The sequence below is a fragment of the Streptomyces sp. NPDC093984 genome (assembly GCF_044764595.1).
Lineage (GTDB): Bacteria > Actinomycetota > Actinomycetes > Streptomycetales > Streptomycetaceae > Streptomyces > Streptomyces cynarae.
In genome coordinates this window covers 78,755-133,791 of the sequence record NZ_JBIWIM010000008.1, presented here as the reverse complement: position 1 = coordinate 133,791, position 55,037 = coordinate 78,755, and the positions used below count along the sequence as shown (strand labels likewise).

Below are 55,037 nucleotides of genomic sequence, written 5' to 3'. Positions count from 1 at the left end.
CCCTGCGCCCCGCGGATCGCCCCAGCTCCGCCAGCGCCCCGTCCGTCAGCCGGTACACCGTCCACTCGTCCTGCGGGCGGGCGCCCAGGGCCTCGTAGAAGTCGATCGACGGGCGGTTCCAGTTCAGCACCGACCACTCCAGACGCTCGTAGCCGCGCTCCACGCAGATGCGGGCCAGTTCCGTCAGCAGCGCCTTGCCGTGTCCCGCGCCGCGGGCTTCCGGGCGGACGTACAGGTCCTCCAGGTAGATGCCGTGCACGCCCCGCCAGGTGGAGAAGTTCAGGAACCACAACGCGAACCCGACGACCTCTCCCCCGTCGTCCTCCGCGACATGCGCGAACGCCGCCGGCCGCGCGCCGAACAGCGCCTCGCCCAGCTGCTCCTGCGTGGCCCGCGCCTCCTCGGCCGCCTTCTCGTAGGCGGCGAGTTCACGGATCAGGGTGTGGATGACGGGGATGTCGTCGGGAGTCGCGGTGCGGATCATGCGGGCAGTCAAGCACAGGTGGGGCCGGGCCCACCAAGGCCCGGCCCCACCCCGCCGTCACCGACGGCTCAGCGCAGGCGCCGTACGTCGATCGCCCAGATGCCGCGCCCGTGGGTGGCCGCGTACAGCCGTCCGTCGGGGCCCGTGCGGAGCTGGAGGACCGCCGTCGTGGGCAGGTTGGTGCCCGCCACCTTCCAGCTGGACGCACCGGCCGGGCGGACCAGGACGCCGAGGTCGGTGCCGACCGCCACGGTCCCGTTCTTCAGCAGCACGACCGTGTTGGCGGGCACGTCCGGCAGGTTCCCGGAGATGTCCTTCCAGGTCACACCGCCGTCCCGGGTCTCGAACAGGTGTCCGACACCGGCGCCCGGCCCCTCCGTCCACTTGCGGGAGAAGCCGTTGACCGCGAGGAGGACGTGGCTGGAGTCCGCCGGGTCGATCGCGAGGCCCGCGAGGTAACGGTTGGGGACCGTCCCGTCGGCCGGGAGGTTCAGCTGGTGCCAGCCGGTGCCGTCCGCGTTGCCGACCGCGATGCCCCGGGTGAAGCCCTCGTTGTTGCAGGGGCCGCACCAGGCGGCGTACACCTTGCCCCCGGAGGAGGCGACGGCGGTGGCGGTGTGGCCCTCGCCGAGGTCGAAGGCGTTGAACCACTCGCTGCCGCTGCGGATCGCCCAGCCCTTGGTGTTGATCCACACGTGGCGGCCGCCCGCGACCCAGGTGTTCGCGTCCTTGATGTCGGAGTTCAGCGGGGCGATGAAGCGGGCCTCGCCGGTGGCGTTGTCGGGCGGGGCCACGGAGTAGGTGGTCGCCTTCGACGGATCGGTCATCCAACTGCCGTCGTTCACCGCGCAGTTCTGCGTGACCGCGACCGCCAGGTACACGTACTCGGAGGCGATGTTGCACCCGTTGGCCGGGTCGACGATCGTGTCGCCTCCGTCGCCGCCGAAGTTGGAGCCCATCACGCGGTCGCCGGGCCGCAGGACCGACTGGCCGTTGTCCTGCAGACCGCCGCTGACGTCGAGCCCGCGCGCTGCCTGGTCGATGCCCACGCCGACCGAGTAGTACTGCAGCGCGTCCATCGTGCCGTCGTTCAGGGACGTCCAGTCGGTGCCGTGGCCCGAGGCGTTCGCCGAGCCGTTCAGCGGCCTGCGGAACGCGCCGCCGTCGTCGCCGACCACCAGGTACGGCGCGCCGCCGTTGCTGCCGATCGCCACCGCGTGCTGGTCGGCGTGCACGGTGGAGGGGCAGTCACCGCTCTGCTTGGCGGGGTCGATGGACCAGCAGGGGAAGCCGAAGTTCCAGTACGGTCCCGGCACGGTCCAGCTCTTGCCGCCGTCCTTGGTCTCGAAGACCTCCTCCAGACCCGCGTAGACGTGGTCGGGGTTCTTCGGGTCGACGGTGAGGAACTGGTCGTACCAGGCCTGGATGCCCGGCTGGTAGCCGGCGCCGGTGAGCGCCGAACCGGAGTCGCGCAGCTGCGTGTAGTCGGCGATCTTCGTCCACGGTCCGGTCGGAGAGCCGGACTTGGAGACGAAGATGCCGGCGAGCCCGCTGTCCGGATTGGAGTTGGTCATGGCCGGCGACTGGTCGATGGCGTAGTAGCGGGAGCCGTCGGCGCTGCGCGCGAAGGTCACGTTGCCCACGTCGTCGCTGTCGCTCGGCAGGTCCCCGAGGCTGGTCAGCCGCTGCCAGCCGTGCGGACCCTTGGCGTAGAAGCCGTTGTAGGCGTCGCCGCCGCGCCAGCCGACCGCGAGGACGACCTTGTTCGGGTCCTTGGGGTCGATGGCGATGTCACTGGTGATGTTCTTGTACGCCGCGTCGGGGTCGCTCGCCTCGGAACCGCCCGGCAGATAGTCGGGGTTGGGGGCGAACTCCAGCTTCCACGGGCCCTTCAGGGACTTCGTGGAGTGGCTCCACACGCCGCGCGTGGTCGCCGCCCACACCTTGTCCCCGCCGAACCGCAGCGCGTTGATCGAGGTGGACTCCAGTTCGTCCCCGCCGACCCGGTCACGGGTGCTGAACTTCCCCTTGCGCGGGTCGTCGAGCACGTAGACACCCGTGCCGAGGAACGAGGTCGCGCTCGTGTTGGCCTCACCGGTCGCGTACCACAGCCGTCCGCGACCGTCGAGCTGGAGGTCGCCCGTGGAGAGGGCGGGCAGGCCGTCGGAGATGTTCTGCCAGTGCCCGCCGCCCGTGCGGGAGCGGAAGACACCGCCGTTGGCCGAACCGGCGTACACATACCCGTGGTTGTCGGCCGCGAGCCCGGTCACGCGCCCCGTGACCCGCCCGGCGCCGCCGCTGGAGTTGGAGTTGGTGTCCCGGTAGCGCGGGTCGTCGGAGTCGTACGGCAGCCGCGTCAGCTCGCTCCATTTGCTGTGCGTGTGCCGCAGACCGCTGAGTTCGCCGTACGCGGCCCCGTAGGCGCCCGGCGCCACGATGCCCGGCGAGGTGCGGGCCTCCGCGTACTGGTCCGCCTGCTCGGCGATGTTCCCGGCCTCGTCCTCGTCGCCTCCCCCGGGGTCCTCCGTCTCCGCGAACGGGGACAGGCCCTTCTGCTGGTTCAGAAGGGCCTGTTCCCGAAGCGCCCGCACCCCGAAGGGGTCCGTATGGGGACCTGATGCCGCCTGGGCCTGTGTGACCGTCAGACCCAGCGCGGCGGACACGGCGAACACCGCCGCCCATGCCCGTCTTCTGCGCAACCCGTCTCCTGCCATGAAAAACGTGCCCTCCCCTAAGAGCCGTGGCGTACATGACACAAACTGCCCACAGCTTTGGGGAGACGGGAGTTGAGGGAGAAGCGCTTACGGGCAATCAGAGCGTAAAGTTTTCCAGGGAGCCGGCGGGGCCCAGGGGACGCAGCCCCCTGGAGGGGTCCGGGGGACGCCGCCCCCGGCCGGAAGCTCGGGGGACGCAGCCCCCGGCAGGGGTGCCCGGGGGTCCCCCCCGGGGATGGAAAGGGTGAGTTCGGCGGGGGCGAAACCGATCCGGGGCGCGCCCGGCGGTCACGGCAACAGCCCAGCGCAGCGGCTACGCGTCAGTGGCGTCCGGCGACCCGGTCGGCCAGTCGTGCCAGCCGTGACGACTCCATGCCGGGCGCCGTCCGTTCACGCCGGTCCGCCGTGCGGTAGGTGGCGTACATGCCGTGCACGCCCAGCCAGCGCAGCGGTTCCGGCTCCCACTTGCGCACCCGGTGGTTCACCCACGGCAGCGCCGTCAGCTCCGTCGGGCCCCCCTGACCCGAGTCCTGCTGGACGAGGTCGCGGAGCGTGCGGGCGGCGAGGTTGGTGGTGGCGACGCCCGACCCGACGTAGCCGCCCGCCCAGCCGAGGCCCGTGGAGCGGTCCAGGGTGACCGTGGCGCACCAGTCGCGCGGCACGCCCAGCACCCCCGACCAGGCGTGGGTCACCCTGATCCCGGCCAGCGACGGGAAGAAGCGGACCAGGATGTCGTACAGCGCCTCGACGGTGGCGGGCTGGGTGCGGCCGTCGTTGTCCGTGCGGGAGCCGAAGCGGTACGGGATGCCGCGGCCGCCGAGCGCGATCCGGCCGTCGGCGGTGCGCTGGGCGTACATGTACGCGTGCGCCATGTCGCCCAGCGTCTCGCGCCCCTCCCAGCCGATCCGCTCCCACTGCGCGTCGGTGAGCGGCTCGGTCGCGATCATGGAGGAGTTCATGGGGAGCCAGGTGCGCCGCTGCCCCTTCAGGGAGGCGGTGAAGCCCTCCGTGCAGCGCAGGACGTACGGGGCGCGGACCGTGCCGTAGGGCGTCACCGCGTGCTTCGGGCGGATCTCGGTGACCGGGGTGTGCTCGTGGATCGTCACGCCGAGCGCCTCCACGGCCGCCGCGAGGCCCTTGACGAGCTTCACCGGGTGCAGCCGCGCCCCGTGCGGGGTCCAGGTCGAGCCGACCGCGTCCGCCACCCTGATCCGCTCGGCGGTCTGCCGGGCGCCGTACAGCTCGCGATCCTTCTCACCGTAGGACAGCTCCTGCTCGTGGAAGGCCTTCAACCGGGCCAGCTGCGCGGGCGTGTACGCCACCTCCAGGACGCCGCCGGCGTGCACGTCCGCGTCGATGCCCTCCTCCTCGGTGACGCGGACCACCTCGGCGACCGTGTCGTTCATCGCCCTCTGCAGGCGGACGGCGGCCTCGTGGCCGTGCAGCTTCGCGTACCGGTCGCGGCCCGCGATGCCGTTGTAGAGCCAGCCGCCGTTGCGGCCTGAGGCGCCGTAGCCGCAGAACCTCTGCTCCAGGACCATGATCCGCAGGAAGGGCGCCGCCTTCTTCAGGTAGTAGGCGGTCCACAGGCCGGTGTAGCCACCGCCGACGATCACCACATCGGCGGACGCGTCCCCGGCGAGGGGTTCCCGGGGCCCGGGGAGGCCGTCGTCGGCGTACCAGAAGGAGAGGCCGCCGTTGACGACGCCATTCACCGCACTGTTCATGCGCGGACGCTAACTCCTGAGAGCGACCAGTGTCTCCTTCGGATTCCATGGTTTTCCGCGGCCACGGGTCAGCGGAAAGCAGGCCAGACCGATCAGCACCGAGATGAAATGCCCGAAATCCGTGAAGGTGGGGGTCGTGGTCAGGGGGAGGGCGTACACCAGGAGGACGACGGTCAGATAGGCGTAGCTCCAGGGCGGCGCGAGCCGGTAGGTGAGCACGCCGATCACCCCGGCCAGCGCGTAACTGACCCCGAAGTCGAGCGTGTTGACCGCCGAGTACGGGGCCATCCCGTCCTTTATCGCCTGCAGCAGCGCGCCCTCGCTGACGAGCGTGGCGAGCACGTGCGCGGCGGCGCACACGGCCAGCCAGCGGGCGGTGCCCAGCCAGCGCTCCGCCTGCGCGTGGAAGACCGTGTAGAGCGCGGCGTACGGCAGCCAGTGGCCGCCGTTGATCCACATCGCGGAGGTGATGAACACGCGCAGCGGGTCCTGGGACAGCTGGTGGATGTTGGTGGACCGATGCCGCAGGAAGCGCTCCTCGAAGTGCGGCGACATATGGTGCAGCGCGATGGTGGTGAAGAACAGGACCAGCAGCCACACGTACGTCCCCGGGGCGCTGCGTATGTAGGCCGCCGCCGCCCCGAGGCCGCGCCGAAACCGCCTGACCCCGTCCACACAGGCCAGTATGGCCGGGAAGGTGATCGAGGTGCCTGGCGAGCTGGTCGCTTCACAGGAGAAATTCAACCGGGAGGCGGGGCGCGCGTTCGTCGCGCAGCTGCCCCGGCGGGTGGAGGAGTTCCTGGAGCGGTGGGGGCTGCGGGTGGACGGGCCCGCGATGTACGGGGTGACCGCGCTGGTGCTGCCGGTGACCCGCGCCGACGGTGCTCCGGCAGCGCTCAAGCTCCAGCTCCGGGACGAGGAGAGCGAGGGCGAGCCCCTGGCATTGAGCGCCTGGGACGGGGAGGGAGCAGTCCGCCTGCTGGAGCACGACGAGCCCACCTGCACGCTGTTGCTCGAACGGCTGGACGCGACCGGCACGCTGACCCAGGTGCCGGACGCGCGTGAGGCGGTCCTCGTCATCGCGGAGCTGCTGGCCCGCCTGACCGCCGTCCCGGCCCCGCAGGGAATGCGCCGGCTCGGCGACATCGCGCGGGCGATGCTGGAGCAGGCCCCCCGAGCGCTCGAGCGGATACCGGACCCGGCGGACCGCCGCCTGGTGGCGGACTGCGCGGCCGCCCTGCGCGAGGTCGCGCCCGAGCCGGGCGACCGCCTGCTGCACTGGGACCTGCACTACGGCAACGTCCTGGCCGCCGACCGCGCCCTCTGGCTTGCCATCGACCCCAAGCCGCTGGCCGGCGACCCCGGCTTCGACCTGCTCCCGGCGATCCGCAACCGCTACGACTCCGCGGAGACCCGGTGGCGCTTCGACGCCCTGACGGACGCACTGGGCCTGGACCGGGAGCGGGCGCGGGCCTGGACGCTGGGCCGGGTGCTGCAGAACTGCCTGTGGGACATCGAGGACGGCAGGGCGCCGGAGACGGTCCAGACGGAGATCGCCCGCACGCTGCGCGGCTGAAGCACCGCCCGAGGACACGCCGGGCCGAGACACGCCCCCGGATGGACGATCCGGCATTCAACGGCTTATCCGGTCATAGCGTACCGAATATGACGAAACGCCATCTCGCCTACCTCGCGTGTGCCGCAGCGCTCGTCGCGTCGGGGTGCGGCGCCACCGCCGACTCCCTCCCCGCGACGCCCGGCACCCGCACGGTGCGTCCGGGTGACTCGATCCAGAAGGCCGTGGACGCCGCCAAACCGGGAGACACCATCCTCCTCGCCGCCGGCACCTACCGGGAGAGCGTTCGGGTGACCACCTCCGGGCTGACCCTGCGCGGCATGGGCCGCAGCACCGTCATCGCACCGGCCGACAAAGCGGCCTCGAGCGCCTGCGCGAAGGCCGGCAACGGGATCTGCGTCGAGGGGAGGGAGGGCCACCCCGTCACGGACACCACCATCGCCTCCCTCGCCCTGACCGGCTTCTCCAAGAGCGGCCTGTGGTCGACGTGGACCGACCGGCTGACCGTCCGGCACGTGACCGCCGAGAAGAACAAGGTGTGGGGCATCGCGCAGGAACGCTCCACCCGTGGCGTGTTCCTGGACAACACCGCCCGCGACAACGGCGACGCGGGCCTGTTCCTCGCCAACACGGTCGTCTCCGAGGGCGGGGCCACGGACACCAAGGGCGCGGTGATCGCGCGCAACCATCTCCAGGGCAACCGGATCGGCGTGACCGTCCGCCGCCTGAGGGACCTCACCGTCATGAGCAACGACCTCACCGCCAACTGCGCGGGGGTCTTCGTCGTCGGGGACGAGAACACGCCGCGGGCCGGCGCCCTGACCGTGAGCGACAACGTCATCCGTCAGAACAACAAGTCCTGCCCGAAGACCACGCGGCTGCCCGCCCTGCAGGGCTCCGGGATCGTCCTGACCGGGGCCGAGAACACCCTGGTGACCCGGAACACGATCACGGACCACACGGGCAAGTCCCCGCTCTCCGGCGGCATCGTGCTCTTCAAGAGCATGGTGGGCGCCTCGAACGAACGCAACCAGATCACCGGCAACACGGTGCGGCGCAACGCCCCGGCGGACCTCGTCAACGGGGAAGCCGGCAAGGGCAACACCTTCCAGGGCAACACCTGCGGCGCCTCCAAGCCCGCGGGACTGTGCTGACGCCGCGGCACCGCCGCCTTGCGGACCCAGAGAGGAAAGGCAGCACATGACGACCGTAAGCCCTGCCCCACCGCCCTCCATGCGCCTGCGGGAACTCGCGTTCGGGGCGGCGTGCGCCGCCGCCCTCCGCGCCGCCGCCCGGCTGGGCGTCGCCGACGCGCTCGGGGACGGCCCGATGGCCGTGGAGGACCTCGCGGCCGCGGTGAAGACCGAACCGCGGCCACTGCGGCGGCTGCTGCGGGCCCTGACCTGCTACGGCGTCTTCGCCGAGCACGAGGACGGGACGTTCGCGCACACCGACATGTCCCGGCTGCTGCGCGAGGACGACCCGAACAGCCTGCGCTACATCACCCTGTGGTGCACCGAACCCTGGACGTGGAACGCGTGGCCGAAGCTGGACGAGGCGGTGCGCACCGGCCGGAACGTCGTCGAGGACCTGTACGGCAAGGAGTTCTTCACCTACCTCAACGAGGACGCCCCGGAGTCGGCCGACGTCTTCAACCGGGCCATGACGACCTCCAGCCGGCAGTCCGCCCGGGACGTCGCCGAGCTCCTCGACCTGTCGGGGAGTTCGTCGGTCGCCGACATCGGCGGCGGCCAGGGGCACGTGGTGGCGAGCTTGCTGGAGAAGTACCCGTCGATGCACGGAACGCTGCTGGACCTGCCCCCCGTGGTGCGGAACGCCGACCCGCGGCTGCGGGAGGGCGGCGCCCTCGCCGACCGGGTGCGCATCGTGCCCGGCGACTGCCGTGAGGCCATCCCGGTCGAGGCCGACGTCTACATCATCAAGAACATCCTCGAGTGGGACGACGACTCGACCGCCCGGTGCCTGCGCAACGTCGTCACGGCGGGCGGCCCCGGGGCGCGGGTCGTGGTCATCGAGAACCTCGTCGACGACACCCCCTCGATGCGGTTCTCCACCGCCATGGACCTGCTGCTGCTCCTCAACGTGGGCGGGGCCAAGCACACCACGAAGAGCATGGTGGACCGGATCACCGCCGCCGGCCTGATCATCGACGACATCCGCCCGGTCAACCCCTACCTGCACGCGTTCGACTGCAGCGTTCCCCAGTGAACGACGTCTCCCAGTGAACAGCGTCTCCCCGTGGACGGCGTCTCCCCGTGAACAGCCCAGTGAACAGCGTGTCTTAGTGAACAACGTCCCCCACTGAACGACGACCGCCACCGGCCCGCGGGGCCGCCCCCACAGGCCACCGGTCGCCGGGTCCGCGGTGCACGCGGGCCCGGCGACCGGTGGCCGTTCGGCTGGTTCGGACGGTGGGGTCGGGGGTGGTTCAGCGAGCGGAGTCCCGCTCCCAGCGGTAGAAGCACTGCGCCATCGCGTCCTTCGGGGAACGCCAGGTGGCCGGGTCGTAGGCGCTGACGTACGCCGTGAGCCGCTCGCTGACGTCCCGGAAGGCCGGATGCTGGGCCACCTTGGCGATGGCCGGGCCGGGCTCCTGCTCGGCCTCGATCAGGTGCATGTAGACGTCGCCGAACTGCCACAGGGTGCGCCGGGTGACCCCGACGAGATGCGGCAGCTCTCCCCGGTCGGATTCCTCGAACACCTTGGCGATGTCCGGGGCCGATCCGGGGGCCATACGGGCGACGATCAGGGCCTGGTGCATGGGTGTGTCCTCCGTCCGGTTCAGTCGGCCAGCGCGGGCGCGGGCCGTGACTCGGCGGCGGCCTTCTCGATGCGGTCCCGGATCAGGGCCATCTGCACCTTGGAGTTCCGGTTGATGTTGTCGGTCATCCAGGCGTCGTCGACCGGGGCGTCGGGCTTCATCGCGAAGTCCTGCGTCCACACCATCCGGGTGCCCTCGGGGACCTCCTCGTACTGCCACCGGATGTTCATGTACGCGAAGGGCCCCGGCTCGACACGACGGGCCTTGACGGTGAGCGTGGGGCGGTCCGTCTCCCGCTCCGAGACCCAGCTCCACACCGTGCCGTTCTGGTCGGGGTGCATCGTCAGCCGGAAGGTCGTCCTGTTCCCCTCGCGGGAGAGCACGTCCACGGAGGCGTACTCGCTGAACAGGTTCGGCCAGTTCTCCAGGTCGTTGGTCATGTCCCAGACCAGGTCCACCGGCGCGGCGATGGTGATGGCGTTCTCGGTGTGTCCGGCCATGTCAGGCTCCTGCCATAAGGGTGCTGTTGACGAGGTCGAGGAACTGCCGGGGCGTCTTGCAGCGCTCCGCGTCGGGCGGCATCGGGGTGCCGTGCCGGTTCTCCAGTTCGCCGACGATGCCGAGCAGGCCGAGCGAGTCGATGCCGAGGGCGTCGAAGCCGGAGTCGCACCGCTGCTGCAGTTCCTGCGGGGCGACGGTGACTCCGGCGGCCTTCTTCATCAGGTCGGACAGTTCTTCCAGGGTGATGCGGTCGTTCATACGGTGGGTCTCCTTTGCTCCAGGGCGGCCTCGCTGCGAGGCGCCGCTGTTCCGGTCGTTGACTCCCGGCTCACTCGGCCGCGCCGTGCCGCAGCACGAGCGCCGTGTTCGACCCCATGAGGCCCCGGCTGAGGACCAGCGCCGTGCGCGGCTCGGCGGCGCGGGCCCGGCCGGTCACCAGGTCGAGGTCGTGGCAGACGTCGAGGACGTTGGGGGTGGGCGGGATCAGGCCGTGCTCCATCGAGAGCACCGCCGACGCGACGTCCAGCACGGGCGCCGCGCAGTAGCCGCGGCCTATGCCCGTCTTGGGCGCCGTCACGGGTACGCGCCTGCCGTGCGCGCCCAGCGCGTCGGCGATCGCCAGCGCCTCGGCACGGTCCGCCTCCGGTACGCCGAGGGCGTCGGCGAACACCACGTCGATCTCCTCCGGGGCGCACTCGGCCTCCTCCAGGGCGCCGCGGATCGCCTGGGCGAGCCCTTCCCGGGACCGCTCCCACCGGGAGGCGCCGGTGAACGTCGCCGCGTGCCCCGCCAGCACGGCCCGCACCCGCACGCCCCGCTCACGGGCCGAGGTCTCGTCCTCCACGACGAGCATGGCGCCGCCCTCCGCGGGCACGAACCCGCAGGCCCCCGAGGTGAAGGGGCGGTAGGCGCGCTCCGGGTCGCCGACGGTGCTCAGTTCCTCGTAGCCGAGCTGGCAGACCACCGAGTACGGCGCGAGCGGCGCCTCGGTCGAGCCGGCCACGATCACATCGGTGCCCCGGTGCACGGCGCGCGCGGCGTGCGCGAGGGCGTCGAGCCCGCCGGCCTCGTCGGCGGCGACGACCGAACAGGGGCCCTTGAACCCGCGGCGGATGGAGATCTGACCGGTGCTGGCCGCGTAGAACCAGGCGATGGACTGGTAGGGACCCACGAAGCGGCTGCCCTTTCCCCACAGCTGCTGCAGCTCCCGCTGCCCGAACTCACCGCCGCCGGATCCGGCCGCGGTGACCACGCCGAGGGAGAACGGCGAACCGTGCTCGTCGGCGCGGCCGATCCGGGCGTCGGCCAGGGCCAGGTCGGCCGCGGCCATCGCGAAGTGGGTGAACCGGTCGGTCTGCACGAGGAAGCGTTCCTCGACCCCCGCCGCCGGGTCGAAGGCGCGGACCTCGCCGGCCACCTTCAGGGGCAGGTGCTCGCACCCCTCGCGGGTGACCCGGTCCAGGACGCTGATGCCCTCCCGGGTGGACTTCCAGAAGGTGTCGGTACTCGTTCCGTTGGGCGCGACGACGCCGATTCCGGTGACGCCGGCGCGCCGAACGTGGGGTGCGCTCATCGTGTCCTCTCCCTCTGCCGGGTCAGGATCACCGCGGACTGGAAGCCGCCGAACCCGCTGCCCACGGAGAGCACGCTGGTCAGCTTCCGCTCCCGGGCCACGCGCGGGACGTAGTCCAGGTCGCACTCCGGGTCGGGGGTCTCGTAGTTCGCGGTCGGCGGTACGACCTGGCGGTCCAGGGCCAGTACGCAGGCCACGACCTCGATCGCGCCGATCGCCCCGAGGGAGTGCCCCACCATGGACTTGATGGAGCTCATGGGCGTGTCGTAGGCGTGGTGACCCAGGGCCCGCTTCACGGCGGCGGTCTCGTGGCGGTCGTTCTGCCGGGTACCGGAGCCGTGCGCGTTGACGTAGTCGATGGCCGAGCCGTCGAGGCGGGCGTGGTCGAGCGCCGTCTCGATGGCGCGGGCCATCTCCAGGCCCTCGCTGGTCAGTCCGGTCATGTGGTAGGCGTTGCCGAAGGTGGCGTAGCCGCTGAGCTCGCAGTACACCCGCGCGCCGCGGGCCCGGGCGTGTTCCAGCTCCTCCAGGACGAGCACCGCGCCGCCCTCGCCCATGACGAACCCGTCACGGTTGTTGTCGAAGGGTCGTGAGGCGTGCGCGGGGTCGTCGTTGTTCGGGGACGTGGCCTTGATCGCGTCGAAGCAGGCCATGGTGATCGGGGAGATCGGCGAGTCGGAGGCGCCCGCGATGCAGACGTCGGCCCGGCCCTCCTCCACGGTGTGGAAGGCGTACCCCACCGCGTCGAGCCCCGAGGTGCAGCCCGTGGAGACGGTCTGCACCGGACCACAGGCGCCGAAACGTTCCGCCACCATCGAGGCCAGCGTGCTCGGCGAGAACGCCCGGTGCAGATGCGGACCCGCCTCCCGGTGGTCCACGTCCCAGCGCTGCCCGCGATGGCTGACCAGGACGTAGTCGTGCTCCAGCCGGGTGGTTCCGCCCACCGCGGACCCCAGGGACACCCCGACCCGCCAGGGGTTCTCCCGGGCCAGGTCGAGGCCGGCGTCCCGTACCGCCTCCTCACCGGCGACCAGGGCGAACTGGATGTACCGGTCGGCACGTTCGATCTGCTCCGGCCCCAGCCCGCACGCCACCGGGTCGAAGTCGCACTCGGCGGCGATCCGCGAGCGCAGGCCGGTCGGGTCGAAGAAGGTGATGCCCCGCGTCGCGGTACGGCCGTTGGCGAGCAGATCCCAGAACGCCGGGACGCCGATGCCGCCCGGTGCCACGACGCCTATGCCGGTGACCGCCACGCGCCGGGTCATGAACGGACCTGACCTCGGTCGGCCGGCCGGGCACCGCCCGCCCCGGCTCCTTCCGCGGCGACCGCGACGGCTTCCGTCTCCTCGGTGTCGACGTGGCCGAGCTGCGGGGTCGGGGCGAGGGGGCCCAGATGGAAGACGAGACGGGCCTCCTCGTCACCCACGTTGCGGAAGCGGTGCCGCATATAGGCGGGGATCATCAGACCCTGCTCGGGGCGCAGCGCGTGCGGCTCGCCGTCCAGGTCCACCTCGAGCCGGCCGCTGAGGACGTAGACGAACTCCTCGGAGTAGGGGTGGTAGTGCTCGCCGATCCGATCCCCCGGCTGCACGATGGCCACACCCATGAAACCGCTGGTGGAGCCGACCGTGGCCGGGGTGAGCATGGCGCGCAGATCGCCGCCGCGTCTGGTGTTGGGCTCGATCTCGCCGAGCTCCACGATTCTGGGACGGGGTTTGGTCACGTCGTTCCTCCGATGGTGTGCTGCGTCGACAGGGGGGCGGGGCCACCACGGCCCTGTGGTGCCGGTCAGGCCTCGGCCGAGCGGCGGTCGGTGATGAGGTCCATACGGGCGAGCTTCAGGAAGCGCGCCGGGTCGCCGCCCTTCAGCGCAGAGCCGTCCGCACCGACGGCGGTGCCGTCGAGGAGAGTGGTCAGCTCGGCCGCCTGCCCCGGATCGGTCAGGCCGAGGGTCAGCACCGGGTCGGCGTCGGCACCGCCGCGGACATCGATCAGCCGTACGACGATCTCGTCGCGCTGGAAGATCGTGCTGCCGCAGACCGGGCTGCGCGGATCGTCCGCCCGTGCCTCGTCCTGTTCCGCGAGCAGCCGGGCCAGCTGCATCCCGCACCCCGGCCGCGCCGGGTAGTACAGCGCGAGCCGCTTCGCCTCCGGGCACTCCTGATCCGACGTCACATGGTGGACCGCGGGCAGCGCCGCACGGGTGAAGAAGACGCGCGCGGACTCCGGGTCGTTGAGGTCCCGGTCCTGCTCCAGATAGGGGTTGATGGCCTCCTCCACCGCCCGCACCTCCGGCTGCCGGGAGACGTGCCGCAGCGCCGCGAGCAGGTCGCCGCGCACCTCGATGGCCCGCACCACCCGGTTGCCGTGCATGAACAGCGAGGTCCGGCACAGCCGGGTGGTGTCGTCGACCCGGGCCTGAGGCGAGGCGTAGTCCGAGAGGATCTTCGCCACGGTCTCCTCACTGCCCGGCTTGACCGTGAAGGTGAGCGCATGGCGGATCACTCCGTCACCGATCCGCGGGGACGCCTGCAGCCGCCGGTTCGCGGACCTGGCGGACGCCTCGCCACCGGTCTCCCGGACGATGTGGAAACGCAGCGACCGGGTGTCCCGGACACAGCTGTGCAGCGGCTGCACCATCCGCACGTGCTCCTCGCTGTTCACCCAGGCGAGGAACGGCGGGGCGCTCTCCCACTCACTGGTGATGAGCCACTGCGAGGGATTCTCGATCGACTGGCAGAGCTGGTCGCTGACGTGCCCGGGAACGGACGCGACCTGGTTGCACAGCTGCTCGTACGCCTCCAGGAACTGCTGCTGAGCTCCGTCGTAGACGTCCACCAACAGGACGACCCGGAGCGGGGAGCCGTCGAACACCGACTGCGAGACCCGTTTCGACACCTGTCGCGTCACCGGTTCTGAAACACGTTCAGACATTGTGGTCATGCTGCGCTCTTCTCCTTCGGCGGGGCAGAAGCCGACATCGGCCGCGGGTGACACGACGTCAGCGTTCCTCGATCGTGTTCCGGCCGCCGGTGGTGCGCGACTCGTATGAACCACGTGGGTGATCACGCGGGTGATTGGCCGCACCGACGCACGCGAAGCCGCCCGGAGAGGGCATGGAAACCACAACGCGCCCAACCCCGCACCCCTGCCCCTGGAGGCACCGATGCAGCAAGAAGCCGACCACCGGGTTCCGGTCCTCATCGTCGGCGGCTCCCTGGTGGGCCTGTCCATGTCCCTGTTCCTGGGCCGTCACGGCGTGCGGCACACCCTCGTCGAGCGGCACGCGGGCACCTCGATCCACCCGCGCGGACGCGGCAACAACGTGCGGACGATGGAACTCTTCCGGGTGGCCGGCATCGAACCCGACATCAAGACCGCGGCCTCGCTCCTCGCCGGCAACCACGGCATCCTGCAGACCCCGACACTCGTCGGCGACGCCGGCGAATGGCTGTTCCGGCACATCGACCCGGGCGGCGGACTCGCCCGGTTCAGCCCCACCACCTGGTGCCTGTGCAGCCAGAACGACCTGGAACCCGTCCTGCTCGACAGCGCCCGGGAACTCGGCGGCGACCTGAGGTACTCCCACGAGATGGAGTCCTTCGAACAGGACCCCGAAGGGGTGACGGCCGTCATCCGCGACCGGGCCACCGACGAGCGGTACACCATCCGCGCCGACTACCTCGTCGCGGCGGACGGCCCCCGCAGCCCCGTGCGGCGCCGGCTCGGCATCGGCCAGAGCGGGCCCGGCGACCTCTTCGCCAACGTCAGCGTCACCTTCCGCTCCAAGCTGCTCGCCGACGTGGTCGGCGACCGCCGCTTCATCTGCTGCTACCTCACCGACCCCGAGGCCGACGGCGCCCTGCTGCCCGTCGACAACAAGGAGCAGTGGGTCTTCCACGCACCCTGGCACCCCGAACGCGGCGAAACCATCGAGGAGTTCACCGAAGACCGGCTCCAGCGGCACATCCGCCGCGCCGTCGGCGTGCCCGACCTCGACGTGGAGGTCACCGGCAAGGCGTCCTGGCGCGCCGCCGAACGCGTCGCCGACCGGTACGCGGCCGGCCGCGTCTTCCTCGCCGGGGACTCCGCCCACGAGATGTCCCCGACCGGCGCGTTCGGCTCCAACACCGGCATCCAGGACGCCCACAACCTGGCCTGGAAACTCGCCGCCGTCCTCGGCGGCTGGGCCGGACCCGGCCTGCTGGAAACCTACGACACCGAGCGCCGGCCGGTGGCCCTCGCCACCAGCGCCCGCGCCTCGGCCCGCTCCGTGGAGCACAGCCACCCGGGCTTCTCCCCCGCGCCCGGAATGCGCGGCGACGGCCCGAGAAGCGGCATCCTCAACGTCGTCCTCGGCTACCGCTACCCCGAGGGCGCCGTCGCCGGAGCCGACCCGGCGCAACCGGTCGTACCCGACGCCGTACGCCTCACCGGGGAGCCGGGCAGCCGCGCCCCCCACCTCTGGCTGCGCCGCTCCAGCGCTCGCCTGTCCACGCTCGACCTGTACGAACGCGCCATGGTGCTGCTCAGCGACGCCCGCTCCACGGCGGGGTGGCACGACGCGGCCCGCCGCATCGCGGTGACGGACGGCGCACGCCTCGAGACATACCGCATCGGCACGGGACCGGACGCCGACCTGACGTACGACGAGGGGGAGGGAACCGGGCCCGCCGACTGGACACGGACGTACGGCACGACGGTGGACGGGGCGGTCCTGGTACGACCGGACGGATTCGTGGCGTGGCGGGCACCGGGAGCCGTGCCGGATCCGGTGGGGGCGCTGCGGGAGGTGCTGGGGGCGGTCCTCAGGCGTGCCTGAGCTCGGCTCGCCCGACGGGGGTGTGCCGGGTGGTTCCGGACGGCTTCCCGGCGTCCGGAACCACCGGCGGAACAGCTAGGGCCGTCGTTCGGATCATGCCGGGCTCGCTGGTCCGGCCTGATCCGAACGGAAAGACCCTAGCGCCAGATCGTCTGGATCGAGTCGAACTGGACCCAGGTGATCGGGTTGCCGCTGTTGGCGCCGTAGATGGTCACGGAGCCCGCGGTGTTCACCTCGAAGCGGCAGGCGTTGATGCCCTGGCTGTTGTTCCGGGGGGTCGTGGCGCGGACATACCAGGTGGGCAGCCCCATGGCCGCCGGGAGAGTGGCGATCTTGGTGTCGGCGGTGAGGCTGCAGGTGATCGCGCCGCGGGCCTGGAGGAAGGCGGTGCCGAGGATGGTGACGATGCGGACCTGCGGGGTCGCGCCGGTCTGCGCGGTGATGCCGGGCTCCAGCACCAGATCGGCCCACGCGGTGGCGTCGACGGCGGCGGCAGCCGCGGGGGTGGCGGTGGCGACGCTGCCGACGGCGACAGCGGCGGGCAGGCCGAGAGCGGCACCGAGGATGCTACGGCGGTTGTAGGACATGGTCGTTGGTCTCCTTGACGAGGCCGTGTGCGGAATGGCGGAGGGTGGCGACTTCAGCGCCAGACGGCGCTGAAGTTGTCGAGCTGCGCCCAGGTGATGGCGTTGGTGGAGGTCCCGCCGTACAGGCGCAGCTGGCGGTCGGTGCCGGCCTCGGCCCGGGCGACGCAGTAGCCACCGCTGTTGTTGCGCGGGACGTTGCAACGGGTCTCCATGCTCGGGGAGAGCGTGTCGGGCAGTGTGCCGATGACCGCGTCGGCGTTGAAAGTGCCCTTGACCCCGCCGCTGAGCTGGAGCGTCGTGACGCCGCTGACGCTGATGAGCCGTCCCTTGGGGGCGTTCTGGTCGACGCTGACACCGGAGGCGAGGGGAATGGTCTGCCAGTCGGTGAGCACCTTGACGCCGTCGACCTCGGCTGCCCCGGAGAGCGACACGATGGTGCAGGTGCGCGGCCCGGGGTCCTCGCAGGCGAAGCCGAAGTGGAGGTAGGGCACACCGCCCACCACTTCCACGGTCATGCCCTCCGGCTCGCGCCAGTCGAGGCCCGGCGCGGCGGTGATGAACCGCCGGTCCAGGACGTTCCCGGTGGCCCACTCGACAGCGGTGATGTAGGTGTTGCCCGGCGGAGGGTTGTGCGGAGTGCTGGGCGGGGTGACGGTGCTGTCGTAGTGCTCCCCGTCGAGCAGGTACAGAACGCCGCTGTGGGACGCGTACCCCTGGAAGACGCCCAGACCCGCGGGCTGGGCCAGGCGCTGGAGCGGCGTGAAGACGCCCGCCGCCGCCTGGGCCAGGTCGTACCGCTCGTAGTACATCGTGCCGCCGGTGCTGAACCGGACGATGAGCTCGTTGGCACTGCGGTCGATGGTGGGGGTGACGCCGCGGGCGCCCGTCACGGGCGTGTACGGCGTGGTGTGCAGGGAGGACCCGTAGTCCAGGACCGTCCCGGTCCGGAACTCGAAGTTGGTGATGGCGGTGCCGAAGCCCTCGTTGCTGCTGTTGGCCACGGATGCCGTCTCGGTCCACAGGCGGATGACGCCGCTGCGGTTCTCGACGCCGAGGTTGACGCCGTGGCCGAATCCCCGCAGATACATGTAACCGACGATCACGCCCGACCGGTTGAGGCGCGTCACGCACATGTCTCCATTGGCGAGCCGGTCGGCGCCGGAGACCGGTCCGGACTCCCCGCTGAGGGTCACACCGCCCTCCATCACCTGGAGCACGAAGATGTCGCCGGACACCGGGTCGATGCCGAACGACTGCATCACGGTGCTGTTCTTGAGCGGGCGCCGGTGGAGCAGCTTGCCCACCGGTCCCGCGATGTCTATCTGTCCTGCAACGGTCACGCGACGCCGCTCCTTCTCGCACGTTCCTGTGCTGTCATGTTCAGGGCGGCGCAAGTGTCGCATGATCATTGCGTTGAGCACGGAACCCCTCGGTCCGCTTCGCTCACGCACCGCACACACACAAACGGCCCCGGACCAGGAGTCCGAGGCCGACCGAGCGCCTCCCCGGGGAGAAACCCCAGATCAGCGAGGTGTGCACAGAGAGCCCCCTGTCGGATTCGAACCGACGACCTTCGCTTTACAAGAGCGGCGCTCTGACCAGCTGAGCTAAGGAGGCATGCGCAGGGCGAGGCAAGTGTGCCCATGCACGCTCGTGCAGTGTACCCAGGTCCCGGCCGAGCCCTGTCGAAAATTTCCGCGAAGTTCACATGCCCCGAGGTACTGACAGCCGGGCGAACGCCAGGTACCGTCTCGGTCCAGTTCACTCTTGTGGACTACACCACAACGGAACTCCGTACTCCGTAGTGGCACACCACCTTCCTACAACGGATCGTCCGGCACGTTCCTGCCGGTAGAAGGGGGCCCATTCACCATGGCCACTGTCTCGTTCGACAAGGCGACCCGGATCTACCCGGGCACCGAGAAGCCCGCCGTGGACGCGCTCGACATCCACATCGAGGACGGGGAGTTCCTCGTTCTGGTCGGCCCGTCCGGCTGCGGCAAGTCCACCTCGCTCCGCATGCTGGCGGGGCTCGAGGACGTCAACGCCGGCGCCATCCGGATCGGCGACCGTGACGTGACGCACCTGCCGCCCAAGGACCGGGACATCGCCATGGTGTTCCAGAACTACGCGCTCTACCCGCACATGACGGTCGCCGACAACATGGGCTTCGCGCTCAAGATCGCCGGCGTCAACAAGGCGGAGATCCGCAAGAAGGTCGAGGAGGCCGCGAAGATCCTCGACCTCACCGAGTACCTGGACCGCAAGCCGAAGGCGCTCTCCGGTGGTCAGCGCCAGCGTGTCGCCATGGGCCGTGCCATCGTCCGTGAGCCGCAGGTGTTCCTCATGGACGAGCCGCTGTCCAACCTCGACGCCAAGCTCCGCGTGTCGACCCGTACGCAGATCGCGTCGCTCCAGCGCCGCCTCGGCATCACGACCGTCTACGTCACCCACGACCAGGTCGAGGCCATGACGATGGGCGACCGCGTGGCCGTGCTGAAGGACGGTCTGCTCCAGCAGATCGACACCCCGCGCAACATGTACGACAAGCCCGCGAACCTCTTCGTCGCCGGCTTCATCGGCTCCCCGGCGATGAACCTCGTCGAGGTCCCGATCGCGGACGGCGGTGTGAAGTTCGGCAACAGCGTGGTGCCGGTGCAGCGCGACGCGCTCTCCGCCACCACCGACAAGACGGTCACCGTCGGTGTCCGCCCGGAGCACTTCGACGTGGCCGGCCCGGACTCCGACCTGGGTCTCGCGGTCACCGTGAACGTCGTCGAGGAGCTGGGCGCCGACGCCTACGTCTACGGCACCGCGAAGGTCGGCGACGAGTCCAAGGACCTGGTCGTGCGTGTCAGCGGCCGTGACGTGCCGGAGAAGGGCAGCCGGCTGCACGTCGTGCCGCGCTCGGGTGAGACCCACGTCTTCTCGACCTCCACGGGCGAGCGTCTCTCCGACTGACCCGACGACCTCGGTTTATTCACCCAGGTTGACGAAAAGGGCCCCGCAGCGTGCTGCGGGGCCCTTTTCGCTGTCGACAAATACCCCGGCATACGGGGCATTTCGATGGGCCGCGTCAACGCGTTACCCAGAAATCAGCGCTTTCCCATCACCCGAACCGGTGACTAAATGTCGCCAAATCACTACGGGACGCTACCCTCACTCGCGTGAAGCACACCACTACTCCTCAGGGACGGCGCGGCCGGGGCCCCGCCCGCCGGATCGGCCGCACCCTCGCCCTCGTTCTGCCCGTCGTCCTGGTGCTGTCCGGGACGCTGGCGGTGACCCGCGTCAACTGGTCGGGCGGCTCGAACTCGGTGCTCGCCGCCTCCTCCGAAGACGTCTCCACACGTGCGTCCTCCCGGGCCCCGCAGGACGTGCTGCGCGACAGGCTCCTGCTGGAACTGCAGGAGAAGAACCCGGGTGTCGCCCTCACCCACCTCCAGGAGGCCGTCAACGGCCGCCCGTCGCTGGCGAAGCACTGCGCGTCCATCGCCAGGGCGCTGGGCCGCGCCGCGGTCCGCGTGTACGGGCCGTCGCGCGCCCAGGCCTACGCCCGGCCGGTCTGCGACACGTCCTTCGCCTCGGGCGTGGCGGGCGGGCGCGGCTGAGGGCCCGGCCGGGCGGGGCGCGGGGCGACGTACAGTTCGGTCATGACCGATCCGAACGCCGCCTCGCGCCCCGTTCAAGCCGTTGTCCTGGCCGGGGGCCAGGGCTCCCGGCTGCGTCCGTACACCGATGACCGGCCCAAGCCGATGGTGGAGATCCCGGGCACCGGGACTCCGATCATCGGCCACCAGCTCGCCTGGCTCGCCGAGGAGGGCGTCACGGACGTCGTGGTCTCCTGCGGCCATCTCGCCGAGGTCCTGCAGGACTGGCTGGCCTCCGCAGACCTGCCACTGCGCGTCACGACGGTGGTGGAGTCGGAGCCCCTCGGCCGCGGCGGCGGCCTGCGGTACGCCGCGGAGCACCTGCCGCACCCCGACAAGCCGTGGTACGCGACGAACGGTGACATCTGGACCCGGTTCTCGCTGCGCGACATGGCGGACTTCCACACCGAGCGCGACGCGGTCGCCACGCTGGCGCTGGCGCGGCCGCGCATCCCGTGGGGCGCGGTGCAGACGGACGGCTTCGGCCACGTCACGGACTTCATCGAGTCCCCGCCGTCGACGTTCGAGATCAACGCGGGGGTCTACGTCTTCTCCGCCGAGTTCGCGAAGATGCTCCCGGAGCGGGGCGACCACGAGCGTACGACGTTCCCCCGCCTGGCCCGCGAACGCCGCCTGGCGGGCTTCCCGATCCCGCAGGGCGCGTACTGGCGGGCGATCGACACGGCGAAGGACCTCACGGAGGCGGCAAAGGAGCTCGCTGCCCAGGGCCGCTGACGCCGCGACAGGGATCCACGCCCCCTCCCACACGGACCCACACCCTCTCCCGCACGGATCCACATCCCCTCCCACACGAAGAAGGGCCCGCACACCATGTGCGGGCCCTTCGTGTGGGAGCGTCGGACTAACCCAGCAGCCCGCCCACCAAGTGGTCGGAGCCTCCGGAGCTGCTGCCGCCGCCTCCGCCTGAGCCGCCCGTCGAGCCGCCGGTCGGGCCCGCCGTGCCCGTGCCGCCCGACGAGGAGGGGCCCGCGCTGGTGCTGGGGGCGCGCCCGGACGGGGACGAGTGGCGGGGCGGGGTCCGGCCCACGCTGCCCTGGGTCTGGCTCGGCTGGCCGCCCGTGACCGTGCCGGTCGCGCCCGCCGTGGCCGGCGTCCTGGCCGTACTCGACGGCGACGACGTCGTGCCCCGGGTCGTCGGCGGCTGCGAGGCCGAGGGGCTCGCCTTGTGCTGCCGCGCGCCCGGCGACCCGGGCAGCGGTGAACCCGGCAGTGCGTTGCGCGGCGCCTCTCCGGGCCCGGGCACGACCACGCGGTCCGCGTCCCGCACCGCCCCGCCGAGCAGCGAGCCGACCAGCAGCGTCACCCCGGTCACCAGCCCCGTCACCACGGCGCCCCGGCGCAGCACGTACTGCCGCAGCTCCCAGATGTCCGCTCGCGGCCCGAGCCGGCGCCACGCGCTCCCCGCGAGGCGGCCGTCCACGGAGTACACCGGCGCCCCCGCGATGACGAGCGGCGACCAGGCGGCGAGGTAGATGATGTCGGGCGCGTCGTATCCGGGGGTGGTCCGCCAGCTCACCGTCACGATCAGTGCCGCCGACAGCAGCGCCCCGGCCGCGGCCGCGACCCGCTGCCACAGGCCGAGGACGGTCAGCACACCCACGATCACCTGGAGGAAGGCGATGACCAGGCCGGTGCCGACGGGGTGGTGGAGCGCGAACTGCCGCAGCGGCTCGGCGACTTGCCAGGGGTGCAGGGTGTTCAGCCAGGTGACCATGGACCCCCGTTTGCCGCCGTCGAAGTAGAGGGGGTCGCAGAGCTTGCCCATGCCGGCGTAGGCGGAGATGGAGCCGAGGAAGATGCGCAACGGCAGCAGCACCACGCCGAGGTTCATCCGGCGCCCGGGGTAGTAGGCGTGCCGTACGTGGTCGCCGCCGTGCCGCCTGCTCCGCGGCCCGTTCGCGAGCTCCTCGGTGCGCACCGCGTCCGCGAACTCGCCGTCCCCGTAGGGCGGTTCGTCGTAGGCGTGCCTGTGCCCGTCGTACGCGACGTCGTCGTACGCGCTCTCCACGCTCCGCATCGGGGGCAGCAGCCGGGTCTCCCCGGCCAGCGGCCCACGCTGGGCACCGACGACCGGCGTCTGAAGCGTCTGTGCGCTCAGGTGGTCGTCGTAGCCGCCGGTGCCCGCCGCGCCGTCCAGTCCGACGCGCGGGATGACCTGGGTGGCGCCCGGGTCGCCGCCCGCCTCCTCGCCGTGCGTCACGCTCGACGTCCGTACGGCCTGGAGCAGCCGGTGTGCGCCGGTGTCGTCGGGCGCCGACTTACCGCTCCAGACGACGGGCGGACGGCGGCCGGCGGGCCCCGCCGTACCGGCGACGGGCATGCGCGCGGCGTCCTGCGCGCCGCCGACGTGCCGGGCGACCCGCGGGTACTGGGCGCGGCGCGCCGACGCACCCAACTGCACGCGGAAACTCGCATGATTGACGATGACCTGCGCCGGGTCGCTCGGCACCTTCATCATGCTCAGCGCGGGAGCGTCGTCGAACCCGGACGACCGGTCCCCCGTGGGTGTGCGGCGTGTTCTGGTCTCCACACTCATCTAACCGAGTGACGTGTGGTTAGGACACTGCTTTGACTCCGTGGATCTGTCCGGACCCCGTCAAGCTTGCCCTGTACGACCGAATTCCCCCGTACGAGCGAGGGTGCGAACATCTGTCCGCACCCTCCGCCTCGTCGGTGTCACGCGCGTCGGCGCGCCGCCTCGTACAGCACGATCCCCGCCGCCACACCGGCGTTGAGCGACTCGGCGCCGCCCGGCATCGGGATCCGCACCCGGAGGTCGCAGGTCTCGCCGACCAGCCGCGAAAGCCCCTTGCCCTCGCTGCCGACGACCACGACGACCGGCCCTTCCAGCGCGTCCAGCTCACCGAGTTCGACGTCCCCGTCGGCGGCGAGCCCGACGACCGTGATCCCGGCCTTCTTGTACGCCTCCAGGGCGCGCGTCAGGTTGGTGGCGCGGGCGACTGGCGTACGGGCGGCCGTACCGGCGGACGTCTTCCACGCACCGGCGGTCATCCCGGCCGCGCGCCGCTCGGGCACGACCACCCCGTGCCCGCCGAAAGCGGAGACGGAACGGACCACGGCGCCCAGGTTCCGCGGGTCGGTGACCCCGTCGAGAGCGACGATCAGCGGGTCCTCGCCCTCGTCGTAGGCGGCGTCGGTGAGGTCCTCCGGGTGCGCGTACTCGTACGGCGGGACCTGGAGGACGAGGCCCTGGTGGTTGAGCCCGTTCGTCATCCGGTCCAGCTCGGGGCGCGGCGCCTCCATGAGGTTGATGCCGCCGCGCTCGGACGCGAGCTGCAGCGCCTCGCGCACGCGCTCGTCGTTGTCGATGAACTGCTGGACGTAGAGCGTGGACGCGGGCACGCCCCCGCGCAGCGCCTCGACGACCGGGTTGCGCCCGACGACCAGCTCGGAAGAGGACTTCCCGCCCGTACGACGCTGGGTGCGCCCCTGCGCGCGGCGCGTCTTCGCCTGTGCGGCGCGCTGCTTGGCGTGTCCCTTGCGCATCTCGGCGGGCGGAGTCGGGCCCTTGCCCTCCAGGCCCCGGCGTCGCTTGCCGCCGCTGCCGACCTGCGCGCCCTTCTTGCCGGACATGCGGCGGTTGTTCGCGGCCATGACCTACCTGTCTGTTGAAGCGTTCGTATCTGTTGAAGCGTTCGTACGTACGTCCAGTACGTCTCTTACGTCTATGCAGTGTGCCGCCCGGAGGGCCGGGCGGCACAATCGATCATCGGATCGGTGGTGGGATCAGCGCGGGCCGAGCGTCCAGCGCGGGCCCTGCGGGCTGTCCTCGATGACGAGCCCGGACTGGTTGAGCTGGTCGCGGATGGCGTCCGCGGTGGCCCAGTCCTTGCGGGCGCGGGCCGCCTCGCGCTGCTGGAGCACCAGGCCCACGAGGCTGTCGACCACGCCGTGCAGGTCCTCGCCGCGGTCGCCCTCGCCCGCCCACTGGGCGTCGAGCGGGTCGAGGCCGAGGACGCCGAGCATGGCGCGCACCTCGGCGAGCCGGGCCACGGCGGCCTCCTTGTCGTCGGCCGCGAGCGCGCTGTTGCCCTGGCGGACGGTGGTGTGCACGACGGCGAGCGCCTGCGGCACGCCCAGGTCGTCGTCCATGGCCTCGGCGAAGGCGGGCGGCACCTCGGCGGCGGGCTCGACGACACCTCCGGCCTTCTCGACGACGCGCTGCACGAAGCCCTCGATGCGCGCGAACGCCGACTCGGCCTCGCGCAGGGACTCCTCGCTGTACTCGATCATCGAGCGGTAGTGCGGCGTGCCCAGGTAGTACCGGAGCACGATGGGCCGCCACTGCTTGACCATCTCGGAGACGAGCACCGAGTTCCCGAGGGACTTCGACATCTTCTCGCCGCTCATGGTGACCCAGGCGTTGTGCACCCAGTACCGGGCGAACTCGTCGCCGAAGGCCTTGGCCTGGGCGATCTCGTTCTCGTGGTGCGGGAAGATGAGGTCGAGGCCGCCGCCGTGGATGTCGAAGGCGGAGCCCAGGTACTTGTGCGCCATGGCGGAGCACTCCAGGTGCCACCCGGGGCGCCCGCGTCCCCACGGCGTCTCCCAGGTCGGCTCGCCGGGCTTGGCGGCCTTCCACATGGCGAAGTCCCGCGGGTCCCGCTTGCCGGTCTCCCCGACGCCGGAGGGCTGCTGGAGGTTCTCCAGCTCCTGGTTGGACAGCTGGAGGTACTCCGGGAAGGACCGCACGTCGAAGTAGACGTTGCCGTCCGCCTCGTAGGCGTGCCCGCGCTCGATGAGAGCGCGCATCATCTCGACCATCTCGGTGATGTGACCGGTCGCGCGCGGTTCGTACGTCGGCGGGAGGCAGCCGAGCCCGGTGTACCCCTCGTTGAAGGCACGCTCGTTCTCGTAGCCGATGGCCCACCAGGGGCGGCCATGGTCCGCGGACTTCGCGATGATCTTGTCGTCGATGTCGGTGACGTTCCGGACGAAGGTCACCTGGTACCCGCGGTACTCGAACCACCGGCGCATGATGTCGAAGTTGAGGCCCGAGCGGATGTGCCCGATGTGCGGTGCGGCCTGCACGGTGGCGCCACACAGGTAGATCGAGACACAACCCGGCTTGAGCGGGGTGAAGTCACGGATCTGCCGGGCGCTGGTGTCGTACAGGCGAATAGTCACGAGTCCAGAGTAGTGGGCCGGGGCCGGTGTCCGGCGCCCAGCCCACCAAGACCGTCACCCGATCATGCGGCGGATGCGGCAGGTCTTCCCGCCTCAGAGCCGCCCCGCCACCTTCTGCGGCACCACCCGCACCACCACCCGATCCGCGTCCTGCGCCGACGCCGGGTTGAACTCGGCGTATTTCTTCCCCGTGTACTTCAGCGACAGTTCGTCGATCAGTTCGCGGGCGCCCTCGGTGGTCATCTCCGCGGTGCCGCGGATCTCCGCGTACTCGTACGGCGCGTCGGGGTTCAGGACCACCACGCTCACCCGGGGGTCGCGGTCCAGGTTCAGCTTCTTACGGCGGTCGACCGTCGTGGAGAAGAGGAGGTCGTCACCGTCCCGCTTGACCCACACGGGGGACAGTTGGGGGCTGCCGTCGGGCTGGATCGTGCCGACGACGATGAAGACGGGGCCGTCGAGCAGGCTCTTGAGGCGGTCGGACAGTACGGCGGTCGGCATGGGTGCCTCCGGGACCTGGGTCATGTGTCGCTGGTCACTCTGCCGGTACCCTCGCACGCTCTCAGCACGCCCGCACCACGAGCGGCGTCGGCATCGCACGCGCACCAAAAAGGCCCACCGTCAGCGAACCGGCACCACCAGCACCGCCGTCAGCGAACCCGCACCACCAGCGCCGTCGCCACCGCCATCAGGCCCTCGTCCCGGCCGGGGAAGCCGAGGCCGTCCGTCGTGGCGCCGGAGACCGAGACCGGTGCGCCCGCCGCCTCCGAGAGGATCTTCTGTGCCTCGTCGCGGCGTTTGCCGATCTTCGGGCGCGGCCCCACGACCTGCACCGCGATGTTCCCGATCCGGAACCCCGCCTCGCGCACGATCCGTGCCGCCTCCGCGAGCAGTGTCACCCCGGACGCCCCGGACCACTCGGGCCGCCCGGTGCCGAAGTGCTGCCCCAGGTCGCCGAGGCCGGCGGCGGAGAAGAGCGCGTTGCACGCGGCGTGTGCGACCACGTCCGCATCCGAGTGGCCCGCGAGTCCGGGCCCCTCGCCGTCCCACTTCAGGCCCGCGCACCACAGCTCCCGCCCCTCCTCGAAGGCGTGGATGTCGGTGCCGATGCCCACCTGGGGCAGCAGCGGCCCACCCGGCGGCAGCCGGACGTCGGACGCCTCAGAACCCATCGGTGAGCCTCCTGCGGGTCAGGACCGCCTCCGCGAGCACCAGGTCCAGCGGTCGCGTGACCTTGAAGGCCTCCTCGTGGCCGGGGACCACGACGACCGGCAGCCCGAGCTGCTCCACCATGCTCGCGTCGTCCGTGACGTTGTCCGTGACCGTCTCGTGGGCCTGGATCAGCGTCGCCCGGTCGAAGCCCTGCGGGGTCTGCACCGCGCGCAGCCTGGCGCGGTCGGGCGTGGCGACGACCGGTTCGGGATCGCCGGGCGCGGCGGCCGGCTCGACCTCCTTCACCGTGTCGGCGAGCGGCAGCGCCGGGACGACGGCCGGCGCGCCCTCCCGTACCGCCTCGATCACCGCGTCCACCGTGTCCACCGGCACCAGGGGGCGGGCCGCGTCGTGGACCAGGACGATCCCGTACTCGGGCGGCAGGGCGTCGAGGCCGAGCCGTACGGACTCCTGGCGCGTCTCGCCGCCGGGGACGACCAGGAAGTCGGTCCTCTCCGGCAGCGCGTGCGCGTCGAGCAGCGACTTGACCTCGGGGGTCCCGTCGGGCGGGGCCACGACGACGACGAGGGAGACCGCGCGGGACGCCGCCATCGCGCGCACGGCGTGGATGAGCATGGGAACGCCACCGAGCGCGCGGAGCGCCTTGGGGGCACCCGGGCCGAGGCGTACGCCCCGGCCGGCGGCCGGAATCACCGCGGCGGTACGGACGGCGGGCGGCTCGGTGGTCGAAGGGCGCGAATCGTCAGACATCGGTTCCTGTCAGGTTTGTGTGCTCGGCCGGGATGGGTATGGCCACACCGTGCCGGGCGCGACGCCTTGACCGGACCCTTCCGTGACTTCTGGTCGAGCCGACTGCCCGGGCCCGGCACGCCAAGTATCGGGGTTTCCCCGTCGGCACAGGGATCCGGGCAGGGCTTTTCGCGTTCCGGCTGTTGCACCTGAGGTTCGGGCCGCGGCGTCATGGGTACGCCGGGCGGGGACGGGTACGAACATGCCGCAGCGCCCGGCGACATCTACTGTGTCATCGGGCACCGCGGCATCGCGTGTGTGCTGTGCGCCGGTCGGTCCGCCACGCTCCTGGCCGGGGAGCGAGCGGGCCGGGAGGCGTCAGGACGCGAGGACCTCGTCGAGGAGAGCCTCGGCCTTGTCCTCGTTCGTGTTCTCCGCGAGGGCGAGCTCGCTCACCAGGATCTGCCGGGCCTTGGCGAGCATCCGCTTCTCACCGGCGGAGAGTCCGCGCTCGCGCTCGCGGCGCCACAGGTCACGCACGACTTCCGCGACCTTGATGACGTCGCCGGAGGCGAGCTTCTCCAGGTTTGCCTTGTAACGACGAGACCAGTTCGTGGGCTCCTCGGCGTACGGCGCGCGCAGCACCTCGAAGACCCGGTCCAGCCCGTCCTGACCGACCACATCACGCACGCCGACGAACTCCGCATTGTCCGCTGGCACACGCACCGTCAGGTCGCCCTGGGCGACCTTCAGCACCAAGTAGGTCTTGTCCACGCCTTTGATCTGGCGAGTTTCGATGGCCTCGATCAGCGCGGCCCCGTGATGGGGATAGACCACGGTGTCGCCAACCTTGAACGTCATGTGACAGGTACCCCTTCCGTGGCTATCCAGGGTAACACGGAAACCGCGCGTTCTGAATGGCGTTTTCGCAGGTCAGGGCATATCTCGGGGCTTGACAAGCGCGACCGCAACGTGCTTCGAGGGGTGAGCGGAAGAGGGTATTCGCAGGTCGGAGCGGCTGTGCGGGCGGGGCGGAACCCGGGCGTTACACACGTCTCAGGGCTCCGAGCGTGCCTGGAACATCCGCTTTTGTCCACCCCCAAGTGATCGACTTCCGCTACTCCGTTCGGTGTGCGGAGGCGGGTACGAGTCGAATCCGGAATTGATCAAGGGCTCGGGCGAGGCGCGCTTGTTGTGCCGGTGATCGATTTTCGCCACCCGCCTCGCAACCCGCCTCGCATTCCTTATGGGAAATCCCCGGGGCGGGTGAGGAGACGCTTATGTGAATGCTGAGTCAGGAGTGTTCAAAGTGGCAGGTGGGACTGCCGTGAACGGGGTTGACCGCAGTGGCGTCGCCCTGGCAGCGGCAGGGCGCGCTGCGGCCCGGGCCGGACCCGTGCGGCGAAGTGCCGGGCTTGGGGAGGGTCGGGTGCGGTGGCCCGGGAGCGGCTCGGTAACCTAAGGCCGCTGACAGATACTTAGGGCGGCTTTATCAGGGGGTCGCCCTGCTTCGCCCACGTACAAGGAGTTGCCGCCGCCGTGAGCAGCAGCCTTCGACGCGGCGCCCTCGCCGCCGCCGCCATCGCGTTCTCGATCGCCTCGCTCGCCGCCTGCGGCGCCGGCAACGACAGCCAGACGCTCCAGGTCAAGCCGGACAACGCGGCGACCAGCGTCGGAAACATCAAGATCCAGAACGCGCTCGTCATCACCCAGCCCGACCCGAAGTCCACCGGGCCGGCCGTCATCTCCGCGACGGTCTTCAACGCCGGCCGCACGGACCAGACGCTGGACTCCATCACGCTCGACGGCACCGGCAAGACCGCAGAGCTCAGCCCCGCCTCGGGCAAGGGCAAGCTCACCATCCCGGCCGGCGGCTCCGTCGTGATCGGCGGCAAGGGCAACGCCTCCGCGGTGCTGCCGAGCGGCCGGGAGGCCGTGCAGGACGGCAACGCGCAGAAGATCACGTTCAGCTTCAGCGAGGCCGGGGACGTGAGCCTGCGGGCGTTCGTGGTCCCCGCCGAGGGCTACTTCACCAAGTGGGGCCCGAGCAACATCCCGTCGCCGTCGGCCACCGCCTCCGCGTCCCCGGCCACGTCGGCGCCGGGCTCCCCCAAGCCGTCGACCTCAGTGCAGGGTTCCCCGGCCGCGGGCGCCGAGGGATCACCGTCGGCGACCGCGTCGAAGTCCCCGAGCCACTGAGGGACTCCCGGGCACGGACACGAGGGCGGTACCCCGGTGGGGGTGCCGCCCTTCGCCGTACGGGTCCGCGTGGAGGCGGGCACGGCCGCCGGCAGTGCGGCACGCACCGCCACACCCCCACACGCACGAAGGGCGGCACTCCGCCAGGAGTCCCGCCCTTCGTCGTGCGATGCGTGCGCCGGCGCGCCGCCGCCGTCGTTGTCTCGCTTATGGCTTACGGCTTACGGCTTACGGCTTACGGCTTACGGCTTACGGCTTACGGCTTACGGCTCGAACTTGTAGCCGAGGCCGCGGACCGTCACCAGGTAGCGCGGGGCGCCCGGGTCCGGCTCGATCTTGGCGCGCAGGCGCTTGACGTGGACGTCGAGGGTCTTGGTGTCGCCCACGTAGTCCGCGCCCCACACCCGGTCGATGAGCTGCATACGGGTCAGCACGCGACCCGCGTTGCGCAGCAGCATCTCCAGCAGGTCGAACTCCTTCAGCGGCAGGTCGACCTTCGACCCGGAGACCGTGACCACGTGGCGGTCGACGTCCATCCGCACCGGACCGGCCTCCAGCGCGGCCGGCGTCACCTCCTCCGGCTCGCCGCGGCGGCGCAGCACGGCCCGGATCCGGGCGACCAGCTCCCGCGAGGAGAACGGCTTGGTGACGTAGTCGTCGGCTCCTATCTCCAGCCCGACGACCTTGTCGATCTCGCTGTCCTTGGCGGTCACCATGATGACGGGGACGTTGGAGCGGCCGCGCAGCTGACGGCACACCTCCGTGCCGGGCAGACCCGGCAGCATCAGGTCGAGGAGGACGAGGTCGGCGCCGTTGCGCTCGAACTCGTCGAGTCCGTCGGGCCCGGTGGTCGCGACGGCGACCTCGAAGCCCTCCTTGCGGAGCATGTACGACAGGGCGTCGGAGAAGGACTCCTCGTCCTCGACGACGAGCACTCGGGTCACGGAAGGACCTCCGGGGCGGGAAGCGGTTCGTACGGGGATGAGACGGTGGGGGTCGTCCCGTCGGGCAGGCCGTCCTCGTCATCGAGGTCGGACGGATGGTCGGTCGCGCGGTCGCGGGCCGCACCCGCCTCCGGCAGCCGCAGGGTGAAGGTGGAGCCCTGACCCTCGGAGCTCCACACCGTGACCTCCCCGCCGTGCGAGGCGGCCACGTGCTTGACGATCGCGAGACCGAGGCCGGTGCCGCCCGTGGCACGGGAGCGGGCCGGGTCGACACGGTAGAAGCGCTCGAAGATGCGCTCCTTGTCCTTGTCGGAGATGCCGATGCCCTGGTCGGTGACGGCGATCTCGATCAGGTCGCCGCCGGGCGCGGACACCCGGCGGGCGGCGATGCCGACGCGGGTGCGGGCGGGCGAGTAGTTGACGGCGTTCTCCACCAGGTTGCCGAGGGCGGCGGCGAGCTGTCCGCGGTTGCCCCACACGTGCAGTTCCGCGGTGCCTCCCACCCGTCGACCACCACCCTGATCGTGCCCTTCGGGCACCCACACATTCGAGGCCATGGTGATCTGCTTGGTGGTGGCAGCGTGCCGGCAGCGGTCGATGGCCTCGGCGACCAGTTCGTCGACGCGTACGGGCTCGGCGTCCTCCAGCGGGTCGTCGTTCTGCACCCGGGAGAGGTCGATGAGCTCCTGCACGAGGTTGGTCAGGCGGGTGGCCTCGACCTGCATCCGGCCCGCGAAGCGCTGCACGGCCTCGGGGTCGTCGGAGGCGTCCATCACGGCCTCGGAGAGCAGCGACAGGGCGCCCACCGGTGTCTTCAGCTCATGGCTGACGTTCGCCACGAAGTCACGGCGCACCGCCTCTATCCGGCGGGCCTCGGTGAGGTCCTCGACGAGCAGCAGGACCAGCCGGGAGCCGAGCGGCGCCACGCGCGCGGAGACGGCGAGCGCCTCCCCGCGTCCGGTGCCGCGCCGCGGCAGGTCCAGCTCGACCTGGCGTATCTCGCCGTCGCGCCGGGTGTCACGTGCCATGTGGAGCATCGGCTCGACGGCGAGCCTGCCGCCGCGCACCAGCCCGAGCGCATAGGCTGCGGAGCTGGCCTTGACGACGGCGTCGGCCTCGTCGAGGACGACGGCCGAGGAGCGCAGGACGGACAGCACCGTGTCCACGCCCGGCGGCAGCACGGGGTCGGTGTGCAGGGAAGTGCGGGTGGGGCGCTTCTGGTCGCGCTCGCTCCAGCGGAACGCCAGCATGGCGATGACACCGGTGAGCGCTCCGGCGATCGCTGCCGCTGCGGCGACCGCCGCGTTCACGTCCATGCGTCCAGATTAGGCAGGTCCTCGCACCTGCCCACAGCCATCGGAGTGCGACCTCGAACACTCGTCGCCCAGAGTTCACCTGGGAGCCGGTATTGGTTCATTCGGGATGGCGGAAACAGTCGCGTACGGGCCGGAACGTGGGAGCGTGGGGTGCGTAGGGCGCCGTGTCCGCCGTGTTTTCGTCATGGTGACGACGGGCCCCGGCCCCCGGCCCCCCGGAGCAGACGTAAGAGAGGGACACCCAGATGCGGGACGCGTACCACGAGGAACTTGACTCGATCGGTGACAGCCTGGTCGAGATGGCCCGGCTGGTCGGGTCGGCGATCGGGCGTGCCACGACGGCCATCCTCGACGCCGACCTGAAGCTGGCGGAGGCCGTGATCGAGGCCGACCAGAAGGTCGACGACCTCCAGCACGACCTGGAGGCGCGCGCGATAGCCCTCCTGGCCCGCCAGCAGCCGGTGGCGACGGACCTGCGCATCGTGGTGACGTCGCTCAGGATGAGTGCGGACCTCGAGCGCTCGGGCGACCTCGCCCAGCACGTCGCGAAGCTGGCCCGGCTGCGCTTCCCCGAGCGCGCCGTGCCGCACGACCTGCACGCCACCATCCTGGAGATGGGCCAGCTCGCCCAGCGCCTGATGGCGAAGGCGGCCGAGGTGATCATCACCAAGGACGTCGACCTGGCGCTGCAGCTCGAGCAGGACGACGACGACATGGACCTGCTGCACCGCACCCTCTTCCAGCACCTGATCGACGAGCGCTGGAGGCACGGCATCGAGACCGCCGTGGACGTGACCCTTCTGGGCCGCTACTACGAGCGCTACGCCGACCACGCGGTCGCGGTGGCCAAGCGGGTGGTGTACCTGGTGACCGGTGAGCACGCGGACGACATCCAGTCCGGTGTCCAGCCGGTGACGGGCGTCGAGGGCGCGTGACGGGGAGCCCGCAAGGGGCCTGAAGAAGGCCGGCCGGGCGTGTACGAGCCCCTGTGCGCCGTTGATGCGCCCGGCCCAGCGGGCATGCAATGGGCTGAGGCACCAGTCTCGACATCCTTCGAGGAGGGACCCATGCCCGAGACCCCGAGTACGCCCGACCCCACGCAGGAGCGCGAGACCCAGCAGCCCGCCGAGATCACAAGCCTGCCGCTGGTCGGCGCCTGCGGCTGCGGCTCCGGCTGCGGATGCGGGTGCCAGTCGGGCGCGCCCTGCCAGTGCGGCTGACAGCGCATCGCGCACGACAGCACGACAGCACGACAACGGAACACAGACCTACGACGACGAGGGGCCCCGGCGCGCTGCCGGGGCCCCTCGCATGCATGGGGAAGCCCACGAGCGCAGCATGAAAGAGAAGGAAGGAAAGGAAGGAACGGGGGCGCACCAGGAACGAGGTACCAGGCCATGGCCCAGTTCATGGACATCCACCGCGGTATGAAGGGCATCACGGCCGATCAGCTGAGCGAGGCCCACCAGGCAGACCTCGCCATCGAGGAGGAAGAGGGCGTGCACTTCCAGCACGCGTGGGCGGACCCGGAGTCGGGAACGGTCTACTGCCTGTCCGAGGCCCCTTCGGCCGAGGCGGTGCAGCGCATCCACGAACGAGCAGGCCACAAGGCGGACGAGATCCACCCGGTCCCCCTGTCGGCCTGACGCCGTCGATCCGCACTGTCGACCTGACGCCGTCGATCCCCCTGTCGACCTGACGCCGCCGCCGGACGGGCACCGGCCCGGCAGCCCCACGCCTCGAACGGTTGACCGACACATGGCAATGATTGGGTAAAACCGCCTCCGCGGGAAATGGTGCGCACTCGCGCGGCGTTCGACTCCTTGGAGGGTGTTCCGCGCCGTCCGCACAGGCATGCCCGCAGCAAGGAGGAACGCCACGTGAGCCAGTACGTCACCAGGCTCGGGCGTCGCTCCCCGGCGACCACCTCGCGGCTGCGGCTGCCGCACCGCAGGCCCCGCCGTGTGGCCATGCTCTCCGTGCACACCTCACCGCTGCACCAGCCCGGCACGGGTGACGCCGGCGGCATGAACGTCTACATCGTGGAGCTGGCCCAGCGGCTCGCCGCCCAGGGCATCGAGGTCGAGGTCTTCACCCGGGCCACCACGGCCGCTCTGCCGCCGGCCGTCCAGCTGGCCCCGGGCGTGCTGGTCCGGCACGTCGACGCCGGACCGTACGAGGGGCTGGCCAAGGAGGACCTCCCGGCCCAGCTGTGCGCCTTCACGCACGGTGTGATGCAGGCGTGGGCCGGTCACCGCCCCGGCTACTACGACCTCGTGCACTCCCACTACTGGCTCTCCGGGCACGTCGGCTGGCTGGCCGCCGAGCGCTGGGGCGTCCCCCTGGTGCACGCCATGCACACCATGGCCAAGGTCAAGAACGCCAACCTCGCCGAGGGCGACACCCCCGAGCCCGCCGCCCGGGTCATCGGCGAGATGCAGATCGTGGCCGCCGCGGACCGGCTCATCGCCAACACCTCCGAAGAGGCCGACGAGCTCGTACGCCACTATGCCGCCGACCCCGACAAGGTGGCCGTCGTCCACCCCGGGGTGAACCTGGAGCGCTTCCGGCCCGCCGACGGCCGGGCTGCCGCCCGGGCCCGGCTCGGCCTGCCACAGGACGCGCTGATCCCGCTCTTCGCCGGGCGCATACAGCCCCTGAAGGCGCCCGACGTGCTGCTGCGCGCCGTCGCCGTCCTCCTCGACGAGCGCCCCGAGCTGCGCTCCCGCATCGTCGTGCCCGTCGTGGGCGGCCCCAGCGGCAGCGGGCTCGCCAAGCCGGAGGGGCTGCAGAAGCTCGCCGCCCGGCTGGGCATTTCCGACGTCGTCCGCTTCCGGCCGCCGGTGCGGCAGGACGAGCTCGCCGACTGGTTCCGCGCCGCGTCCGTCCTGGTGATGCCGTCGTACAGCGAGTCCTTCGGGCTCGTCGCGATCGAGGCACAGGCCGTCGGCACGCCGGTCCTGGCGGCCGCGGTCGGGGGACTGCCCGTCGCCGTACGGGACGGGCACACCGGGTTCCTGGTCGAAGGCCACGATCCCGCCGCGTACGCGCGCGTACTGCGCGATTTCGCCGACGAGCCGCAGCTGTGCGCACGCATGGGCGAGGCCGCGTCCCTGCACGCCCGGTCGTTCGGCTGGGACGCGGCGGCCTCCACGACCGCCGGGGTGTACACGGACGCCATGCAGGCCCACCGGCGCCGGGCGCGCACCCACCACGGCTGACACCTCGCGTACGCTGCCTGGCATGTCCGATGAGCAGCGGGCCGCACAGGTCATCGAAGGGGTCCTGAAGGACGCCGAACTGGAGTGGGAGAGCCCGCAGTCGGGCTCGTACGTCGTGAAGCTCCCCGGGACGCGCAAGCTGTCGACGACCGTCTCACTGATCGTCGGCCGGCACTCGCTGTCCCTCAACGCCTTCGTGATCCGCCACCCCGACGAGAACGAGCCCGCGGTGCACCGCTGGCTGCTGGAGCGCAACCTGAAGCTGTACGGGGTGAGTTACGCCGTCGACCCGCTCGGCGACATCTACCTCACCGGCCGGCTGCCGCTGGCCGCGGTCACCCCGGACGAGGTGGACCGGCTGCTCGGCTCGGTCCTGGAGGCGGCCGACGGCAGTTTCAACACCCTTCTGGAGCTGGGTTTCGCGTCCGCGATCCGCAAGGAGTACGCCTGGCGGGTGTCCCGCGGGGAGTCCACCCGCAACCTGGAGGCGTTCAGTCATCTGACCCAGCGCCCCGAGCACTGACCCTCCGGGCCCTGTAATTCATCGCCGCACGACCCCTTCCGCACCGTGCGGCCCCGTGGCATGCTCACGGCCAGCACACTTCTGAACATCGTTCACATCCATGGACTTTATCTCCCGGGCTCGTCCCGGGGATCCCTGGAAGGCGGTTCGGGCATGGGCAAGGGGCACGCGGACATCAGCAGACGGAGCCTGCTCGCAGGCGCCATCGCCGTGGCGGGCGCCGCCGCCACCGGAACGACGGCGGCGGCCGCCACACCGTCCAGGGGCCAGGTGCCCGCCCTGTGGCACGAGTTCGTCCGCACGCCCTTCACCCATCCACAGATCCCGTACGTGGGCCGGGCCGGTCACCGGCTCGGGGCGGCGCGCTTGCCCCGCCGCCCCGTGGTGGCCGACGTGACCGCCTACGGGGCCGTGGGGGACGGCACGACCGACTGCGCACCCGCGATCAACCGTGCCATCGCCGCCGCCGGAAGGGCCGGCGGTGGCACGGTCACCATCCCGCCCGGCACCTTCCGCATCGACGGCCTGATCCACATCGGGTACGACAACGTCGTACTGCGGGGCGCGGGCAGCGACCGTACGACGCTGTACGCGACGAAGAACCTGACCGAGCTGATCGGCGTCTACGGCTCCCGCTACGGCGGCACCAAGTCGTCCTGGTCCTGGGCGGGGGGTCTCATCTGGCTGGCCCCCAAGGCCCGTTGGGACTCCCTGGTCGCGGCCATCCGGGCGCAGGCATGGCCGTTCGAGGGCTGGACCGGCAACAGGCGCGACGAGTGGGAGACGCTGACCACGGTGTCCCCCGCCAGGCAGGGCTCCTGGACGGTGACGGTCGCCGACGCCCGCCGGCTGAGGCCGGGCCGACTCGTCCTGCTCCGCCTCGCGGACGACGCCGGCCACACCCTCCTGGAGCACATGTCGGGCGGTGGTCCCGGCCCGCAGGCGTACTCCTGGGACGACAAGACGAAGCTGACGTCCTACGTCCCCTATGAGTGGCCCGTGCGCATCGCGCGCGTGGCGGGCCGGAAGGTCACGTTCGAGCGACCTCTTCCGCTGGACGTGCGCCCGGAGTGGGATCCGCGCCTGACCACTCACGTGCGGGAGCTGACCGGCGCGGGCGTCGAGGGCCTCACCCTCCAGGCGATCGAGACCCCGCAGTCCCAGCACCTGCTGGACAAGGGCTACAACGGGGTCGCGTTCCAGTGCGCGTACGACTGCTGGGCGGACGACGTCGTCGTGCGGCACGTGGACAACGGCTTCGGCCTGGTCGCCGCCTCCTCCTGCACACTGCGCCGCACGCGCGTGGCGGGCCGTGGCTCGCACCACCCCTACTTCTGCCGCGAGGGCTCGCACGACAACCTGATCGAGGACTTCACGATCGAGCAGCGGACCGTCCCGGCCCCGCCGAACACCCAGCTCCACGGCATCAACGTGGAGGGCCTGTCCTCGTACAACGTCTGGTCGCGCGGCGAGATGCAGATGGGCACGTTCGACTCGCACCGGGGGCTGCCGTTCGCGAACGTCCGTACGGACATCACCGTGAACAACAACGGCCGTCACGGCGGCGACGCCATCGCCGGGCCCCTCTTCGGCGCCCGCTTCACCCACTGGAACCTCCGCGTGACGAACGGCCGCGCGGGCCTGATGAAGATCGACGGCCTGGCGCCGTACTCCGCCACCGTCGGCATCAACGAGGTCACGGAGTTCGACCAGATCGACGTGCCCGACTTCACGGGCGACCTGCACTCCCGTCTGGAGTTGTACGGCACGACCGACGCGGTACGGCCGCGGAACCTGTACGAGGCGCAGCGGGGGCTGTGACCGGGGCGGGGCTCAGCAGGGGCCGTGACCGGGGCGGGGCCCAGCGGGGGCTGTGACCGGCGCGAGACCGGCGGGGCCGTGACCGGGGCGGGCCGCTGTGGGGTCGGCCCGCCTCAGGCCGCGCCGACCTCCGCCGCCCCCGCTGTCTCCTTCTCCGTCCCCCGCGCCGGCTCCTCCCCGGGGAGGCGGCGCATCAGCGCGGCGTAGCCGAACCCGGCCGCCGTACCGACCACCGCGCACAGGCCCCACAGCCACTCCGCGCCGAGCCGGTCGATGACGAAGCCGGACAGCAGCGGCGCGACCAGCGAGGCCACCGACCAGGACAGGGTGTACATGCCCTGGTAGCGGCCGCGCCCGTGCACCGGGGAGAGGCGTACCACGAGGCCGGTCTGGGTGGGCGCGTTGACGATCTCCGCCAGCGTCCACACGCACACCGTCAGCGCGAAGACACCGACCGAGCCCGCGAAGGCGGTCAGCCCGAAGCCGTACCCCGCGAGCACGGAGGAGACCACCAGCAGCCGGCGCGGATCGCGGTGCTCGATGAAGCGGGTGACCGGGATCTGCAGCGCGACGATCAGCACGCCGTTCACGGCGATCGCCATGCCGTAGTCCGCGGGCGAGAACCCGGCCTCGCCCATGGCGACCGGCAGACCGACGGCCCCCTGCTGGAAGACGAGCGCGACGAGGAAGGACAGCCCGACGACGCTCATGAAACGGCCGTCCCGCACGACGGTCCCGAGGCCGACGCCATCCGCGGCCTCCTTGGCGGTGGGCGCGGGCCGCGACTCGGGCAGCTTCGCGAAGACGACGACCGCGCAGACCAACGTCATCCCCGCCTCGATCAGGAACCCGGCGAGATAGCTGAACTCGGCGATGAAACCCGCCGCCATGGAGGACACGGCGAAGCCGAGGTTGATCGCCCAGTAGTTGAGGGAGAAGGCGCGCACCCGGTCCTCGGGGCGCACGATGTCGGCCATCATCGCCTGCACGGCGGGCCGGGAGGCGTTGCTCGCCATGCCGACGAAGAAGGCGACGCCGGCGATGGACACGGGATCCCGCACGAACCCGAGCAGCGCCACGAACCCGGCGGTCGACGTCTGCGCGATCAGCAGGGTGGGCCGCCGCCCGAGCCGGTCGGCCATCACGCCCCCGCCGAGCGAGGAGACGACACCGCCGAGCCCGTGCAGCGAGGCGACGAGACCGGCGTACGAGGCGGAGTACCCGCGGTCCAGGGTCAGGTACAGCGCCATGAAGGTGGCGACGAAGGCGCCCAGCCGGTTGACGAGCGTGCTCGTCCACAGCCACCAGAACTCGCGGGGAAGCCCCGAGACGGTCTCGCGGGCGGCACGTCTGACGGCGGCGATCGACATGAGGGTCCCCCACGGGCGTAGGCGCATGTAAGCGGCTCCAACGGTGATCAGAACTTACAAAGGCGCGGCGCGGAGGGGCCACTCAATTAACAGATGCCGTCAACTGTCGTACGGCGCGGGAAGCACCCGCCGACCGGCTGTCCGCCTGCCGGGCGGGCCGTACGAGGGGGCGAATGCGTGGATTACGCTCTGGGGCATGGCCGACGCACCGTACAAGCTGATCCTCCTCCGCCACGGCGAGAGCGAGTGGAACGCGAAGAACCTGTTCACCGGCTGGGTGGACGTCAACCTGAACGAGAAGGGCGAGAAGGAGGCGGTCCGCGGCGGTGAGCTGCTCAAGGACGCCGGCCTGCTGCCCGACGTGGTCCACACCTCCCTCCAGAAGCGCGCGATCCGCACCGCGCAGCTGGCACTGGAGGCCGCCGACCGCCACTGGATCCCGGTCCACCGCTCCTGGCGCCTGAACGAGCGGCACTACGGCGCCCTCCAGGGCAAGGACAAGGCGCAGACGCTTCAGGAGTTCGGCGAGGAGCAGTTCATGCTCTGGCGCCGCTCCTACGACGTGCCGCCGCCCCCGATCGAGGACGACTCGGAGTTCTCCCAGGCCGACGACCCGCGCTACGCGACGATCCCGCCGGAGCTGCGCCCGAGGACGGAGTGCCTCAAGGACGTCGTCTTCCGCATGCTCCCGTACTGGTACGACGGCATCGTCCCCGACCTGCTGGCCGGCCGCACGGTCCTGATCGCGGCCCACGGCAACAGCCTGCGCGCCCTGGTCAAGCACCTGGACGGCATCTCGGACGCCGACATCGCCGGCCTGAACATCCCGACGGGCATCCCCCTCTCCTACGAACTGGACGCCGACTTCAAGCCGGTCACCCCCGGCGGCACGTACCTCGACCCGGAGGCGGCCGCGGCGGCGATCGAGGCGGTCAAGAACCAGGGCAAGAAGAAGTAAGCCCGTAGCTGTAAGCCCCCTGCCTGCGGTTTCTCCGCTGGCAGGGGGCTTTTCTCTCGCCCTGGGCCGTCTCTGGGCCGTAAGCCGGTTGATCGGGCCGTGCTCAGTGCTCCAGGAAGTCCGGCTCCGGCTGTTCTCTCGCCTCTGCTCGGGCTCCCACATCGCGGAGGGCCGAGACGGCTGCCGCCGCATCTTCCTGGGGCACGCCGGCGAGAATGACGGCGGGAAGCTGCGCCGCCAGAACCTTGCTACGCCAGAGGCTCAGCCCCGTAAGCCGACGGACGACCTGGACGACGTCCATCACACGGACACCAGGATCGGTGAGCACCACGTCATGAGGCACGTCGTCGCACACCAGCAAGAAGTACTCGTCTGCCATTGCTCTCCCCGCCCTTCCCCGGTCCGGAGCGTACGAGCCCTCAACCGCCATGTCGCATCGTTTTGGTGGCGTCGAAGACGGCGGCCACGGCCTTGCGGGTTCGCTCTTGACTGGACGGCATGAGGTGCGCATAGACGCGAAGAGTCAGGCCGGGGTCCGAGTGGCCGAGGTACTCGGCGAGGGCCTTGATGTTCTCTCCGGCGTCCAGGAGCACCGAGGCGTAGAAGTGCCTCAGTGCGTGCATGCCGTTCTCGCGGGACTCGGCGTACGACCCGCCCGGCTTCCGCTCGGGGATCACGCCAGCCGAGGCAAGGGCCCGCTTCCACACCTCCTCGTTGAGCGACGTACGCCAGACGTGCCCGCCGCGCGGTCCGGTGAAGATCAGCCGCTTGGTCACCGGAGGCCCGTCCGCCACCTTCCACGGCAAGGTGATCTCGACGGGCGGGAACCGCTTCATGTGGGCGCGGAGGGCGTCAGCGACTGGACCAGGAGCGGTACGTCCCGGAGCTTGCCACCCTTCGGCGGAGCGAAGACCGGCTTGCTGCGGCTCAGCTTGAGCTGCTGGACCACGTGGAGGGTGTCCGACTCGAAGTCGATCGCGTCGACGGCCACGCCCAGGATCTCGCCTTGCCGAAGGCCGCAGCCGCCGCCCAGGTCGACCATGGCTTGGTAGCGCTCGGGCATGCCGGCCCGGACGGCGAAGACCCGTTCCGGCGTCCAGGGCACGACGCGCTTGCTGTCCACAGTCGGTGGACGGACTGAGCGGGCGGCGCATGGGTTCCGAGGGAGGTGCCCGTCGTCCACGGCCGCGCTCAGGGCGGCGCGCACGTTGGAGTAGATCGTCCGGGCATACGAGCCACGGACGCCGTTCTCTTGGAGCTGCCGCACCCAGTCGCGGATGTGAGCGGGCTGGAAGGAGCCGAGGGGGCGCGACCCCAGGTAGGGGTAGGCGTGCAACCGGAGTTGCGACTCCATCGAGGCCTGAGTATTCGGGTCCGGCGCGTGGGTCACCCACTTCTCGGCGTACTGCTGGAAGGTGATCCGGGCCGCGCGGGGGTCAATGTACTGGCCCCGCGCCATGTCTGCCTCGGTCTGCGCCAGCCACTGTTCGGCGAGCCGCTTCTGACGGTCGGGGAAGCTCTTGGACTTCTCAGTGCCGTCCGGGCCGACGTAGCGAGCGCGGTAGCGCATGCCCGTGCTATAGCGCTCGGTCTTGACTTTGCGAGTCTTGCCGTCCGGCCCCTTCTCTTCCTTGTACCAGCGGTCTTGGATGTGTCCGGCCATCAGGCAGCGGCCCCCTTGATCCGGGACTCCACCCAGGCGCGTACGTCGTCCGGATCGAACCGCAGGTGCCGACCGACCCGGAAGCCGCGAGGACCGGTGCGCTTACGACGCCACTGGTAGACCGTCTCGACACTGGGCAGCTCGAACATCTCGACCAGGTCGTCAGGAGTCAGGAACCGCGTGGGCAGGGCACGAGTTGCGGCGGCTACTTCTGCCGAGGCGCGGTGTCGATCAGCCATGCGTGGGCTCTCCTTCCGTTCCGGGGGCGGGTTCGAGGGATGCGGCAAGCCAGGCTTCGGCGGACGACAGGCCAGTGCCGGCGAAGACCCAGTGGGCGAGGACGTACGTCGTCTCGGGCTCCGGGCCGTTGGTTGCTGTCGCTTGCGCGCGGCGCCATTCGGCGCGGGCGTCACGCAGAGCGCCGAGAGTCGTGGAGTAGCGGCGGGACTTGGTGGAGAAGTGGCCGCGGAAGCCGAGCATGTGGGCCCAGGCACGGAGCCGGAGGTGTTCGAGGTCCTTGCGTGCGCCGAGGGCCCATGCCGTTCGGATCAGGCGGCGGGCGTGGTCGCTGATGTCGAGCTGCGCCAGCTCGGCGACGAACTTGAGCGGCCGGTCGAGGGCGCCCGTCGCTGTCTCGGCGCCCTTGGTGGCGTACTTGGCGATGTACGCGGCCACGGCCCGCTCGGTCAGCTCCTGGCCGCCGCTGAAGTCGGCACCACGGATGGTGCGGACGTCGAGCTGACGGCCGAAGGTGAAGGTGTGCGCGCGTCCGTCGATGACCGGCCCGTCCACGCGGACTTTGGCGGTGGCGGCGCGGATGGCGTCCGTCAGCAGCTCGGCGGTGGCCCAGGCCGGTGGCGGGGTGTCTCCGCCGCCGGGACCGTCGAGACGGATGACGGCGTGGAAGTGGACAGCGCCGCGCTTTTGGTACTCGGCGACCTTGGCGAAGGACACGCGCGCGTGATCGCGGAACCTCCGTTGTGACAGCCCCGCACGCTTGGCGACCTCTCGGCGCAGGTAGACAGAGAAACGCCGCCAGAGCGCACCGGCGTGCGCGTTCCACAGAACGGCCGCTTCGTAGTCGTACGTGTCAGGGTCCAGCGGGGTGCCAAGTACGTCGTCGTCCTGGTCGTGGAGCAGGCCGCAGCGGCACGGGCGGACAGTGCCGGCCGGGCCGGTCGGTCGGTTGTGCACCGGGCCGAAGCTGGGAGCCGTGAAGGTGGCAAAGACGCGCGGATGTGCGGCGACGTGTTCGGGGATGCCCTTACCGCCGCGCAGACCGGACGTGATCAGGTGGAAGGTGTCGCGGCGGTACACCTCGGCGCAGGCCGGGCAGCGGGTCGTGCGGCGGTTGTTGCAGCGGACGAGAAGCTGACCGGCCGGAAGCTCCGACGAGTCGAGATGCTGGAGAACGCGGCCGATCTCACCGGTACGCGTGTCCACGTCGTACTCGGTGCGGTGGCCGTCGAGACGGATCGGATTGGTGCAACCGCCGAGCCCGGAAAGCTGCCGGAGGATACCCGGCAGGGTGCCGTGCTGGGCCATCCTTGCGAGTTCCGGGAGCGGGGGCGGGGTGGTGCCGGTGAAGATGACTGTCTCCTTCTGACTGGCTCGGTCGAGAGGGATGGGCCCCGGGGCGGCGGATGCTTGGTCGTGTCGTGCCGCCCCGGGTGTCAGGCGCGTTCAGCGCCGGTGGTGGTCGCGGAGCATTGAGCGCAGGACCACGGCGGCTATGGCCACGGAGATGGCCGAGACGGCGACGGCGGCCAGGAGCGCGGTGAGGACCACGCCACCGACGACCACAGCCGCAACCGCACCGGTGCTGACGGAGACCGGCGGGAGCGACCGGCGTACGGGTGCCGGATCGGCCGGAGCGTGGGTGTATGCGGGTGGCGGGGTGGGGCTGTCCGGGTACTTGGGCAGGAACACGGCAGCGATCTCCTCATCTACTCGTCTAGTCGTGTGCGCCGTTTATGACGTCCACGCCGGAGCGGGTGCCGGATTCGATGGCCGGGGCCATGAAGGTGTGCGAGAGCCAGAAGCCGAAGAGCGCGATCACGACCACGACCCAGGTGCGGACGCCAAGGAACTTGACCGCTCCCCAGGCGAAGAGGCCGAGGACGAAGACGAGCGGCAGGCTGACGGTCAAGGGACGTTCCTTTCAGCACACGGGGCAGCGGTGGGTGCGGGCGGCCAGCTCGGCGGCGGCACGGCTGTCGTAGTCGGCGGAGAAGCCTCAGCGGGGTGCCGTACAGGCAGCGGTGTGCTTCTCACGGCCCCGGCCGTCGTACGAGGTGGCGACCTGGACGGGGCCGATGCGGATGACGTCGCGGAAGCGGCGGTTGGCGGTCACGGGATCTCCTTTCAGAGGCGGGCTGCGATGGCTTCGGCCATGGGTGCAGGGACGCCGAGCCGGGCACGCAAGGTGGGGGTGTCGATGGGGCTTCCGGTACGGGTGCGGTACTCGTCGGCGACCTTGCGGGCGTGCTCGACGAGGGCGGCCGGGACGGGGATGGCGGGACGCTCGGGCGGTGGCTCCACGGTGGCCTGATGGGCGGGAGGCACGGGTGCCGACTCGGGCGCGTCCTCCTGGTCCTCGATCTCCTCTGTGTCGGCAGTGGTAGTCGTCGGCGCCGAGTGAGCGAGGAGCGTTCCCCCGAGGAAGGCGACCGCGGGCCAGCCCGCGACGAGGATGCGCAGCCAGGCCGGTACCTGATGCATGTCGAGCAGTCCGGCCGTCGCGACGTTCGCGCCGAGAGAGACAGCGAGCGCGATGACGAACCAGCACCACCCTGCCGCTTTCGCGTCGCCGGACCGCAGTCGGCGCCAGGCGGCGACCAGGAGCAGGTCAACCGAGACGGGATAGGCCCACGCTTTCCAACCGTCCTGCCCGGCCGCCGAGGCGATGTCGTGCAGGTGGGCGAAGGACAGCGCTGCGGCGATGACCGCCTGGACGAGCACCGCGTCCACGCGGGCCAGTTGGGCGCGCACGATGCGGCTCCTTCCGGGTTCGGGCATGGGAGGGGTAGGGACGTGGCGCGAGGCGGTCACGCCGACCGAGGTGAGGGACGCGATGGTCAGTCGGTCACCGGGCGCGGCCGGACGACCGGAGGCGCCGCCTCAACCGGTCGTACGGGCACGTCGGGCCGGAACCCATTCAGGGAAGGCACATCGGGCGCCAGGTCTGCCGAGTCCCGGCAGATCTCGGCGGCGTCACCGAGCGAGAGGTACGGCGTGCGGATGCGGGACCAGCCGCCGGAGGTGTCGCCCGCCACGGCCAATCCGGGACGTTCGGGGGCGATGGCGCAGGCGGCCATGACCGCCTCGGGTGCGATGTCGCCGAGCGCCATCTTGGCCGACGCCTCATCGTTCACGCGGTGGCAGACGCGGCCGGTCAACTGGGCCCGGAGCATCGTTGCGCCCTTGCCCAGTTCGGCGCCGAAGCGCTGCCCGCACACCTCCAGGTAGATGCCGGCCGCACGGCCAAGCTGGGCAAGCCGGATGAGCTGGGTGACCATCTCGTCTCGCCGTTCCTCCTCCTTCTTCGTGGCGACGATGAACAGTTCGGCGACCTCGTCAACGAACAGCACGATCGGCACGGGGCGTTCGCTTTCAGGCAGGCCCCAGATGTCCGAGGTGATCTCCTCCTTCGGGGTGTCCGGCGCGATGCCCTGCCGAGCCCTGATCAGGTCATGTCGGTCCTCCATTTCCTTCACGAGCACGGGCAGCAGCTCGGCCGCCTGTTCCGGGTCCGTCGCCAGGGCGGAGAGCCGGCGCGCGAACGGCGCCAGTTCTACGCCTCTCTTGCAGTCGACGCCGACCAGGGCGACCGGTTGCCGGGCGAGTCCGGCGATCAGGTGCCGCAGGTACATGGACTTGCCCGACAGCGTGGCCCCGAGGGTCAGTTGGTGCGGGATGGTCCGGTAGTCGCGCACGAAGGGCGTGGCGTCTTCCCGCAGTGCCACCGGCACCTTGAGGAACGCTTCCTCGATCTTGCGGGGCATCCGGACCTTGCGCAGGACGTCGAAACCGACGAGCCGCAGTTCGACCACGCCAGGCTTGACCGTCGCAACGTAGACGGCGTGAACGCCCCAGGCATGCCGCAGCCGTTCAGCCGAGGCGGCGACGTCTGCCGGTTCCTGTCCCGGTGCGAGCCGCAGTCGAAGCCGCAACCCGGTCGACGTGGGCCGGATGATTCCCCGGCGTGGCGGAACGGGACGGACCTCACGACGGGTGGTGGCCTTGACCGCGAGGACCCGCAGCCGGGACGGAGCCACGGTCAGCCCGCAGGCCTCCATGACAGAGCCATACGAGCTGAGCAGCCGGACCGTGGATATCGGTAAGCCGATGGTGGACCAGTAGACGCCCGGGTGCCGGGCCCGAGCGTAGGCAGCCCCGCCGCCGAGCGCGGCGACAGGACCACCCACGTCCAGCAGTGTCGTCAGGTCGGTCATCAGGCAGCGGCCCCCGAGGCGGCCGGGAACGCGGCCGGGGTGACGGCGGCGGCCCGGAAGGCGATGCCGTGCCGCTGCTGCCCGTTGAACACCGACTCCCACGGCCGGGCCACGAGCCCGGGCAGCGAGACCGGAGCCCCGAGGGTCAGCCCCTCGGAGATGCCGCCCTCCGGGACGGTGACCTTGATCAGCGACGACTCGCCGTCCTCGATGTAGACGACGCCGATCGTCATCAGCGCCTCACCGCTGTTCGCGTCCTTGGCGATCTCGCCGGTCTGACGGTCGCGGACCTTGGGCTCCGGGGCCTCGGTCAGCAGGATCGTCGCGCCCGAGGTCTCCACACGGATGGTGCGCAAGGCACACTCCCGTCTATACGAGATGGGTCATGCGAACCCGATCTCCGGGATCGCGCGACCACCTTGCCACACAACTTGCCCACTCGTCTATACGAGTAAGCGTGTCGGGGTGTACGAGTTCGGAGATCAGCTCCACAGGCGAATCGAGATCGCCCGCCCGCCTGCCGAGAGAGGCGGCTGCCAGGCCCGTCCGGCACGATCTGCCCATGCTGATTGCGACGAACTCCCGAAGCCACGTGGTCAAGCGCCCCTCGAAGCCGGCTATTGGCACCATGCTCGCCAACCTGCAACGCGGGATGCACCTGGTTCTTGAGCGGCAAGACGAGGATCTTCAGGGCGACTGGTACATCCAGGTCCTGATGTGCCACAACAACACCTACCAGCTGGAATACCGCGATGGCGTCGCCGCAGAGCACTACCAGACGCAGACCATCTCGCAGGAGAAGGTCCTGAAGGCGCTCCTCGGCTGGGCGGCCGAAAAACCGGACTGGCGGGAAGGCTTCATGTGGAACAACGTCAGCTACATGTTCGAGCCGCTCACCTCTGACGCCACAGAACCACCCACCGCTTAGCGCCGCCGCAAGTCCGTCCGCACAGCACTGTCCCTGCAGACCGCTGCCGCCCACGATCACGTCGCCGGGAGCTGGTACGACAGGACGTAGGCGTCCGCCGCCATCACCGTGTCGCAGACCTCCACGGCCCGCCCCTCGGTGTCGTAGGCGGTCCGGATCAGGTGAATGACCGGCACGCCGGAGGCCAGCCGGAGCGTCTTCACCTCAGCAGGCGAGGGCATCCGGGCCCGAATCTCCTCCTCGAAGTGGTCGAGGCGGTGGCCCAGCTCCTCTAGGCGGGCGTAGATGCCGCCGGGGCCGGGGTTGGGCTCGGCGATCGGAGTCCCCCGGGCGATGTCGAGCGGCAAGTATGAGGTGGCGAACTCGACGGGCCGTCCGTCCAGCAGGTACCGGCGCCGCCGGGCGAGCACCCGACGCACGGATCCGAGTCGTGCGGAGACGTCCTGGCTGGCCTTCTCCTCCTTGACCTCGAGGCTGTCGACCTGGGGGTGGCTGCCGGCCGCGTTCGCTTCCACGATGAACGCGGACTTCCCCTGTTCCCTGTGCCGCCGGGCGAACCGGTCGGAGGCGAGCCGTCGCACAGGGGGGCGTGGTCGTACGAACACGCCCTTGCCATGCTCGGCGTGCACCAGGCCCTCGCCTTGGAGGATGGAGAAGGAGTTCCGGACCGTCATTCGGGAAACCCCGTAGTGGTCGACAAGATCGGCCTCGGAGGGCAGCTTGTCGCCCTCTTTGAACCGCCCGCGGTCGATGGCCTCGCGCAACTGGTCGGCGATCTGCCTGAAGACCGCACGATCGCTCGTGGGGTCGAGATCGCCGAGGAGGCCGGAAGGGAGAGGGCTCACGAGTACTCCTTTAGGTATCTAGACGAGTGGCTGAGTCTTGTTGCTACGGTGGAGAGCCTAGCCAGCCGAGAGGGCAGAGGAACGTGACCACTGACCGTCCGCACTCCGTGAGCGTTGCCGGAGTCGTCATCGACGACCAGGGCCGAGCCCTCTTGATCCAGCGCCGCGACAACGGCCACTGGGAGCCCCCGGGCGGGGTCCTCGAACGCGAGGAGACCATCCCCGAAGCTCTCCAGCGCGAAGTGCTCGAAGAGACCGGTATCAAGATCGCGCTTCCCGCGACCTTGACCGGCGTCTACAAGAACATGAAGGGCTTGATCGTCTCGCTGGTCTTCCGCTGCGAGGCCGCCGACGGCAGCCCCACCACTGGTGATGAGACCCGCGCACTGCGTTGGGTCAGCCGTGAAGAGGTCACCGAGCTTGCCGACGAGGCGTACGCGATCCGCGTCCTGGACGCGATGGACGCGGCGTCTCCGCCTGCCATACGCGCGCACGACGGCGTGAAACTCGTCTAGCCCGAACCCGCTGCACATGGCGGCCTATCAGCACGAAGGAACTCGTATGCACGAGTATACGAGTCAGATTCGGACTTGGGGACTCACTTGCCCAGGTTTTCCGGAAGAGGTCAGCCGGGCCCGCCGCTGGACGCGGGACATCCTGCGCGGCTCACCCCTGGCCGAGGACGCCGAGCTGATCGTCAGCGAGCTGAGCGCGAACGCGATCCTCCACACCGCCAGCGGCCATGCATCCGGCCGCTTCCACCTGGCGCTCGCTGTCTCACCGGAGGTAATCGCACTCTCGGTCACAGACGACGGCGGCACCGACTCCGCTCCGAAGGTCAAGCACCCCGGAGAGGACGCAGTGCACGGCCGAGGCTTACGGATGGTCAGCGCGATCGCCCACCGGGTCGTCGTCCACGACAGCCACGGCGGCTACACGGTCACCGCGGAACTGTTCACGCAGCCCAGCATGGGAGGACACCCGTGCTGACGTCACCGCCCGCTGTAGACGTACAGGCAGGCGGACAGGACGCCTCATACGAATGCTGGGCCGCCGCCTATCCCCTGCACGAGGTCCGCTCCATCCCGCTGGGATCACACGTCGCCGCAAGCCCCCGCCTGGCACTGCGCTGGCTCCGGGAGCGTACGAACCACATCGCGGACCAGCTCGACGCCGCATACGCCAGGCCAGGCCGCCACTGGCTTACCGACGAACCAGAGCACGAACGAGCGCTCGCGTACCTGGCCACAGGAACTCTTCGCCGGGTCGAAATCAAACCGCTGAGCATGTTCCTCAATGGCGGCACCAGACATACTGATGTGTGTTTGCAGTTCTGACTGCGCAAGGTGCATGCAGGAAAGACGCGCCGTACTGTCTGCTAGCTGAGAGGTAACACACTCCAGGGACCGGTCTGGGAGGTCACATCTCTCGATGCCGAAGGCACTGTGCGCGGTCCATAGCAACTGCTGGAGGCGGGAATATACTTCAGCAGTTGCGGCAAGTAGCTCCCATTCTGGAAGAGCCTTGTCAACCCAACGCCGTTTGAGAGTGACCGTACCTACAGGCGGCACTCCATTTCGATACAAAGACAGAAGTATCTCATGGGTCGTCATCCTCGGCGCGAAGGTGGCTGTCCCTTCCACCCTTCGAAGCCAGTCCCGAATCCAAACCACCTTGCAACTGCTCAGTAGTTCAAGATCTGATTCTTTGGTGATCCTGTTTCTGGACTTGACAACCCACTTCATGATTTCACTTTTTCCAGCAGATTGCTGAAACTGCGGATACCAGGTATCGAAATCCGGAATCGCCGCCTTCTGCTTTTGCAGAAGCCAAGTGACGTTCCTCAAGTTTGGCACGAGGGAATTCAAATTAAGCCTGAAGTCGTCTGGCTCGTAATACGACTCGTGCAGTACGTGCCACTGCATGTGGCAGTCCATCAGTCGCCTGTGAGCGTCGACCAACGGGCAGGGTTGAACGGGTTCCGCAGTCATGGGCGAAGTATAGGCTCATTTCGCCAGGGACCGCAGCTAATTTAACTTCTGCACGATTTCCGTCCAGGGTGATGCTGCTCGGCGAGATGCCACCTTTGGGAACGGCCGCAAGGGGAGAGGAGGTCTGAAAGCGGAGGTCTACCGGGCTTCTGCTAGCCGGCGTGGGAAGCGGTCGATCACACGCTCAAGTTCGGTACGGTTCAGCGGCCGAACGCAAGCGAGCGAACGATTTCGTCATGAAATAGGAAGAAGAATCTCGTCGATGGGCCGGAAGCCGACTGGATTCTCGACTACCAATCTCCTTCCAGTACCGTGATTCACCTCCCCATCCACGATGACCACCCGGCGAGCACGATGCCAAATTACGGCCTCTTGATAGGCCTCATAGGGAAGGCGAACCCGGATTTTTGATCGCCTCCCCCTTCGGACTGTTGAAATCGTAGCAAAGCCGAACGGGTCATCTCCCACGTGCCTCAACTCCACAATATTTCCTGAAAATGTCGATGTGGAATCGATGCGATGCTTTTTCAGCTTTTCTGCGGCCTCCTCAATCTTCTCCGAAGCATCTGATCCGATGGAAACTGCATTAGGCATGGTCTCTGGGGCAGGAACAGAAGAGGCCCACTCAAAACTCGTCTCGAACTCGCTAACCGAGGGTTCCGTTAGGATCTTGGCCAGCGCGGAGCAAAACTCCCTGCTGACGCCGCGTGCAACCACGGCATGCAGATCCCCCACACTGGGCGAGGACTCAGGTTCGACGATAATCTCTTTCACCGCCATAAGCGATTGCGCCAAAGTGCGGGTCACTCGACGCTCAAAAGGTTCCGGAGCTGCTTGAAATAGCTCAAGGTCGGCCGTTTGCGCAGACTCTCCAGGGATCTCCTGTGTATGCGAGAGAGGAACTAGGATGGGGATGATAAAAGAGCCTTCTTGGGTGTGATCCATGCGTGCACGTCGCAAGACTGCGTCGCCCTGCCGCGCATAGTTCCCTCCGATTTCGCCGCGCTCATTCCACGCGGTGGTGCCGACTGCCCTCAGCAACTTGCGAGCGGAGGCGATCACCGTAGATGCGGCTTCGAATGGGATCGTGTCGGTGATCGCATAGTCATTCGCGGCCCGCAGATACGTCACATCCATCAGGTGGTATCGAATACTCAGAGCCACGTCTTTTGGATTTCTCTGCTCTTGCCTAGCGATTCTTTCAACGATTCCGACAGCAATCGCCGGATCGTTTACAGCTGGTACGCCGATCATGACGCCATCACGAAGCCAGATCGTACCCGCCGACCCAGGAGCCTGACTTTCCCATCCTTCCGCTTGCAGGTAAGTGCGAATCTGAGAGACAGTGGGAATCCTGACACCGCGCGAACCTAGGGCATCGTTGGAATGAAGCATGATTTCACCTCCTTTTCCCACAATTCCAACGTTGCCGCTGTAAGTCGCTGCGTCTTTGGGACCATGATCTTGTCAGTAGGAGCCCCTGCGCCGTTTACGCGCACCCAAAAGGCAGCCGCTCTGTGGTTGGTTCCTGCATCGTGATGCTGAATCCAGTCCACGGGATCCTTATAGTCCAAAATCACTAGCACGAAATAGACGGGCACAGCCGACGTTGACCAGCTGTCCCGCCAGTGCAGCTCTGAGTCCCAAGTGGCGCTCTTCCCTGAGATTTTGAATTGTGAGCTACACTTGATCTGAACTCGCGCTGCTGCTATCGCGAATTCCAAGCTGCCGTCTACTGCGATGGCATCCTCATCCGGCGCCGTCTCGTTGAAGCCGACCGCAGCTTGGCTAAATATCGATTTCACATAGGCGACGCCGAATCTACCTTTAGCCGTGTTCGGATCCAGCGTGGCGATCGAATGCAAGTGCGTTGCCCCCTCCCCACCGTGCGGCTTCCCCATTCCGGCCCACGTCGCACACCTGCATGACTGTCCGCCCAGCCTTGGGTTCAACCTGCAACGAGATGGAAATCCTAGCCACGAAGTGACGACCTGTCACTACTCGTGACCTTCAGTTCGCCTTCAGGGTCAGCTCACGCAGCGAGCCGCGTGCCACAGCCGTGCCAGACGCAGGGGTCAACAGCGGTCAACGGGGGGTGGTTAGCGGCGGATCCGTGACCGCCAGCTCGGCGGCTAAGCCGCGGGTCACAGTCCAGCGCCCCGCCCTCTCTCCTAAAGTGGTTGTCCGGCGCGCTCACCGAGTCCACACCCGCTGGAACTCTTCGGCCGTGATGGCCTCCAGCGGATCCTCTTCAGGATCGATCGCTTGGTCTGTCAGGCCGCCGTGCTCATCTTCCAGGTGCTCCCAGCTGTACTGGTGGAGTTGGCCGGCCGAAGTCAGCTCGGCTTGCTTGATGACGACCAACTCGCCGCGGTCGGGTACGGCCTCGATGTACCACAAGCCGCCCTCCTCGTCAGCGTGGCGGAAGTGGTGCCGCACGGTGGCGTTCTCGTCGAGTGCTCGGAAGTACGCCACGCTCTCTGCCTTGATGCGCTCCAGGTCAACCACGGGACCATCGTGCCAGCGAGCACACGCGGTTGCGCCGTTCTGACATCCATGAGTGACATCAACGGCGCCGGACGCCAGCACTCCCAGGCGGTCTGGCATGGCCAGCATGGCTGGGTGGCTCCCCGGCAGTGCCGAGGAGTGATCGAACTCCTAATGCGGTGCTCATCTCGGTATGACGAGACGGAGCCAGTCGGCGAGCGCGGCGAAGTCGGTGTCCATGAGGCCCTTGGCCGGATCGACGCGATGGAGCAATGACGGCCCAGAATGACTGGCGTCGACCCACAGGCGGTCCATAGCGCTGATCTCGTCGTCGACCCAGATGAACGGTCGGCCGTTGGCCCACTCGACGAGGTGGTGGGTCTTCCAGTGCAAGCCGGGCGGGCCCTCGCCGGCGTAGGAGGCCGGCCACTCCACCACGGGCAGCCTCGGCAGCCCGATGCGTGGGGAGATGACCTCGTTCGCCTCCTCCATCCAGGTCGTAGCCCATACGAGATGACATCCCAGGGCGGTGAGGCGCGATCCGAGTTCAGGGTCGAGTCGCGTCAGCAATGGGTTTCCTTGATCGCCACACGTCGAGGCGTCGGCGGCAGTGTCCTGTGGGCGCCCGGACGACGACCCGAACGCCGGATCGCATCACACCCGGGTCGGATGCGGGTCGGCGTGAACCACCGAGAGGGTGCTGGGTCCACCCAACGGTGGCTGTCGGGGCCTGCCTTTCTGATGTCTGTCGTGCGCCGCCACAGCTGCCCGAGATACCGGTAGAAGCGGTCCGGAAGGAACACGGCGTCCGCAGTGATCATCGCGCCGGAGAAGAGCGGCAGTCCCAGAAACACCGCGATGCCCACGTGCATGACCAACAGCAGCGTCAAGACCGGGTACTTGAGCCTGCCGAACAGGACGAAGGGAAAGGCCACCTGCAACAGCACCGTCAAGTAGCAGGCGATGGCGATCAGTATGTCGTGTTCGTCCGCCATGAGGGAGAGCGCGGGCCAAGGCTGGAACAAGTCGAGGTTCAGGACGTAGTGAAGGGCGGTTCCGTTGCCCCAGAAGCCGCCCTGCACCTTGTACAACCCCGCGGATCCGTACAGGAAGCAGACTTGCGCGGCGATGACCAGCATGCCGCAGTTGTGCAGCACAGTGATCACTGTCAGGCGCGCGTCGCGAAGATGGCGTCGGAGCCCTTCTGGTGCCTGGTCCGGCGGAAGCCGGGCCGGCTTGTCGGCCGACGCTCGGAGCCGGGTCCTGCGCGCGTCGAGGGACCAGCGTCGGCCGCATGCGGTGAAGACGAGGTAAAGGGCCATGAGGAGGATGAGGTTGTCCCCTCCGTCCGTCATGAAGATCGCCCTAGCGTGGAACGACACCACTACGACTGCGAACAGCACGGACATCGCTCTGGTCCGCCAGCCCAGCATGAACAGTGCTGAGGTGACGACGGCTGCCGCGTAGCAGGCCTCGAAGTAGGCCCGGCTGTCGGACAGGGTGAGGATGCTGACCCACCCGGTCTGATCGAAGAGTTGCCTCGCCAGTGCCGGCGTCCACGGCGAACCGGGACCCCAGATCTCGTCGCGGTGCGGAAACTCGCGCAGCAGGAAGACGAGCTGGAGGAACCCGTACCCGATGCGCAGAACCGCCGCGGCGTACAGGGAGGTCGGCCGCTCCAACAGGAGAGTGAAGAGCGCACCGATGCCGTCGGGCATCGGCTGCGGCATGCGTGCACTCGGCTGCTCGGTGCCGCGTCGTGACGGGGTGGGTACCGCGACCGATGTCTGCTCAGCCCGTTGCATGGGGGACCACCTTCCACCAGGGCAGATAACGGGTGTCGGCGGGCTTCGGCGCGGCCACGCCGGGTCGGGGACCGCCCGCTGCGGCGGGCGCGGCGATGGGCAGGGTGATCACCCGCAGCTGGATGGATTCGAATGTGCCGTGGCGATGGGCGGCGACGCGATCCGCCGCGATGTTGCGCAGGTATTGCTGGATCATCAGAGCGCGCTGCGAGCGCGGCTGGTCGTCGCCGCCATGGGTATCGAGGTAGGAACTCCAAGCGCGACGCAGCATGTTCTGCGCCGTATGGCTCGGGAAGGCCTCGTGTTTCACCGCGGTTGTGTCGACGGCGGTCAGATCGAACCAGCCGCTGACTTGGACGGTGCCGTCCGGGGTGGTGTGCATGGTCCTTGCAGAAATCTGCCGGTTGACCGACTCCGGGTCCGGGGCGAAGAGTCGCCAGTCCTGCTCGAACCACGGGAAGACCCAGGCGTCGACCTGCCGACTGTACTGCCGGGAGACGGGATTCGGGGGTGCCACGTGCAGGAATACCAGGAGTACATGCACCAGGGCCGTCGCCAGACACAGGACAACGGCGACTCGCACCCCGACATTCAGGGCGACAGGCGGCTCTGATCTTCCTTGGAACGCAAGAGGGCTCCCGCCCCCGTTCTGTGCGGGCGGCACAGCGCCGGGCCGGTCCGATTCGCTGGCATCCGCTGATACAACGCCACCCCGCACCGCCCCATCCGGCCTTTCCGTCCCGACTTCCGTCACCTGCTTCTCCTGAGCTTTTCGCCGGCGGCGTGCGACGGAAATCGATGACGATCCGCGCCGCACGCCGCCTGTCCTGCTCACACACATGGGCGGCTCCCTGCGAGCACTCATCCGGGCGGAGGGGCGCACCGCGTGATTCAGCTATGACTTCGCGAACCCGTCGGCTACTTGCCGTGGCTCGTCTTGTGCTTGCCGGGCTTCTTGCCGTGGCTCGTCTTGTGCTTGCCGGGCTTCTTGCCGTGGCTCGTCTTGTGCTTGCCGGGCTTCTTAC

At 69.7% G+C, this 55,037-nt stretch carries 56 protein-coding genes, 1 tRNA gene and 3 pseudogenes (1 of these 60 cut by a window edge); 18 read left to right on the top strand and 42 right to left on the bottom strand.

Features of this window, described 5'->3' with window-relative positions:
• From ACIRC0_RS27385 to ACIRC0_RS27370, 4 genes are all read right to left on the bottom strand, one after another.
• On the bottom strand, positions 1-484 hold the 5' portion of the coding sequence (locus ACIRC0_RS27385; RefSeq protein ID WP_403620718.1) for a GNAT family N-acetyltransferase. It extends 23 nt beyond the left edge of the window; 484 of the gene's 507 nt are visible here — the first part of the coding sequence; the start codon lies at positions 482-484; the stop codon falls past the left edge of the window.
• A 68-nt stretch (positions 485-552) separates the two neighbouring features.
• Positions 553-3,183 (bottom strand): glycosyl hydrolase, encoded by a 2,631-nt coding sequence (locus ACIRC0_RS27380; protein WP_403620715.1) that lies wholly within the window; start codon positions 3,181-3,183, stop codon positions 553-555.
• Positions 3,184-3,518: 335 nt separating this feature from the next.
• On the bottom strand, positions 3,519-4,925 hold the full coding sequence (locus tag ACIRC0_RS27375) for an NAD(P)/FAD-dependent oxidoreductase (protein ID WP_403620712.1): 1,407 nt from the start codon (positions 4,923-4,925) through the stop codon (positions 3,519-3,521).
• Positions 4,926-4,934: 9 nt separating this feature from the next.
• Positions 4,935-5,600 carry a rhomboid-like protein gene (locus ACIRC0_RS27370; protein WP_403620709.1) on the bottom strand — a complete coding sequence of 222 codons (666 nt, stop codon included), beginning with the start codon at positions 5,598-5,600 and terminating at the stop codon, positions 4,935-4,937.
• 10 nt (positions 5,601-5,610) lie between these two features.
• Here ACIRC0_RS27370 and ACIRC0_RS27365 point away from each other — a divergent pair, with 10 nt between their 5' ends.
• The 3 genes from ACIRC0_RS27365 to ACIRC0_RS27355 all read left to right on the top strand — a co-directional run bounded on the left by ACIRC0_RS27365 (position 5,611) and on the right by ACIRC0_RS27355 (position 8,730).
• Positions 5,611-6,501, top strand: coding sequence for an aminoglycoside phosphotransferase family protein (locus ACIRC0_RS27365; protein ID WP_403620706.1), 891 nt, complete (start codon positions 5,611-5,613; stop codon positions 6,499-6,501).
• An 89-nt stretch (positions 6,502-6,590) separates the two neighbouring features.
• Positions 6,591-7,655: a nitrous oxide reductase family maturation protein NosD gene (locus ACIRC0_RS27360; RefSeq protein ID WP_403620703.1), complete on the top strand. Its 1,065-nt coding sequence runs from the start codon at positions 6,591-6,593 to the stop codon at positions 7,653-7,655.
• A gap of 46 nt (positions 7,656-7,701) precedes the next feature.
• The gene (locus tag ACIRC0_RS27355) at positions 7,702-8,730 is read left to right on the top strand and encodes a methyltransferase (protein ID WP_403620700.1); all 1,029 of its coding nucleotides are present in this window, start codon (positions 7,702-7,704) and stop codon (positions 8,728-8,730) included.
• 220 nt (positions 8,731-8,950) lie between these two features.
• On the opposite strand, the gene ACIRC0_RS27350 is transcribed toward ACIRC0_RS27355, so the two are convergent.
• The 7 genes from ACIRC0_RS27350 to ACIRC0_RS27320 form a co-directional block, all read right to left on the bottom strand.
• A complete protein-coding gene (locus ACIRC0_RS27350) occupies positions 8,951-9,283 on the bottom strand; it encodes a TcmI family type II polyketide cyclase (protein ID WP_200421099.1) in 333 nt (110 codons plus the stop codon).
• Between the two features lie 20 nt (positions 9,284-9,303).
• Positions 9,304-9,783 carry an SRPBCC family protein gene (locus ACIRC0_RS27345; protein ID WP_389001422.1) on the bottom strand — a complete coding sequence of 160 codons (480 nt, stop codon included), beginning with the start codon at positions 9,781-9,783 and terminating at the stop codon, positions 9,304-9,306.
• A 1-nt stretch (position 9,784) separates the two neighbouring features.
• Positions 9,785-10,042, bottom strand: coding sequence for an acyl carrier protein (locus ACIRC0_RS27340; protein ID WP_200420978.1), 258 nt, complete (start codon positions 10,040-10,042; stop codon positions 9,785-9,787).
• 70 nt (positions 10,043-10,112) lie between these two features.
• Complete coding sequence (locus tag ACIRC0_RS27335; RefSeq protein WP_403620695.1) at positions 10,113-11,357, bottom strand: ketosynthase chain-length factor; 1,245 nt, start codon at positions 11,355-11,357, stop codon at positions 10,113-10,115.
• Positions 11,354-12,622, bottom strand: coding sequence for a beta-ketoacyl-[acyl-carrier-protein] synthase family protein (locus ACIRC0_RS27330; RefSeq protein ID WP_403620692.1), 1,269 nt, complete (start codon positions 12,620-12,622; stop codon positions 11,354-11,356). Before ACIRC0_RS27330 ends, ACIRC0_RS27335 begins: the two co-directional genes overlap by 4 nt.
• The gene (locus ACIRC0_RS27325) at positions 12,619-13,080 is read right to left on the bottom strand and encodes a cupin domain-containing protein (RefSeq protein WP_200420981.1); all 462 of its coding nucleotides are present in this window, start codon (positions 13,078-13,080) and stop codon (positions 12,619-12,621) included. The genes ACIRC0_RS27330 and ACIRC0_RS27325 overlap by 4 nt, the downstream gene beginning before the upstream one ends.
• Before the next feature lie 65 nt (positions 13,081-13,145).
• Positions 13,146-14,300 carry a SchA/CurD-like domain-containing protein gene (locus ACIRC0_RS27320; protein WP_403620689.1) on the bottom strand — a complete coding sequence of 385 codons (1,155 nt, stop codon included), beginning with the start codon at positions 14,298-14,300 and terminating at the stop codon, positions 13,146-13,148.
• Positions 14,301-14,523: 223 nt separating this feature from the next.
• On the opposite strand from ACIRC0_RS27320, the gene ACIRC0_RS27315 reads away from it, so the two are divergent.
• Positions 14,524-16,179 carry an FAD-dependent oxidoreductase gene (locus ACIRC0_RS27315; protein ID WP_403620686.1) on the top strand — a complete coding sequence of 552 codons (1,656 nt, stop codon included), beginning with the start codon at positions 14,524-14,526 and terminating at the stop codon, positions 16,177-16,179.
• A 137-nt stretch (positions 16,180-16,316) separates the two neighbouring features.
• On the opposite strand, the gene ACIRC0_RS27310 is transcribed toward ACIRC0_RS27315, so the two are convergent.
• The 3 genes from ACIRC0_RS27310 to ACIRC0_RS27300 all read right to left on the bottom strand — a co-directional run bounded on the left by ACIRC0_RS27310 (position 16,317) and on the right by ACIRC0_RS27300 (position 18,383).
• A complete protein-coding gene (locus ACIRC0_RS27310) occupies positions 16,317-16,766 on the bottom strand; it encodes a hypothetical protein (protein ID WP_403620683.1) in 450 nt (149 codons plus the stop codon).
• Positions 16,767-16,819: 53 nt separating this feature from the next.
• Entirely contained in the window at positions 16,820-18,106 is a 1,287-nt protein-coding gene (locus ACIRC0_RS27305; RefSeq protein WP_403620680.1) for a hypothetical protein, read from the bottom strand.
• Positions 18,107-18,309: 203 nt separating this feature from the next.
• A tRNA-Thr gene (locus ACIRC0_RS27300) sits at positions 18,310-18,383 on the bottom strand.
• Positions 18,384-18,638: 255 nt separating this feature from the next.
• On the opposite strand from ACIRC0_RS27300, the gene ACIRC0_RS27295 reads away from it, so the two are divergent.
• From ACIRC0_RS27295 to ACIRC0_RS27285, 3 genes are all read left to right on the top strand, one after another.
• Positions 18,639-19,727: an ABC transporter ATP-binding protein gene (locus tag ACIRC0_RS27295; protein WP_403620677.1), complete on the top strand. Its 1,089-nt coding sequence runs from the start codon at positions 18,639-18,641 to the stop codon at positions 19,725-19,727.
• Between the two features lie 206 nt (positions 19,728-19,933).
• A complete protein-coding gene (locus ACIRC0_RS27290; protein WP_403620674.1) occupies positions 19,934-20,377 on the top strand; it encodes a hypothetical protein in 444 nt (147 codons plus the stop codon).
• A gap of 42 nt (positions 20,378-20,419) precedes the next feature.
• Positions 20,420-21,151, top strand: coding sequence for an NDP-sugar synthase (locus tag ACIRC0_RS27285; protein WP_403620672.1), 732 nt, complete (start codon positions 20,420-20,422; stop codon positions 21,149-21,151).
• A gap of 127 nt (positions 21,152-21,278) precedes the next feature.
• Here ACIRC0_RS27285 and ACIRC0_RS27280 read toward each other — a convergent pair whose 3' ends face one another.
• The 7 genes from ACIRC0_RS27280 to ACIRC0_RS27250 form a co-directional block, all read right to left on the bottom strand.
• Positions 21,279-22,967, bottom strand: a complete 1,689-nt coding sequence (locus ACIRC0_RS27280; RefSeq protein WP_403621129.1) for a DoxX family membrane protein — start codon at positions 22,965-22,967, stop codon at positions 21,279-21,281.
• A 146-nt stretch (positions 22,968-23,113) separates the two neighbouring features.
• On the bottom strand, positions 23,114-24,052 hold the full coding sequence (gene rlmB, locus ACIRC0_RS27275) for a 23S rRNA (guanosine(2251)-2'-O)-methyltransferase RlmB (RefSeq protein WP_403620669.1): 939 nt from the start codon (positions 24,050-24,052) through the stop codon (positions 23,114-23,116).
• A gap of 132 nt (positions 24,053-24,184) precedes the next feature.
• On the bottom strand, positions 24,185-25,585 hold the full coding sequence (cysS, locus tag ACIRC0_RS27270; RefSeq protein WP_403620666.1) for a cysteine--tRNA ligase: 1,401 nt from the start codon (positions 25,583-25,585) through the stop codon (positions 24,185-24,187).
• 93 nt (positions 25,586-25,678) lie between these two features.
• A complete protein-coding gene (locus ACIRC0_RS27265; protein ID WP_403620663.1) occupies positions 25,679-26,086 on the bottom strand; it encodes a PPOX class F420-dependent oxidoreductase in 408 nt (135 codons plus the stop codon).
• Between the two features lie 149 nt (positions 26,087-26,235).
• Positions 26,236-26,757 (bottom strand): 2-C-methyl-D-erythritol 2,4-cyclodiphosphate synthase, encoded by a 522-nt coding sequence (ispF, locus tag ACIRC0_RS27260; protein ID WP_403620660.1) that lies wholly within the window; start codon positions 26,755-26,757, stop codon positions 26,236-26,238.
• Positions 26,747-27,508 (bottom strand): 2-C-methyl-D-erythritol 4-phosphate cytidylyltransferase, encoded by a 762-nt coding sequence (ispD, locus tag ACIRC0_RS27255; protein ID WP_403620657.1) that lies wholly within the window; start codon positions 27,506-27,508, stop codon positions 26,747-26,749. Before ispD ends, ispF begins: the two co-directional genes overlap by 11 nt.
• Positions 27,509-27,865: 357 nt before the next feature.
• A complete protein-coding gene (locus ACIRC0_RS27250) occupies positions 27,866-28,348 on the bottom strand; it encodes a CarD family transcriptional regulator (RefSeq protein WP_003953493.1) in 483 nt (160 codons plus the stop codon).
• A 678-nt stretch (positions 28,349-29,026) separates the two neighbouring features.
• Between ACIRC0_RS27250 and ACIRC0_RS27245 the strand changes: the two genes are divergently transcribed.
• Entirely contained in the window at positions 29,027-29,686 is a 660-nt protein-coding gene (locus ACIRC0_RS27245) for a DUF461 domain-containing protein (RefSeq protein ID WP_403620654.1), read from the top strand.
• 263 nt (positions 29,687-29,949) lie between these two features.
• On the opposite strand, the gene ACIRC0_RS27240 is transcribed toward ACIRC0_RS27245, so the two are convergent.
• Together ACIRC0_RS27240 and ACIRC0_RS27235 are read right to left on the bottom strand one after the other, a co-directional pair.
• Entirely contained in the window at positions 29,950-30,630 is a 681-nt protein-coding gene (locus ACIRC0_RS27240) for a response regulator transcription factor (protein ID WP_015659563.1), read from the bottom strand.
• On the bottom strand, positions 30,627-31,946 hold the full coding sequence (locus tag ACIRC0_RS27235) for a sensor histidine kinase (protein ID WP_403620651.1): 1,320 nt from the start codon (positions 31,944-31,946) through the stop codon (positions 30,627-30,629). The genes ACIRC0_RS27240 and ACIRC0_RS27235 overlap by 4 nt, the downstream gene beginning before the upstream one ends.
• A gap of 245 nt (positions 31,947-32,191) precedes the next feature.
• On the opposite strand from ACIRC0_RS27235, the gene phoU reads away from it, so the two are divergent.
• The 6 genes from phoU (at position 32,192) to ACIRC0_RS27205 (ending at position 37,511) form a co-directional block, all read left to right on the top strand.
• On the top strand, positions 32,192-32,881 hold the full coding sequence (gene phoU, locus ACIRC0_RS27230) for a phosphate signaling complex protein PhoU (protein WP_403620648.1): 690 nt from the start codon (positions 32,192-32,194) through the stop codon (positions 32,879-32,881).
• A gap of 132 nt (positions 32,882-33,013) precedes the next feature.
• The gene (locus ACIRC0_RS27225; RefSeq protein WP_403620645.1) at positions 33,014-33,166 is read left to right on the top strand and encodes a hypothetical protein; all 153 of its coding nucleotides are present in this window, start codon (positions 33,014-33,016) and stop codon (positions 33,164-33,166) included.
• 177 nt (positions 33,167-33,343) lie between these two features.
• On the top strand, positions 33,344-33,592 hold the full coding sequence (locus tag ACIRC0_RS27220) for an SCO4226 family nickel-binding protein (protein ID WP_403620642.1): 249 nt from the start codon (positions 33,344-33,346) through the stop codon (positions 33,590-33,592).
• Between the two features lie 234 nt (positions 33,593-33,826).
• The gene (mshA, locus tag ACIRC0_RS27215; protein ID WP_403620639.1) at positions 33,827-35,167 is read left to right on the top strand and encodes a D-inositol-3-phosphate glycosyltransferase; all 1,341 of its coding nucleotides are present in this window, start codon (positions 33,827-33,829) and stop codon (positions 35,165-35,167) included.
• 22 nt (positions 35,168-35,189) lie between these two features.
• Positions 35,190-35,690 carry a YbjN domain-containing protein gene (locus ACIRC0_RS27210; protein ID WP_403620636.1) on the top strand — a complete coding sequence of 167 codons (501 nt, stop codon included), beginning with the start codon at positions 35,190-35,192 and terminating at the stop codon, positions 35,688-35,690.
• 153 nt (positions 35,691-35,843) lie between these two features.
• Positions 35,844-37,511 (top strand): glycosyl hydrolase family 28-related protein, encoded by a 1,668-nt coding sequence (locus tag ACIRC0_RS27205; protein ID WP_403620633.1) that lies wholly within the window; start codon positions 35,844-35,846, stop codon positions 37,509-37,511.
• A 113-nt stretch (positions 37,512-37,624) separates the two neighbouring features.
• Here the strand turns inward: ACIRC0_RS27205 and ACIRC0_RS27200 are convergent, their stop codons facing one another.
• Positions 37,625-38,881 carry an MDR family MFS transporter gene (locus tag ACIRC0_RS27200; RefSeq protein WP_403620630.1) on the bottom strand — a complete coding sequence of 419 codons (1,257 nt, stop codon included), beginning with the start codon at positions 38,879-38,881 and terminating at the stop codon, positions 37,625-37,627.
• Between the two features lie 196 nt (positions 38,882-39,077).
• Here ACIRC0_RS27200 and ACIRC0_RS27195 point away from each other — a divergent pair, with 196 nt between their 5' ends.
• The gene (locus ACIRC0_RS27195) at positions 39,078-39,839 is read left to right on the top strand and encodes a phosphoglyceromutase (RefSeq protein ID WP_403620627.1); all 762 of its coding nucleotides are present in this window, start codon (positions 39,078-39,080) and stop codon (positions 39,837-39,839) included.
• Positions 39,840-39,942: 103 nt separating this feature from the next.
• Here ACIRC0_RS27195 and ACIRC0_RS27190 read toward each other — a convergent pair whose 3' ends face one another.
• The 10 genes and pseudogenes from ACIRC0_RS27190 to ACIRC0_RS27145 all read right to left on the bottom strand — a co-directional run bounded on the left by ACIRC0_RS27190 (position 39,943) and on the right by ACIRC0_RS27145 (position 46,312).
• Complete coding sequence (locus ACIRC0_RS27190; protein ID WP_403620624.1) at positions 39,943-40,218, bottom strand: ribosomal protein L7/L12; 276 nt, start codon at positions 40,216-40,218, stop codon at positions 39,943-39,945.
• A 40-nt stretch (positions 40,219-40,258) separates the two neighbouring features.
• Positions 40,259-41,502: pseudogene (locus tag ACIRC0_RS27185) on the bottom strand (tyrosine-type recombinase/integrase).
• The gene (locus tag ACIRC0_RS27180) at positions 41,502-41,741 is read right to left on the bottom strand and encodes a helix-turn-helix transcriptional regulator (protein WP_403620621.1); all 240 of its coding nucleotides are present in this window, start codon (positions 41,739-41,741) and stop codon (positions 41,502-41,504) included. Before ACIRC0_RS27180 ends, ACIRC0_RS27185 begins: the two are co-directional and overlap by 1 nt.
• A complete protein-coding gene (locus ACIRC0_RS27175) occupies positions 41,734-43,047 on the bottom strand; it encodes a replication initiator (protein WP_403620618.1) in 1,314 nt (437 codons plus the stop codon). Before ACIRC0_RS27175 ends, ACIRC0_RS27180 begins: the two co-directional genes overlap by 8 nt.
• A 138-nt stretch (positions 43,048-43,185) precedes the next feature.
• On the bottom strand, positions 43,186-43,431 hold the full coding sequence (locus tag ACIRC0_RS27170; RefSeq protein ID WP_403620615.1) for a SpdD protein: 246 nt from the start codon (positions 43,429-43,431) through the stop codon (positions 43,186-43,188).
• Between the two features lie 25 nt (positions 43,432-43,456).
• Positions 43,457-43,651, bottom strand: coding sequence for a hypothetical protein (locus ACIRC0_RS27165; protein ID WP_403620612.1), 195 nt, complete (start codon positions 43,649-43,651; stop codon positions 43,457-43,459).
• A 12-nt stretch (positions 43,652-43,663) separates the two neighbouring features.
• Positions 43,664-43,855: pseudogene (locus tag ACIRC0_RS27160) on the bottom strand (mobile element transfer protein).
• A gap of 11 nt (positions 43,856-43,866) precedes the next feature.
• Positions 43,867-44,493 carry a DUF2637 domain-containing protein gene (locus ACIRC0_RS27155; protein WP_403620609.1) on the bottom strand — a complete coding sequence of 209 codons (627 nt, stop codon included), beginning with the start codon at positions 44,491-44,493 and terminating at the stop codon, positions 43,867-43,869.
• Between the two features lie 86 nt (positions 44,494-44,579).
• On the bottom strand, positions 44,580-45,956 hold the full coding sequence (locus ACIRC0_RS27150) for an FtsK/SpoIIIE domain-containing protein (RefSeq protein ID WP_403620606.1): 1,377 nt from the start codon (positions 45,954-45,956) through the stop codon (positions 44,580-44,582).
• On the bottom strand, positions 45,956-46,312 hold the full coding sequence (locus ACIRC0_RS27145; RefSeq protein WP_403620603.1) for a hypothetical protein: 357 nt from the start codon (positions 46,310-46,312) through the stop codon (positions 45,956-45,958). Before ACIRC0_RS27145 ends, ACIRC0_RS27150 begins: the two co-directional genes overlap by 1 nt.
• A gap of 206 nt (positions 46,313-46,518) precedes the next feature.
• On the opposite strand from ACIRC0_RS27145, the gene ACIRC0_RS27140 reads away from it, so the two are divergent.
• Positions 46,519-46,884: a hypothetical protein gene (locus ACIRC0_RS27140; protein ID WP_403620600.1), complete on the top strand. Its 366-nt coding sequence runs from the start codon at positions 46,519-46,521 to the stop codon at positions 46,882-46,884.
• Between the two features lie 56 nt (positions 46,885-46,940).
• Here the strand turns inward: ACIRC0_RS27140 and ACIRC0_RS27135 are convergent, their stop codons facing one another.
• Entirely contained in the window at positions 46,941-47,729 is a 789-nt protein-coding gene (locus tag ACIRC0_RS27135; RefSeq protein WP_403620597.1) for a GntR family transcriptional regulator, read from the bottom strand.
• Positions 47,730-47,836: 107 nt separating this feature from the next.
• Here ACIRC0_RS27135 and ACIRC0_RS27130 point away from each other — a divergent pair, with 107 nt between their 5' ends.
• Positions 47,837-48,244: an NUDIX hydrolase gene (locus tag ACIRC0_RS27130; RefSeq protein ID WP_403621126.1), complete on the top strand. Its 408-nt coding sequence runs from the start codon at positions 47,837-47,839 to the stop codon at positions 48,242-48,244.
• A gap of 46 nt (positions 48,245-48,290) precedes the next feature.
• Positions 48,291-48,719 carry an ATP-binding protein gene (locus ACIRC0_RS27125; RefSeq protein ID WP_403621122.1) on the top strand — a complete coding sequence of 143 codons (429 nt, stop codon included), beginning with the start codon at positions 48,291-48,293 and terminating at the stop codon, positions 48,717-48,719.
• A 104-nt stretch (positions 48,720-48,823) separates the two neighbouring features.
• Here ACIRC0_RS27125 and ACIRC0_RS27120 read toward each other — a convergent pair whose 3' ends face one another.
• From ACIRC0_RS27120 to ACIRC0_RS27090, 7 genes and pseudogenes are all read right to left on the bottom strand, one after another.
• A complete protein-coding gene (locus tag ACIRC0_RS27120) occupies positions 48,824-49,720 on the bottom strand; it encodes a hypothetical protein (protein ID WP_403620594.1) in 897 nt (298 codons plus the stop codon).
• Positions 49,721-49,954: 234 nt separating this feature from the next.
• Positions 49,955-51,115 carry a hypothetical protein gene (locus ACIRC0_RS27115; protein ID WP_403620591.1) on the bottom strand — a complete coding sequence of 387 codons (1,161 nt, stop codon included), beginning with the start codon at positions 51,113-51,115 and terminating at the stop codon, positions 49,955-49,957.
• Positions 51,091-51,585: a DUF4365 domain-containing protein gene (locus ACIRC0_RS27110; protein ID WP_403620588.1), complete on the bottom strand. Its 495-nt coding sequence runs from the start codon at positions 51,583-51,585 to the stop codon at positions 51,091-51,093. Before ACIRC0_RS27110 ends, ACIRC0_RS27115 begins: the two co-directional genes overlap by 25 nt.
• Positions 51,586-51,913: 328 nt before the next feature.
• Positions 51,914-52,228 carry a hypothetical protein gene (locus ACIRC0_RS27105; protein WP_403620586.1) on the bottom strand — a complete coding sequence of 105 codons (315 nt, stop codon included), beginning with the start codon at positions 52,226-52,228 and terminating at the stop codon, positions 51,914-51,916.
• Between the two features lie 162 nt (positions 52,229-52,390).
• Positions 52,391-52,849: pseudogene (locus tag ACIRC0_RS27100) on the bottom strand (hypothetical protein); the annotation flags it as partial.
• Positions 52,771-53,937: an HTTM domain-containing protein gene (locus tag ACIRC0_RS27095; protein WP_403621119.1), complete on the bottom strand. Its 1,167-nt coding sequence runs from the start codon at positions 53,935-53,937 to the stop codon at positions 52,771-52,773. The pseudogene ACIRC0_RS27100 and the gene ACIRC0_RS27095, both read right to left, overlap by 79 nt.
• Before the next feature lie 61 nt (positions 53,938-53,998).
• The gene (locus ACIRC0_RS27090) at positions 53,999-54,529 is read right to left on the bottom strand and encodes a DUF5819 family protein (protein ID WP_403620583.1); all 531 of its coding nucleotides are present in this window, start codon (positions 54,527-54,529) and stop codon (positions 53,999-54,001) included.
• Between the last annotated feature and the right edge of the window lie 508 nt (positions 54,530-55,037).

Coding starts and splice junctions, on each gene's coding strand:
- ACIRC0_RS27180 (WP_403620621.1), bottom strand. CDS start 41,741: ATGGCTGATCGACACCGCGCCTCGGCAGAAGTAGCCGCCGCAACTCGT.
- ACIRC0_RS27220 (WP_403620642.1), top strand. CDS start 33,344: ATGGCCCAGTTCATGGACATCCACCGCGGTATGAAGGGCATCACGGCC.
- ispF (WP_403620660.1), bottom strand. CDS start 26,757: ATGGGTTCTGAGGCGTCCGACGTCCGGCTGCCGCCGGGTGGGCCGCTG.
- ACIRC0_RS27225 (WP_403620645.1), top strand. CDS start 33,014: ATGCCCGAGACCCCGAGTACGCCCGACCCCACGCAGGAGCGCGAGACC.
- ACIRC0_RS27330 (WP_403620692.1), bottom strand. CDS start 12,622: ATGACCCGGCGCGTGGCGGTCACCGGCATAGGCGTCGTGGCACCGGGC.
- ACIRC0_RS27200 (WP_403620630.1), bottom strand. CDS start 38,881: ATGTCGATCGCCGCCGTCAGACGTGCCGCCCGCGAGACCGTCTCGGGG.
- ACIRC0_RS27120 (WP_403620594.1), bottom strand. CDS start 49,720: ATGACTGCGGAACCCGTTCAACCCTGCCCGTTGGTCGACGCTCACAGG.
- ACIRC0_RS27250 (WP_003953493.1), bottom strand. CDS start 28,348: ATGACGTTCAAGGTTGGCGACACCGTGGTCTATCCCCATCACGGGGCC.
- ispD (WP_403620657.1), bottom strand. CDS start 27,508: ATGTCTGACGATTCGCGCCCTTCGACCACCGAGCCGCCCGCCGTCCGT.
- ACIRC0_RS27360 (WP_403620703.1), top strand. CDS start 6,591: ATGACGAAACGCCATCTCGCCTACCTCGCGTGTGCCGCAGCGCTCGTC.
- ACIRC0_RS27265 (WP_403620663.1), bottom strand. CDS start 26,086: ATGCCGACCGCCGTACTGTCCGACCGCCTCAAGAGCCTGCTCGACGGC.
- rlmB (WP_403620669.1), bottom strand. CDS start 24,052: ATGGCCGCGAACAACCGCCGCATGTCCGGCAAGAAGGGCGCGCAGGTC.
- ACIRC0_RS27320 (WP_403620689.1), bottom strand. CDS start 14,300: ATGACCACAATGTCTGAACGTGTTTCAGAACCGGTGACGCGACAGGTG.
- ACIRC0_RS27340 (WP_200420978.1), bottom strand. CDS start 10,042: ATGAACGACCGCATCACCCTGGAAGAACTGTCCGACCTGATGAAGAAG.
- ACIRC0_RS27115 (WP_403620591.1), bottom strand. CDS start 51,115: ATGCTTCATTCCAACGATGCCCTAGGTTCGCGCGGTGTCAGGATTCCC.
- ACIRC0_RS27375 (WP_403620712.1), bottom strand. CDS start 4,925: ATGAACAGTGCGGTGAATGGCGTCGTCAACGGCGGCCTCTCCTTCTGG.
- ACIRC0_RS27195 (WP_403620627.1), top strand. CDS start 39,078: ATGGCCGACGCACCGTACAAGCTGATCCTCCTCCGCCACGGCGAGAGC.
- ACIRC0_RS27365 (WP_403620706.1), top strand. CDS start 5,611: ATGGCCGGGAAGGTGATCGAGGTGCCTGGCGAGCTGGTCGCTTCACAG.
- ACIRC0_RS27295 (WP_403620677.1), top strand. CDS start 18,639: ATGGCCACTGTCTCGTTCGACAAGGCGACCCGGATCTACCCGGGCACC.
- ACIRC0_RS27175 (WP_403620618.1), bottom strand. CDS start 43,047: ATGGCCCAGCACGGCACCCTGCCGGGTATCCTCCGGCAGCTTTCCGGG.
- ACIRC0_RS27205 (WP_403620633.1), top strand. CDS start 35,844: ATGGGCAAGGGGCACGCGGACATCAGCAGACGGAGCCTGCTCGCAGGC.
- ACIRC0_RS27210 (WP_403620636.1), top strand. CDS start 35,190: ATGTCCGATGAGCAGCGGGCCGCACAGGTCATCGAAGGGGTCCTGAAG.
- ACIRC0_RS27125 (WP_403621122.1), top strand. CDS start 48,291: ATGCACGAGTATACGAGTCAGATTCGGACTTGGGGACTCACTTGCCCA.
- ACIRC0_RS27345 (WP_389001422.1), bottom strand. CDS start 9,783: ATGGCCGGACACACCGAGAACGCCATCACCATCGCCGCGCCGGTGGAC.
- ACIRC0_RS27150 (WP_403620606.1), bottom strand. CDS start 45,956: ATGACCGACCTGACGACACTGCTGGACGTGGGTGGTCCTGTCGCCGCG.
- ACIRC0_RS27315 (WP_403620686.1), top strand. CDS start 14,524: ATGCAGCAAGAAGCCGACCACCGGGTTCCGGTCCTCATCGTCGGCGGC.
- ACIRC0_RS27095 (WP_403621119.1), bottom strand. CDS start 53,937: ATGCCGCAGCCGATGCCCGACGGCATCGGTGCGCTCTTCACTCTCCTG.
- ACIRC0_RS27285 (WP_403620672.1), top strand. CDS start 20,420: ATGACCGATCCGAACGCCGCCTCGCGCCCCGTTCAAGCCGTTGTCCTG.
- ACIRC0_RS27350 (WP_200421099.1), bottom strand. CDS start 9,283: ATGCACCAGGCCCTGATCGTCGCCCGTATGGCCCCCGGATCGGCCCCG.
- ACIRC0_RS27190 (WP_403620624.1), bottom strand. CDS start 40,218: ATGGCAGACGAGTACTTCTTGCTGGTGTGCGACGACGTGCCTCATGAC.
- ACIRC0_RS27355 (WP_403620700.1), top strand. CDS start 7,702: ATGACGACCGTAAGCCCTGCCCCACCGCCCTCCATGCGCCTGCGGGAA.
- ACIRC0_RS27310 (WP_403620683.1), bottom strand. CDS start 16,766: ATGTCCTACAACCGCCGTAGCATCCTCGGTGCCGCTCTCGGCCTGCCC.
- ACIRC0_RS27335 (WP_403620695.1), bottom strand. CDS start 11,357: ATGAGCGCACCCCACGTTCGGCGCGCCGGCGTCACCGGAATCGGCGTC.
- phoU (WP_403620648.1), top strand. CDS start 32,192: ATGCGGGACGCGTACCACGAGGAACTTGACTCGATCGGTGACAGCCTG.
- ACIRC0_RS27140 (WP_403620600.1), top strand. CDS start 46,519: ATGCTGATTGCGACGAACTCCCGAAGCCACGTGGTCAAGCGCCCCTCG.
- ACIRC0_RS27235 (WP_403620651.1), bottom strand. CDS start 31,946: ATGGACGTGAACGCGGCGGTCGCCGCAGCGGCAGCGATCGCCGGAGCG.